This window comes from Paraburkholderia caribensis (genome assembly GCF_002902945.1).
In the GTDB taxonomy this organism is placed as follows: domain Bacteria; phylum Pseudomonadota; class Gammaproteobacteria; order Burkholderiales; family Burkholderiaceae; genus Paraburkholderia; species Paraburkholderia caribensis.
In genome coordinates this window covers 2,870,645-2,927,408 of sequence record NZ_CP026101.1, presented here as the reverse complement: position 1 = coordinate 2,927,408, position 56,764 = coordinate 2,870,645, and the positions used below count along the sequence as shown (strand labels likewise).

At 63.9% G+C, this 56,764-nt stretch carries 49 protein-coding genes and 1 riboswitch (2 of these 50 cut by a window edge); of the genes, 24 read left to right on the top strand and 25 right to left on the bottom strand.

The window, feature by feature from the left end:
* From tolB to ydfG, 6 genes are all read right to left on the bottom strand, one after another.
* A protein-coding gene (gene tolB, locus C2L66_RS12965; RefSeq protein WP_060599730.1) for a Tol-Pal system beta propeller repeat protein TolB crosses the window boundary here: on the bottom strand, positions 1-583 show its start. Its footprint begins 710 nt before the window's first position; the window shows 583 of its 1,293 coding nt (coding positions 1-583); the start codon lies at positions 581-583; its stop codon lies beyond the left edge, outside the window.
* A gap of 116 nt (positions 584-699) precedes the next feature.
* Positions 700-1,722, bottom strand: a complete 1,023-nt coding sequence (tolA, locus tag C2L66_RS12960; RefSeq protein ID WP_060599731.1) for a cell envelope integrity protein TolA — start codon at positions 1,720-1,722, stop codon at positions 700-702.
* A complete protein-coding gene (tolR, locus tag C2L66_RS12955) occupies positions 1,719-2,165 on the bottom strand; it encodes a protein TolR (RefSeq protein WP_036002958.1) in 447 nt (148 codons plus the stop codon). The genes tolA and tolR overlap by 4 nt, the downstream gene beginning before the upstream one ends.
* Before the next feature lie 10 nt (positions 2,166-2,175).
* A complete protein-coding gene (gene tolQ / locus C2L66_RS12950; RefSeq protein ID WP_007584943.1) occupies positions 2,176-2,853 on the bottom strand; it encodes a protein TolQ in 678 nt (225 codons plus the stop codon).
* Between the two features lie 165 nt (positions 2,854-3,018).
* Positions 3,019-3,489, bottom strand: a complete 471-nt coding sequence (gene ybgC / locus C2L66_RS12945; protein WP_054928856.1) for a tol-pal system-associated acyl-CoA thioesterase — start codon at positions 3,487-3,489, stop codon at positions 3,019-3,021.
* Positions 3,490-3,611: 122 nt separating this feature from the next.
* Positions 3,612-4,358 carry a bifunctional NADP-dependent 3-hydroxy acid dehydrogenase/3-hydroxypropionate dehydrogenase YdfG gene (gene ydfG / locus C2L66_RS12940; protein ID WP_060599732.1) on the bottom strand — a complete coding sequence of 249 codons (747 nt, stop codon included), beginning with the start codon at positions 4,356-4,358 and terminating at the stop codon, positions 3,612-3,614.
* Between the two features lie 211 nt (positions 4,359-4,569).
* A riboswitch (ZMP/ZTP riboswitch) is annotated at positions 4,570-4,684 on the top strand.
* Between the two features lie 184 nt (positions 4,685-4,868).
* Between ydfG and glyA the strand changes: the two genes are divergently transcribed.
* From glyA to C2L66_RS12900, 7 genes are all read left to right on the top strand, one after another.
* Entirely contained in the window at positions 4,869-6,116 is a 1,248-nt protein-coding gene (gene glyA / locus C2L66_RS12930; protein WP_036002965.1) for a serine hydroxymethyltransferase, read from the top strand.
* 6 nt (positions 6,117-6,122) lie between these two features.
* A complete protein-coding gene (gene nrdR / locus C2L66_RS12925; RefSeq protein WP_036002968.1) occupies positions 6,123-6,614 on the top strand; it encodes a transcriptional regulator NrdR in 492 nt (163 codons plus the stop codon).
* Positions 6,615-6,786: 172 nt separating this feature from the next.
* Complete coding sequence (locus C2L66_RS12920; RefSeq protein ID WP_176056886.1) at positions 6,787-7,347, top strand: GspH/FimT family pseudopilin; 561 nt, start codon at positions 6,787-6,789, stop codon at positions 7,345-7,347.
* Positions 7,344-7,778, top strand: a complete 435-nt coding sequence (locus C2L66_RS12915) for a prepilin-type N-terminal cleavage/methylation domain-containing protein (RefSeq protein ID WP_060602473.1) — start codon at positions 7,344-7,346, stop codon at positions 7,776-7,778. Before C2L66_RS12920 ends, C2L66_RS12915 begins: the two co-directional genes overlap by 4 nt.
* The gene (locus C2L66_RS12910) at positions 7,775-8,605 is read left to right on the top strand and encodes a PilW family protein (RefSeq protein ID WP_060599734.1); all 831 of its coding nucleotides are present in this window, start codon (positions 7,775-7,777) and stop codon (positions 8,603-8,605) included. Before C2L66_RS12915 ends, C2L66_RS12910 begins: the two co-directional genes overlap by 4 nt.
* 29 nt (positions 8,606-8,634) lie before the next feature.
* The gene (locus tag C2L66_RS12905; protein ID WP_233444917.1) at positions 8,635-9,135 is read left to right on the top strand and encodes a pilus assembly PilX family protein; all 501 of its coding nucleotides are present in this window, start codon (positions 8,635-8,637) and stop codon (positions 9,133-9,135) included.
* Positions 9,136-9,161: 26 nt separating this feature from the next.
* Positions 9,162-9,581 carry a type IV pilin protein gene (locus C2L66_RS12900; protein ID WP_060599735.1) on the top strand — a complete coding sequence of 140 codons (420 nt, stop codon included), beginning with the start codon at positions 9,162-9,164 and terminating at the stop codon, positions 9,579-9,581.
* Between the two features lie 30 nt (positions 9,582-9,611).
* Here C2L66_RS12900 and C2L66_RS12895 read toward each other — a convergent pair whose 3' ends face one another.
* The 3 genes from C2L66_RS12895 to C2L66_RS12885 all read right to left on the bottom strand — a co-directional run bounded on the left by C2L66_RS12895 (position 9,612) and on the right by C2L66_RS12885 (position 10,964).
* On the bottom strand, positions 9,612-10,091 hold the full coding sequence (locus tag C2L66_RS12895) for a DUF3318 domain-containing protein (protein ID WP_054928850.1): 480 nt from the start codon (positions 10,089-10,091) through the stop codon (positions 9,612-9,614).
* 43 nt (positions 10,092-10,134) lie between these two features.
* Positions 10,135-10,518, bottom strand: a complete 384-nt coding sequence (locus C2L66_RS12890; RefSeq protein WP_054928893.1) for a phage holin family protein — start codon at positions 10,516-10,518, stop codon at positions 10,135-10,137.
* A gap of 143 nt (positions 10,519-10,661) precedes the next feature.
* Positions 10,662-10,964 (bottom strand): DUF883 family protein, encoded by a 303-nt coding sequence (locus C2L66_RS12885; protein ID WP_007584918.1) that lies wholly within the window; start codon positions 10,962-10,964, stop codon positions 10,662-10,664.
* 393 nt (positions 10,965-11,357) lie between these two features.
* Between C2L66_RS12885 and C2L66_RS12880 the strand changes: the two genes are divergently transcribed.
* Positions 11,358-11,996 carry a peroxiredoxin gene (locus tag C2L66_RS12880; protein ID WP_054928849.1) on the top strand — a complete coding sequence of 213 codons (639 nt, stop codon included), beginning with the start codon at positions 11,358-11,360 and terminating at the stop codon, positions 11,994-11,996.
* A 101-nt stretch (positions 11,997-12,097) separates the two neighbouring features.
* On the opposite strand, the gene C2L66_RS12875 is transcribed toward C2L66_RS12880, so the two are convergent.
* Positions 12,098-13,288 (bottom strand): acyl-CoA dehydrogenase, encoded by a 1,191-nt coding sequence (locus C2L66_RS12875; RefSeq protein WP_054928848.1) that lies wholly within the window; start codon positions 13,286-13,288, stop codon positions 12,098-12,100.
* A gap of 121 nt (positions 13,289-13,409) precedes the next feature.
* On the opposite strand from C2L66_RS12875, the gene C2L66_RS12870 reads away from it, so the two are divergent.
* Positions 13,410-14,234 (top strand): IclR family transcriptional regulator, encoded by an 825-nt coding sequence (locus C2L66_RS12870; protein WP_060599736.1) that lies wholly within the window; start codon positions 13,410-13,412, stop codon positions 14,232-14,234.
* Here C2L66_RS12870 and C2L66_RS12865 read toward each other — a convergent pair.
* Positions 14,231-15,061 (bottom strand): EAL domain-containing protein, encoded by an 831-nt coding sequence (locus tag C2L66_RS12865; protein WP_054928892.1) that lies wholly within the window; start codon positions 15,059-15,061, stop codon positions 14,231-14,233. The genes C2L66_RS12870 and C2L66_RS12865 overlap by 4 nt on opposite strands.
* 228 nt (positions 15,062-15,289) lie before the next feature.
* Between C2L66_RS12865 and C2L66_RS12860 the strand changes: the two genes are divergently transcribed.
* The 3 genes from C2L66_RS12860 to fahA are packed head-to-tail and all read left to right on the top strand — an operon-like array spanning position 15,290 to position 19,297.
* Entirely contained in the window at positions 15,290-16,648 is a 1,359-nt protein-coding gene (locus C2L66_RS12860) for an MFS transporter (RefSeq protein ID WP_060599737.1), read from the top strand.
* Positions 16,649-16,667: 19 nt separating this feature from the next.
* A complete protein-coding gene (gene hmgA / locus C2L66_RS12855; protein ID WP_060599738.1) occupies positions 16,668-17,990 on the top strand; it encodes a homogentisate 1,2-dioxygenase in 1,323 nt (440 codons plus the stop codon).
* Entirely contained in the window at positions 17,987-19,297 is a 1,311-nt protein-coding gene (gene fahA, locus C2L66_RS12850) for a fumarylacetoacetase (protein ID WP_060599739.1), read from the top strand. Before hmgA ends, fahA begins: the two co-directional genes overlap by 4 nt.
* Before the next feature lie 66 nt (positions 19,298-19,363).
* On the opposite strand, the gene C2L66_RS12845 is transcribed toward fahA, so the two are convergent.
* From C2L66_RS12845 to C2L66_RS12835, 3 genes are all read right to left on the bottom strand, one after another.
* Complete coding sequence (locus tag C2L66_RS12845) at positions 19,364-20,521, bottom strand: MFS transporter (RefSeq protein ID WP_103323707.1); 1,158 nt, start codon at positions 20,519-20,521, stop codon at positions 19,364-19,366.
* Between the two features lie 84 nt (positions 20,522-20,605).
* Entirely contained in the window at positions 20,606-21,763 is a 1,158-nt protein-coding gene (locus C2L66_RS12840) for an MFS transporter (RefSeq protein ID WP_054928842.1), read from the bottom strand.
* Positions 21,764-21,969: 206 nt separating this feature from the next.
* A complete protein-coding gene (locus C2L66_RS12835) occupies positions 21,970-22,824 on the bottom strand; it encodes a crotonase/enoyl-CoA hydratase family protein (protein ID WP_060602479.1) in 855 nt (284 codons plus the stop codon).
* A 272-nt stretch (positions 22,825-23,096) separates the two neighbouring features.
* Here C2L66_RS12835 and C2L66_RS12830 point away from each other — a divergent pair, with 272 nt between their 5' ends.
* Positions 23,097-23,657, top strand: coding sequence for a plasmid fertility inhibition factor family protein (locus tag C2L66_RS12830; protein WP_054928841.1), 561 nt, complete (start codon positions 23,097-23,099; stop codon positions 23,655-23,657).
* A gap of 958 nt (positions 23,658-24,615) precedes the next feature.
* Here the strand turns inward: C2L66_RS12830 and C2L66_RS12825 are convergent.
* Together C2L66_RS12825 and C2L66_RS12820 are read right to left on the bottom strand one after the other, a co-directional pair.
* Positions 24,616-25,623 carry a 2-hydroxyacid dehydrogenase gene (locus tag C2L66_RS12825; protein ID WP_060602481.1) on the bottom strand — a complete coding sequence of 336 codons (1,008 nt, stop codon included), beginning with the start codon at positions 25,621-25,623 and terminating at the stop codon, positions 24,616-24,618.
* A 63-nt stretch (positions 25,624-25,686) separates the two neighbouring features.
* A complete protein-coding gene (locus C2L66_RS12820) occupies positions 25,687-26,676 on the bottom strand; it encodes a LysR family transcriptional regulator (protein WP_060602484.1) in 990 nt (329 codons plus the stop codon).
* A 588-nt stretch (positions 26,677-27,264) separates the two neighbouring features.
* Here C2L66_RS12820 and aspT (C2L66_RS12815) point away from each other — a divergent pair.
* The 4 genes from aspT (C2L66_RS12815) (at position 27,265) to C2L66_RS12800 (ending at position 33,988) form a co-directional block, all read left to right on the top strand.
* Complete coding sequence (gene aspT / locus C2L66_RS12815; RefSeq protein ID WP_060599740.1) at positions 27,265-28,953, top strand: aspartate-alanine antiporter; 1,689 nt, start codon at positions 27,265-27,267, stop codon at positions 28,951-28,953.
* Between the two features lie 206 nt (positions 28,954-29,159).
* On the top strand, positions 29,160-30,845 hold the full coding sequence (gene aspT / locus C2L66_RS12810) for an aspartate-alanine antiporter (protein ID WP_060599741.1): 1,686 nt from the start codon (positions 29,160-29,162) through the stop codon (positions 30,843-30,845).
* A 123-nt stretch (positions 30,846-30,968) separates the two neighbouring features.
* Entirely contained in the window at positions 30,969-32,618 is a 1,650-nt protein-coding gene (locus C2L66_RS12805; protein ID WP_054928838.1) for a bifunctional aspartate transaminase/aspartate 4-decarboxylase, read from the top strand.
* Positions 32,619-32,764: 146 nt separating this feature from the next.
* Entirely contained in the window at positions 32,765-33,988 is a 1,224-nt protein-coding gene (locus tag C2L66_RS12800; RefSeq protein ID WP_060599742.1) for a pyridoxal-phosphate-dependent aminotransferase family protein, read from the top strand.
* Positions 33,989-34,849: 861 nt separating this feature from the next.
* Here C2L66_RS12800 and C2L66_RS12795 read toward each other — a convergent pair.
* The gene (locus C2L66_RS12795; protein WP_054928835.1) at positions 34,850-36,061 is read right to left on the bottom strand and encodes an MFS transporter; all 1,212 of its coding nucleotides are present in this window, start codon (positions 36,059-36,061) and stop codon (positions 34,850-34,852) included.
* A gap of 398 nt (positions 36,062-36,459) precedes the next feature.
* Between C2L66_RS12795 and xdhA the strand changes: the two genes are divergently transcribed.
* From xdhA to xdhC, 3 genes are read left to right on the top strand one after another with little or no spacing between them, the layout of a single operon-like run.
* A complete protein-coding gene (xdhA, locus tag C2L66_RS12790) occupies positions 36,460-37,977 on the top strand; it encodes a xanthine dehydrogenase small subunit (RefSeq protein ID WP_060599743.1) in 1,518 nt (505 codons plus the stop codon).
* A gap of 30 nt (positions 37,978-38,007) precedes the next feature.
* On the top strand, positions 38,008-40,362 hold the full coding sequence (gene xdhB, locus C2L66_RS12785; protein WP_060599744.1) for a xanthine dehydrogenase molybdopterin binding subunit: 2,355 nt from the start codon (positions 38,008-38,010) through the stop codon (positions 40,360-40,362).
* Positions 40,363-40,384: 22 nt separating this feature from the next.
* Positions 40,385-40,975, top strand: coding sequence for a xanthine dehydrogenase accessory protein XdhC (gene xdhC / locus C2L66_RS12780; RefSeq protein WP_060599745.1), 591 nt, complete (start codon positions 40,385-40,387; stop codon positions 40,973-40,975).
* Positions 40,976-41,449: 474 nt separating this feature from the next.
* On the opposite strand, the gene C2L66_RS12775 is transcribed toward xdhC, so the two are convergent.
* From C2L66_RS12775 to C2L66_RS12755, 5 genes are all read right to left on the bottom strand, one after another.
* On the bottom strand, positions 41,450-41,704 hold the full coding sequence (locus C2L66_RS12775) for a hypothetical protein (protein WP_060599746.1): 255 nt from the start codon (positions 41,702-41,704) through the stop codon (positions 41,450-41,452).
* On the bottom strand, positions 41,704-42,654 hold the full coding sequence (locus C2L66_RS12770) for a hypothetical protein (RefSeq protein ID WP_060599747.1): 951 nt from the start codon (positions 42,652-42,654) through the stop codon (positions 41,704-41,706). The genes C2L66_RS12775 and C2L66_RS12770 overlap by 1 nt, the downstream gene beginning before the upstream one ends.
* Positions 42,655-42,683: 29 nt before the next feature.
* Positions 42,684-43,709 carry a LysR substrate-binding domain-containing protein gene (locus C2L66_RS12765; protein ID WP_060599748.1) on the bottom strand — a complete coding sequence of 342 codons (1,026 nt, stop codon included), beginning with the start codon at positions 43,707-43,709 and terminating at the stop codon, positions 42,684-42,686.
* Between the two features lie 269 nt (positions 43,710-43,978).
* Positions 43,979-44,623, bottom strand: a complete 645-nt coding sequence (locus C2L66_RS12760) for a 2-hydroxychromene-2-carboxylate isomerase (protein WP_060599749.1) — start codon at positions 44,621-44,623, stop codon at positions 43,979-43,981.
* Positions 44,624-44,791: 168 nt separating this feature from the next.
* Complete coding sequence (locus C2L66_RS12755) at positions 44,792-46,336, bottom strand: TAXI family TRAP transporter solute-binding subunit (protein ID WP_060599750.1); 1,545 nt, start codon at positions 46,334-46,336, stop codon at positions 44,792-44,794.
* Positions 46,337-46,883: 547 nt separating this feature from the next.
* Here C2L66_RS12755 and C2L66_RS12750 point away from each other — a divergent pair.
* From C2L66_RS12750 to C2L66_RS12740, 3 genes are all read left to right on the top strand, one after another.
* The gene (locus C2L66_RS12750; RefSeq protein WP_060599751.1) at positions 46,884-47,240 is read left to right on the top strand and encodes a BON domain-containing protein; all 357 of its coding nucleotides are present in this window, start codon (positions 46,884-46,886) and stop codon (positions 47,238-47,240) included.
* A 576-nt stretch (positions 47,241-47,816) separates the two neighbouring features.
* Positions 47,817-49,949 (top strand): 3-hydroxybutyrate oligomer hydrolase family protein, encoded by a 2,133-nt coding sequence (locus C2L66_RS12745; protein WP_060599753.1) that lies wholly within the window; start codon positions 47,817-47,819, stop codon positions 49,947-49,949.
* 221 nt (positions 49,950-50,170) lie between these two features.
* Positions 50,171-50,425, top strand: coding sequence for a hypothetical protein (locus C2L66_RS12740; protein WP_054928828.1), 255 nt, complete (start codon positions 50,171-50,173; stop codon positions 50,423-50,425).
* Positions 50,426-50,456: 31 nt separating this feature from the next.
* Here C2L66_RS12740 and C2L66_RS12735 read toward each other — a convergent pair whose 3' ends face one another.
* Complete coding sequence (locus tag C2L66_RS12735; protein ID WP_054928827.1) at positions 50,457-51,245, bottom strand: sulfite exporter TauE/SafE family protein; 789 nt, start codon at positions 51,243-51,245, stop codon at positions 50,457-50,459.
* A gap of 296 nt (positions 51,246-51,541) precedes the next feature.
* On the opposite strand from C2L66_RS12735, the gene rarD reads away from it, so the two are divergent.
* A complete protein-coding gene (gene rarD, locus C2L66_RS12730; protein ID WP_060599755.1) occupies positions 51,542-52,417 on the top strand; it encodes an EamA family transporter RarD in 876 nt (291 codons plus the stop codon).
* 38 nt (positions 52,418-52,455) lie between these two features.
* Here the strand turns inward: rarD and C2L66_RS12725 are convergent, their stop codons facing one another.
* Positions 52,456-53,133, bottom strand: coding sequence for a LysE family translocator (locus C2L66_RS12725; RefSeq protein WP_060599757.1), 678 nt, complete (start codon positions 53,131-53,133; stop codon positions 52,456-52,458).
* 796 nt (positions 53,134-53,929) lie between these two features.
* Positions 53,930-56,764 carry the 3' portion of an efflux RND transporter permease subunit gene (locus tag C2L66_RS12720; protein WP_060599759.1) on the bottom strand. It continues 213 nt past the right edge of the window, so the window shows 2,835 of its 3,048 coding nt (coding positions 214-3,048); the start codon falls outside the window, past its right edge; the stop codon is at positions 53,930-53,932.

The window sequence follows — 56,764 nt, the reverse complement described above, 5'->3', positions numbered from 1 at the left end:
GGCTGGAGAGGGCGATATGCGCGTCCTGGCCGTCGGAGTCGGAAATCTGCAGCTGATAACGGTTGCCCGTCTTGATCACGTACGACAGGCGCGTCGCGAACACGCCGCGGCCGCCCATCAGCTTCGCATAGATGTAGTCGGCAACCTTGTGCGCGCTCATGCGCAGGCCGCTTTCCGGGCTGACCAGTTCGAGCCCGCCGAGGCTTTGCTGGTTGACGGTGTCGTACAGCTTGAAGCGCACCTGGTACTGGCCGTTCGGCAGCCTGGTCACGCTGCCCGCGACGAACGCGTTGGCGCCCTTGGCCTTCCATGCGCCGAGATCGACGGAATCGCCTTCGGAAACGGGTGCGCTGCCGGCGTCGATATTGGTGAATTTACCGCTGCGCTGAAGGTCCTGGCGGACGATCGTGCTGATCTGCTGGGGAGAATTGGCCTCGTTGGCAAAATTTGCCGTGGCGATCGGGAACTGGGTGGACCCGACGCCCGTCACGAGGACGTTGAGTTGTGCATGGGCGGCACCGCCAGCGGCGATCAGACACGATGCGACGAGCGCTCGCAGGCCTAGCTTGGTCATCAAACTCATTCTGTATAGGTTCCCCAAAAACGAATTGCTAACACTTCACGACTACAAACAGACCGGCCTACGCAGATTTCGTTCCCGGTCCACCCGCGACAGCGTGCGAAACGGAAACGCCTGCGTCAGGCGGCCGGACGCAGCGTGATCGTAAAACTGCCGGGCGTCTTGCCGTCGATGTCCTGCGGCATCGGATCCGACCGCTGGACGGCCCGCAGTGCGGCGTCGTCCCACGCCTGGTTACCGCTGCTGCGAGTGACGGTTGCGCTCAGCAGCGTGCCCGTCGGCGAGCAGCGCACGGAGACGACCGTTTGCAGGCCCGATGTATCACCCGACCAGATGATGTTCGGACGCACGCGGCGCTGAACCTTCTCTGCATAGCCCGGCGACGCGGCGTTGCCGCCCGCGCCGCTGCCCGTGCCGCTCTTCGCGAGGCCGTTGCCCGTCGAGCCTTCGCCGCCCGCCATGCCTTGCAGCGCGGCGAGGCGCTGACGCCGTTCCGCGTCCACCTTCTGTTTCGCGGCTTCGGCGGCCTGCGCGGCGGCCTTCGCCTTGGCGGCCTTCGCCGCGTCAGCCTTGGCCTGCGCGTCGGCTTGCGCCTGCTTCGCTTCCTGTTCCTTTTGCTGTTCCTTCTGCTCTTCCTGCTGCTTCTTCAACTGCTCCTGCTTCTGCTGGGCGAGTTGCTGCTGCTTGAGCCTGTCGGCCTGTTGCTGCTGTTGCTGCTTGAGCTTCGCGGCGGCGGCCGCTGCTGCCTGGTCGGCGGCGAGCTGCTGCTGGCGTTTCGCCTCGGCTTCCTGCTGGGCCTGCAACTTCTGCTGGCGCTGCTGCTCGGCAAGTTCAGCCTGACGCTGCGCTTCCTGCTGCTTGCGCTTCTTTTCCTGCAGCGCGATATCGGCCTGTTCGTCGCTGACCTGCGGCGCGGGCTTCACGGGCGCGGGCGGCGGCACGACGGGACGCGGCGCCGGCACGTCGGGCACTTCCGTCCACAATTCGGCTTCGGCGCCCGCGGGCGTGCTGTTCTGCCAGTGGATGCCGTGATACAGGAAGAACCCCAGCAGCACGTGCATCAGCGCGGCGAGCGCGAACGCGCGCCACGTGCCGCGCTCGCGCGGCGGTCGAAGCGGGTAGGCGTTTTTCTGGCGGGTCATTGCGATTTGACGAGCAATCCAACGCGCTTGACGCCACGAGCCTTCAGGTCGGACATCACGTTCATCACGACTTCATACTTGACGGTCTTGTCGGCGGCGATCACGACGGGCTGGTCGGGATGCGAGGCCTGACGGTCGGTGACGAAGCTGCGCAGATCGGCCTGCGTCATCGTCTCCTGTTGCGTCGCGCCCGCGTCGTCCTTGTACTTGACGTTCATATTGCCGTCCGCCTTGATGTTGACGACGACGGGCGGCGTCTGCTGCTGCGGCGCGGCGCCGCCCACAGTCGGCAGGTTGACGATAGACGGCGCCACCAGCGGGGCCGTCACCATGAAGATCACGAGCAGCACGAGCATCACGTCGATGTACGGGACGACGTTGATGTCGGCCATGGCGCGGCGCGAGCGGCTGCCGCGCATGCTGGAACGGACTGAACCGGCCATCGTGGACTCCTTAATGGGCCTGGCGTTGCAGGATGTTCGAGAACTCTTCGATGAAGGTTTCGAAGCGGATCGCGAGGCGGTCGATATCGTGCGCGTAGCGGTTGTAGGCGACCACGGCGGGGATCGCGGCGAACAGGCCGATGGCCGTTGCCGTCAGCGCTTCGGCAATGCCGGGCGCGACGTTCGCGAGGGTAGCCTGCTGGACGTTCGCGAGGCCGCGGAATGCGTTCATGATGCCCCACACCGTGCCGAACAGACCGATATACGGGCTGACCGAGCCGACCGATGCGAGGAACGCGAGGTTGGCTTCGAGCACGTCCATTTCGCGCTGGAACGCGGCGCGCATGGCACGGCGCGCGCCGTCGAGAATCGCGCCCGGATCGTTGAGACGCTTTTCCTTGCCCTTCAGGAACTCACGCATGCCCGACTCGAAAATACGTTCGAGCGCGCCGATCGTGTGACGGTTGTTCGCGGCGCTCTGATACAGCGCCTGCAGGTCGCCGCCCGACCAGAAATCGCGTTCGAAGCGCTCAGTCTGCGCCCGCGCGCGGCGAATCGCAAACCACTTGCGGAAGATGAAAGTCCACGACATCAGCGACAGCAGCAACAGCAGCGCCATCACTGCCTGCGCCAGCAGGCTCGCGTTGAGAACGAGGGAAATGATCGACAGATCTTGTGTAGTGTTCATAGAGGTTCGTTGTAACGTCCCGGGTGCGGCGTCCGGCTGCAAGGTGGGTCGAAGCGTTCGGTTGGCATGCTGTTGGCAAACCGGAAGCTTCGGCGGGTTCTTCGCCGAACCATGCTTGGTCTTGTTGTGACCGTTACGAGTTCACTGTCCAGCTAACAACGACGCTCAGATACTCGCCGTTGACACGCTGGGACCCGGTTCGCGCCGCAATGCGGCGTGGACCGGCGGAGGAATGGCGGCCGGCTTCATCGATTGCGAGTCGACACAGCCGACGCGGATCGTGCCCGTTGCCAGTAGCGTGTCGTCGCGCCAGGCTTCCTGAGCGAAATCCACCGACGCGCGGCCAAGCCGCTCGATCCGGCTGACGATGCGCAGCATGTCGTCGAGCCGGGCCGGCGCGCGATAGTCGAGCGCGGTGCTGCGCACGACGAACAGCGCGCCCGTTTCTTCGGCCAGCTTGCGTTGATCGACGCCGCACGCGCGCAGCCATTCGGTGCGAGCGCGCTCGAAAAACTTCAGGTAGTTCGCGTAAAACACGATACCGCCGGCGTCGGTGTCTTCGTAATACACGCGAATCGGCCAGATAAAGCCGATTTCCGCGCCGGACTGACTGTCAGACATATTCATGGCGCGCATTTTACCGGAACGCAAAAGCGCGCCGCATTTTCGGGCACTTTCGTGCCTGGTTGCGTTCGGCCTGCACGACGGGCGCCGCGCCGGTGTCGCACGATCCAGCCGGCGCGGCGCGCCCGCGAAACCTAGCCGCGGTGGATGTTCAGGCCGGCAAACGACTGCGCAACGGGCATCAGCTCGATCGTATTGATGTTGACGTGCGCGGGGCGCGTCGCGATCCAGTAGATCGAGTCGGCGATGTCTTCGGCCGTGAGCGGCTGGACGTTCTGATAGACGCCCGCGGCTTTCTCGTCGTCGCCGCGGAAACGCACGTTCGAAAACTCGGTGCCGCCGCACAGGCCCGGTTCGATGTCCGTCACGCGAACGGGGGTGCCGTGCAGGTCGGCGCGCAGGTTCAGGCTGAACTGGCGCACGAACGCCTTGGTCGCGCCGTACACGTTGCCGCCCGGATACGGCCACGTGCCCGCCACCGAACCCAGATTGAACACATGTCCGCGGCTGCGCTCGATCATTCCCGGCAGGAAGGCGCGCGTGACCTGCACGAGGCCCGTGCAGTTGGTGTCGATCATCGTCGTCCAGTCGTCGAGCTCGGCGCGTTGCGCGGGTTCGAGCCCGAGCGCGAGGCCGGCGTTGTTGACGAGCACGTCGACGGCGGCAAAGTCGGCGGGCAGGGCGTTGGGGACGGCTTCGACGGCTGCGCGGTCGCGCACGTCGAGCTCGAAGGGCAGGAGGTTCTCGCCGAGTTCGTCGGCGAGTGCCTGCAGGCGGTCCTTGCGGCGCGCGGTTGCGACCACGCGATGGCCGCCCTTGACGAAAGCCCTGGCGATAGCGGCGCCGAACCCTGCGGACGCGCCGGTGACGAACACGATCATTGCTGTTCCCTGGTCTGTGAAGAAAGGCCACAAGCCTACTTCCAATGCGGCGATGCGGCAAGAATGACCCCGCCGCGCGAAGGCACGTTCGGGCGGGCTGCCGGGCAGCCGCTGCCGTGGCTGGGCGGGGCTTCTGGCTGCCGTGGCGGCGCGCTGGCGGGAGCGGTTGCCTCGGTTGCCTATTCGACCCGGTTCCAATAAACTAACGCGCTCACCCCTGCGTGACTGGCGATAGAACCCCATGCTGTCAAGCCTGACGGGTTCAAGGTGGAGCGTCCCACCGTGAAGCGCAGGGTGCCGTTTTGCCGTTCGCCTGGGCAGCCATGTTTCGCGCGCGCCGTCGTTTGCGCTGCCGGTGGTTGTCCTGACTCGCGTGTGCGGCACCTCCTTCATACGCCACGTCAAGGCTCCCACCATCAGCGGTGGCCAGCAGTGCTGCGTACCCAATACGCTCCCGGCACACGACCTGCGCACGATCCGGTCAACCTGAACACACTTAACGGAACCAGCATGTTTGACAAAGCCCAAAGCACCATCGCCAATGTCGATCCGGAAATCTGGAAGGCAATCCAGGACGAAGACCGCCGTCAGGAAGAGCACATCGAACTGATCGCGTCGGAAAACTACACGAGCCCGGCCGTGATGGCCGCGCAGGGCTCGCAGCTCACCAACAAGTACGCCGAAGGCTACCCCGGCAAGCGCTACTACGGCGGTTGCGAATACGTCGACGTCGTCGAGCAGCTGGCTATCGACCGCGTGAAGCAGCTGTTCGGCGCCGAAGCCGCGAACGTTCAGCCGAACTCGGGCTCGCAGGCCAACCAGGGCGTGTTCTTCGCGATGCTCAAGCCGGGCGACACGATCATGGGCATGAGCCTCGCGCACGGCGGCCATCTGACGCACGGCTCCCCCGTCAACATGTCGGGCAAGTGGTTCAACGTGGTCAGCTACGGCCTGAACGAAGCCGAAGACATCGACTACGACGCCGCAGAGAAGCTGGCTCAGGAGCACAAGCCGAAGATCATCGTCGCGGGCGCGTCGGCGTTTGCGCTGCGCATCGACTTCGAGCGCCTGTCGAAGATCGCGAAGTCGGTTGGCGCGTACCTGATGGTCGACATGGCCCACTACGCCGGTCTGATCGCCGCGGGCGTGTACCCGAACCCGGTGCCGTTCGCCGACTTCGTCACGACCACCACGCATAAGAGCCTGCGCGGCCCGCGCGGCGGCGTGATCCTGATGAAGGCGGAGTTCGAGAAGCAGATCAACTCGGCCATTTTCCCGGGCATCCAGGGTGGACCGCTGATGCACGTGATCGCGGGCAAGGCCGTGGCGTTCAAGGAAGCGCTGGCGCCGGAATTCAAGGAGTACCAGCAACACGTGGTCGACAACGCGCGCGTGCTGGCTGAAACGCTCGTCAAGCGCGGTCTGCGCATCGTGTCGGGCCGCACGGAAAGCCACGTCATGCTGGTCGACCTGCGCGCCAAGAAGATCACGGGCAAGGCAGCGGAAGCGGCGCTGGGCGCGGCGCACATCACCGTGAACAAGAACGCGATTCCGAACGATCCGGAAAAGCCGTTCGTGACGAGCGGCATCCGCCTCGGTTCGCCCGCCATGACCACGCGCGGCTTCGGCACGAAGGAAGCCGAGCAGGTCGGCAACCTGATCGCCGACGTGCTGGACAATCCGGAAGACACGGCTACGATCGAACGCGTGCGCGCGCAGGTCGCCGAGTTGACCCAGCGCTTCCCGGTCTACCGCTAAGCCGCCATGCGCTGCCCCTTCTGCCGGCATGACGATACACAGGTCGTCGACTCGCGTGTGTCCGAAGATGGCGCCGCGATCCGGCGCCGCCGCCGCTGCCCGGCCTGCGACAAGCGTTTCACGACGTACGAGCGGGTCGAGTTGGCGTTGCCCTCGGTCGTCAAGAAGGATGGCAGCCGCACGGAGTTCGACCGCCGCAAGATCGTCGCGAGCATGCAACTGGCGCTGCGCAAGCGTCCAGTTGCTGCCGACGCCATCGACGCAGCCGCGTCGCGCATCGAGTATCAGTTGCTCGGCAGCGGCGAGCGCGAAGTGCGCAGCGAAAAACTGGGCGAGCTCGTGATGAACGAGCTGCGCGCCCTCGACACCATCGCGTACGTGCGCTTTGCTTCCGTGTACCGGCGTTTTGAAGACGTCTCCGAGTTCGAGGACGTCATTGAAGAGTTTCGCCGGATGAACGCTCCCGCCGCACCCGCGAAGCCTTCCCGCAAGCGCTGATTTGTCGCGCATCTGCATTTTCTCTCCCTGAAGTTCTGCCGCGAATTCACCTGATGCACGGACATTCTCGTGCAGGGATTCGTGCGTCCGCCACCTGGCCATCCGGCTAATTGTGGGCGTCGTTGGGCATCGTTAGAGTCGTCGCATTCTTGTCGGAAATCGAGGAATGCTGATGAAACGGAATGCTCATACGCGGCCCGCGTGCCGTGGGTTCACGCTGTTCGAAACGCTTGTCGTGATCGCATTGCTCGCGATCGTCGCGACTTTGACGGTGCCGTCGTTCGTTGCGTGGCGCGTGCGCGATCAGGTCGACGCGCGCGCCCGCGCACTGTTGTCCACGCTCAGTTACGCGCGCGGCGAGGCATTGCGGCGCGGCGCGCGCGTGACCGTGTGCCGGATCGATGCCGCGCGGCACTGTCTCGCGGCGGGGCAGCCGTGCAAAACGGGTGTCGTCGACTGGTCTTGTGGGTGGGCCGTGATGATCGAGCACGGCGGCGGCTTCTATCCGTTGCGCGCACAGACCGACCTTGCGCCCGTCAGCATCGTCGGCGCACTCACCAATCTCACCTTCACGCCACCCGCGGGCCAGGCCTACGGCAGCTTTCGCAGCTTCGATATCGGCCCGCGTGTCGAATCGAAGGCGACGCAAGGCAAAGAGTGGCGGCGCTGCATCCGCATCGCGGCGGGTGGGCGGGCGCGCATTGTCGACGGCGCGTGCGGAGCGGCGGCATGACGCGCGCCCGTCTTGTCTCGCAGCGCGGTCAGAGCCTGCTTGAAGTACTCGTCGCGGTGACCGTCACGGCCGTCACCGTGCTTGGTCTGATTGCCGTGCAGTTGTCGATTGCGCGCGACGCGCGTGCAAGGTCTTATCGCGAGCAGGCCGCACTCGTCGCCGATGCGATCGCCGAGGCGGCGCGCGCGCCGAATCGCAACGATGCGGCAATCTCGCAATGGCGAACGCGTGCCGCGAGCCTGTTGCCACAGGGCGATGCGGGCACGAGTGGCGGCGCCGATCTTTCCTTCGCCCGCGCGACATGGGCCTGGCGGGACAGCGTGCCGGGCAAGGCGGCGCATCCGGGCGACATGATCGACATGCCTGCATCGTGCGGCGATGCAGACGTGCCGCAAGGCGTTCAATGCGTCGCAATGGCGTTTTCCCGATGAAGTCGCTTGCTCTCTGCACGCGTACATGCGGCGGACGCGTGGACTTTGGCCACACGCTGCTCGAAATGACGATAGCGATGGCGCTGGGCCTGATCGTGACAGCGGGCGCGGTGTCGCTTTACCGCTCGCAGCGAATCGCCTTCGCGCAGGCCGCCGACGCAGCGCAGATCCACGACGCGGGCATGGCCGCGTTGACACTGATCGGCGAGCAGTTGCAGATGGCGGCCTTCGTTCCCGCCGACATGCCGCGCACGTTTGCCGCACGGCCAGGGTTGTTCGGCTGCACGGGCGGCAGGCCGATCGGCGCCGACGACAATCTCACCTGTGAATCGCTTGCAACGCATTCGGACGGCGTCGCCGTGCGCTACGTGGCAGACAACGTTTCGACGTGGCCGTCCACCGCAGGTCTCACGACCGACTGTCTTGGGCAGGGCATCGCGAAGACGGATGCCGATGCGCCGGGCGTATCCGTCGTGAACCGCTTCTTTGCGAAGACCAGCGGCTCGACGGGCGAGCCCGAGCTGTACTGCGAAGGAACGGGGAAGGCGAGTTCGTCGCAGCCGCTTGTCGAAGGCGTCGAGCGCGTGCGCTTGCGGTACTGGCTTGCGGGCGCACTGTCTGCGACGGACGCGGCGCAGCTGTTGCCTGCGCAATGGGCGAGTGTCGTCGCCGTCGATGTGTGCGTGCTCGTTCGAGGCGCGCCGCAGACGTCACAGTCGCGCTATGTCGATTGCGATGGTGTGTCCGCGCTCAGTGCCGATGCGCGCGGGAGGCGGGCATTCTGGCGGCGCGTCGCGATACGCAACAACGAGGGGAATGCAGCGTGATCGCTTCGCCATGCAGGCATCGGCGACGGTTGCACCGGCATCCCCGCGACCGGGGCATTGCGCTGCCCGTCGTGCTGCTGATTGCCGCGATGATGCTCGCCACCTCGGCCGCGTGGTTCGAGCAATCGGTGGCTGGCGCACGAAACGCGGCAGGAATGGCCGACCATCTGATCGCGCTGCACGCAGCGGACTCGGCGCTGTCGACGTGCGCGCGCAACGCCGTCAACGGTTCGCTCGCGGGCATGCCGGGCTTCGGCGGCGAGCCAGTCGGCTGGAAATCGCAAACGATCTTCGAATCCAGTGCAGTCGCGCCGTTCGCATCGTGGCCGACCGCGTTATCGTTTCGCGCGCCGCAATGCCTGATCGAACAGTGGCAACTGGCGAACCGTGCAGGCGCGCAAGCCTGGCTCATTACCGCGAGAGGTTATGGGCGCAAGGCGGATTCGCAGATGTGGCTGCAACTGGAGTTGGTGATCGAAGGCGGCACGATCGAAAAACACTGGCGGCGCATTGCGGCGCGCCCTTTTTGAGTGCTTATCCAGTCATGACTGTTGCAATGAAAACCCATCGTCGCGCTTTTTCGCTACTCGAGCTGATCGTCGCGCTGGCGATCGCGGCGACGCTTGCTGGCTTCGCGATCCCGTCATATCGCGGCCATATCGCGAAAGCGCACAGAACGGACGCAGCGTCCGCGCTCTATCGCGCGGCGCAGTTCGCGGAGTCTGCCGCCCATGTGGATGGCGCGCCATTGCCGTCCGGTCTCGATCAGGCGCCGCAGGGCGGGAGGGCCGTGTATCGGCTGCGTATTCTGTCTGCGGACGATTCGAACGGCGGCTATGCGCTGGAAGCTCAGCCTTTGGAGAACGGCCCGATGGCAGGCGATGCGTGCGGCACCTTCATACTCGATGCCACAGGCTCGAAGTCGAACAGAAGCGCCGCGAGCGCTGACCCCGACGATTGCTGGAGCGCGCGTTAGCCGATGAAGCAAGACAACGGGCGCGACCTGTCAAGGCGGGCTCATATCGGCGTCGCCAGATGCAGCCGTCGATGCTCCTGGCTTGCGCGATTCGCGCTTGACCTGCTGGTAGATGCGAAACGCTTCCCACGCGGCGAGGCCGACGCTGCCCCATTTGAGCGCGGGCTTCGCAGTGGCGAATACGGTGTTGCGGATCGGCTTGGCGAGCACCAGCGAGGCGATCGAACTGATCAGCGGGTATTCCTTGAGCAGTGCGCCGATCCCCGCCGACGCACCGTGCCGGCGTCCCCAAGGCATCGCGCCGGCGAAGCCCGGCACGATGAACTTGAGCCAGCTGAAATGCGTGACGGCGGTGCGCAGGTCGAGCGTCGCCTGCGCGAGTTCCATGCGTTCGACGTCCGCGCGCACGATCAGCAGCTCCTTGCGCAACGCGCGCAGATGTGGCGCGCTCAAGTCTTTGGCGGTCGGTCGGCGGCTGCGGTATGCGTTCTCGGAATGGACCTGGCTCATGGTTGATCGATGGCAATGGACAGCGAAAAGAGCTGCGCTGCGTTCAGCGTTTGCGGAAAATCTCGCGGTCTTTCTCGAATTCGTTGAGCGTGGCTTCGAAGATCATCGGCGAGTTGTGCAAGCCGCTGCGCGCCCGCAACGCACAGCCGATCGCCGCGACGGCATAGACGATCGTGATGCCCGCCAGCGACTGCCACCGGTAAGTGTCCCAGAAGGCAATCGCGATCAGCGCAGTCAGTGCGATCAGCGCCATGGTTGCGAGCATCATGGCGGCCAGCCCCATGAACAGCACCATCAGCAGCCGGTCTTTTTCTTCGGCCAGCTCGATGCCGATCAGTTCGAGCCGCGTCTGCAGGATCGAAAAGAACGAACTGAGAATGCGCCGCAATGGCCCGCGGTCCCCGCTCTGCGTTTGTGTATCGATCATGGCTTCAGCGTGTTGCGCGCGAGGATGCGCGAAGAAGGTGCGGACAGGGCGCATGCGCCCGTCCGCCTGTCAGCGAAGCGCGCCGGCCGCTCGACCTTCCCGCGGCTGGCTGCTTCACGCGCGCTGTCACGCGCGTCGGTGCGTTACTTGCGATTGATCAGCAGGCCCACCAGCACGCCGACGCCAGCCGCAATGCCGATCGATGCCCACGGATGTTCGTGGACATAGTCGTCGGTGGCGCGAGCCGCCTTCTTGCCTTTCTCGACGACCACGACCTGCACGTCGGCTGCCTTTTCCTTCGCCTGCTTGAGACGCGAGAGCGCCGTCTCGCGCAGTTCAGAAGCGCGTTCGCCGGTGGCGCTCGCGGCCTGCTTCAGCAGATCTTCCGCGTCTGCGAGTACGGTTTTGATATCCGACATCAATCTCTCCTTGTTGACTTCCGACATTGACTGCTCCCTTCGTGCACGCTACGCGTGAATCGTAAACCAAAGAAACGGCCGCTGGCGAGCCAGTGGACCTTACGACTGACCGTGCGTCATGGGCTACGCGCGAAGCGCGCAATGCCCGAACGCCGTTGCATGAAGCGTTCCCGAACGTCGCGGGCGTTTCATATTGCCCGCTTCGGACCGTCCCGCTCAACGTGTTGCAGAACACGCCACCGTTTGATGGAGTTGATCTGTCCCGCTAAGTTTCGTACATCCGGAAGAAAATTACAAAACCTGATAAGCGTTGCAGCCAATGTTCGTTAGAAGTGCAGGTCCTGATCCCGTATGCTCTAATTTGTACCCCTCGTCCGGCTGGACGGGCAAATCATTCGAACAACTTCAAGGAGCTGCACTATGAGTCTACGTCTTGGCGACGTCGCACCCGATTTCGAGCAGGAGTCGAGCATTGGCCGCATCAGGTTCCACGAATGGCTCGGCGACAGCTGGGGCGTCCTGTTTTCGCACCCCGCCGACTTCACGCCCGTCTGCACGACGGAACTCGGCCTGACCGCGAAGCTCGCCAGCGAATTCGACAAGCGCGGCGTGAAGACGATTGCATTGTCCGTCGACAGCAAGGAATCGCACAGCGAGTGGATCAAGGACATCAACGAGACGCAGGCCGCGAGTGTTGGCTTTCCGATTCTCGCCGACGGCGACCGCAAGGTGTCGGAACTGTACGACATGATTCATCCGAACGCGAACGCTACGCTGACGGTCCGGTCGCTGTTCATCATCGATCCGCAGAAGAAGGTGCGTCTGATCATCACGTATCCCGCCAGCACGGGCCGCAACTTCGATGAAGTGCTGCGCGTGATCGACTCGCTGCAACTGACGGACAACTATCAGGTCGCCACGCCCGGCAACTGGAAGCATGGCGACGACGTCGTGATCGTGCCGTCGCTGAAGGACGAAGAAGAGATCAAGCGCAAGTTCCCGAAGGGCTACAAGGCGCTGCGTCCGTATCTGCGCATGACGCCGCAACCGAACAAGTAAGCGTCTGCTGCTTGCACGGCTCGAACAAAAAGCCCGCGTTCGTTGAGAACGCGGGCTTTTTGCTGACTGCATTACCGAAGTTTCGCGGCGAATCGCCGGCGTCAGAAGAACGCCTGAATGCCCGTCTGTGCGCGTCCGAGAATCAACGCGTGAATGTCATGCGTGCCTTCATACGTGTTCACGACTTCCAGATTCACCAGATGCCGCGCGACGCCGAATTCGTCCGAGATGCCGTTGCCGCCCAGCATGTCGCGCGCCATCCGCGCGATGTCGAGCGACTTGCCGCACGAATTGCGCTTCATGATCGACGTGATTTCGACGGCGGCCGTGCCTTCGTCCTTCATGCGGCCCAGGCGCAGTACGCCTTGCAGGCCGAGCGTGATTTCCGTCTGCATGTCGGCGAGTTTCTTCTGGATCAGCTGGTTCGCGGCGAGCGGCCGGCCGAACTGCTTGCGATCGAGCGTGTACTGACGCGCGGTGTGCCAGCAGTCTTCCGCCGCGCCGAGCGCGCCCCATGCAATGCCGTAGCGCGCCGAATTCAGACAGGTGAACGGTCCGCGCAAGCCTTTTACGCCGGGCATCAGATTGTCTTCCGGCACGAACACTTCATCGAGAACGATCTCGCCCGTGATCGACGCGCGCAGGCCCACCTTGCCGTGGATCGCAGGCGCGCTCAAACCCTTCCAGCCTTTCTCAAGGATGAAACCGCGAATCTCATCCTTGCCGTCCGTTTCGAGCTGCGCCCAGACGACGAATACGTCCGCGATCGGCGAATTCGTGATCCACATCTTCGAGCCGGACAGCGAATAGCCGCCGTCGACTTTCTTCGCCCGCGTGACCATGCTGCCCGGATCGGAGCCGTGATTCGGTTCGGTCAGGCCGAAGCAGCCGATCCATTCGCCCGTCGCGAGCTTCGGCAGATATTTGTCTTTTTGCGCGTCGGAGCCGAATTCGAAGATGGGGACCATCACGAGCGACGACTGCACCGACATCATCGACCGATAGCCTGAATCCACGCGTTCCACCTCGCGCGCGATCAAGCCGTAGCTCACGTAGTTCAGACCGGGGCCGCCGTATTGCTCGGGAATGGTCGGGCCGAGCAGGCCGAGTTCGCCCATCTCGCGGAAGATTGTGGCGTCTGTTTTCTCGTTGCGGAACGCCTCGAGCACGCGCGGCGCGAGCTTGTCCTGCGCGTAGGCGTGCGCGGCGTCGCGCACCATGCGTTCTTCTTCCGTGAGCTGCTGGTTAAGGAGCAGCGGGTCTTCCCAATTGAACTGCGCGGCGGCTGCCATGACGTATCTCCTGGACCGATCAGCGCGGCGCACCGAAACGCCGCATGCTGATCTCGTGCTTGACTTGAGTTCCGCTCTGCGAAACAATGTTTTGCAAAACGACGACTGAGTTTAGCACCCGATGTCGAAACCTGCATCCATAACATCCCCAACGTCCGCGTCTGAGCGCATCGCCGATCCCGTCGACGAGCGCAAATTCGTCGTCGCGCTGGCTCGCGGGCTCGATCTCCTGCGCGCGTTCCGTCCGGGCGAGACGCTGCTGGGCAACCGCGACTTCGTCGAGCGCACGGGCTTGCCGAAGGCGACGGTGAACCGCCTCGCGTACACGCTGACGGTGCTCGGCTACCTGCGCTTCGACGAGGCGCTCGGCAAGTACGCGCTCGATGCCGGCGTGCTGTCGCTCGGTTTTGCGCTGCTGTCCGGCACCGACACGCTCGAACTCGCGCGGCCGCATATGCGCGACTTCGCGCGCGAGGTCGGCGCGGCCGTGTCGCTCGGTTGCCGGGACGGTCTGGACATGATCTATCTGGAGACGATTCGCAGCGAGACGGCGCTCACGCTCGGGCTCGCATCCGGGTCGAAGCTGTCGATGCTGACGAGCTCAATGGGCCGCGCGTATCTCGCCGTGCAATCCGCCGACGCGCGCGCCGCGCTGCTCGCCGAACTGCAGCGGGCAGCGGGCGACGAAGGCGCGCAACTGGTGGTCCAGGCGCAAGCGGAGATCGACGCATTCGCGACCGAGGGCTGCTGCTATTCGTTTCGCGACTGGCACGATGACGTCAATGCCGTGGCCGTGCCGTTCAGCGATCCGCGCGATGGGCGGCTGCTGGTGCTGAGCTGCAGCGGCCCGGCGTCGTCGATGGGGGAGGGCGTGTTTCGGGAACTGGTCGCGCCGCGTCTGAAAGCGTTGGCGCGGCGTCTGGGGCCGGCCCCGGAGCGAGCTTAAGCCGCCCGGTTCGCGTGCACGACGAACAACGGCCCCTGCACGAATCGCACATCGTATTGCTGCAGCAGATCGAACTGCGCTTCAGTCGCCACGCGATTGAAGATCAACGGAATTTTTAGCCGATTCGCATAGCTGACCAGCGGCTTCACCATCGAATCGCGCAACGCCGAAGCGGCGTCCATCTTGATGAAGTCCAACCTCGCCATGTCCGACACGGACAGGATCTGCCCCGCGTTCGGCAGATTGCCGGCCACCTTGAATCCGTAGTGCTGATAACTCTTGGTCAGATAACCAAGAAACGTCTTATGCGCGACCGCCGCAGGCGGCAACTCGATCACGACTCGCGACGGATTCAACCCGAATGACATCAGCACAGCCGAGAAATGCCGGCCGTGGTCGTACCGCACGCTTTTCAGCAGCCGTTCGTGCACGCGCAGAAACAGCAGGCCGTGCCGCTGCGGGCCGAAGAAGTTGACGGCGTGCATCGCGCGCGACATCCGGTCGAGCGCGACCAGTTGCTGGTCGTCGGGCACGTGGTCGAACGGGTCGAAGCTGTCGAGCGGGGTGCCGTCGGCCAGTTGCGTGACGGCCTGGACCCCGAGTTCATCGCCGAAACGGTCCGCGCTATCCGGCGACGACGACAGTGACTGCGCGAGCGCATGCACCGAAATGTCGAAGATCGGCTCGTAGCTGCTGCCGAGTTCGACGTCGCCGTAAGTCGCGATGGCTTCGCCGCTGCGCGGGCCTGTGCCCATTCTCAGATGCTCGCCGAGAAACGGGTGAGTGGAAGCGCGTTCGACGAGTTCGGGAATGGTCAGCGGGATCATGAATACGTGGGTGGGGAGCGGACTTGGGTCGCGGCGGGGCGCCGCACGCTTCGATGGTAGCAGCGGCAGCCGCTCTTTCATGCACCAAATACTGATATGGATTTCGCCATTCGTGTGGCGATCGATGCCTGATCGAGGGTTTACGTTAATTTCACTAATCGGAATCTGTTTTACTATTCGTAAATTCTTGCTCCAGCCTTTTTATCCCCGTTCCGCAGGAAGCGAAAGATGAGCGAACTCCACCGGTCTGCCGATGTGATCGAAGTCGAGCGCGCGCTGGCCGACGGCCACCGGCCGACGTTTCAGTTGATGCTGCTCGTGCTATGCGGGCTGTGCCTCGTGATCGACGGTTTCGATGCGCAAGCCATGGGTTACGTTGCGCCGAGCGTGATCGGCGAATGGCATGTATCGAAGGCGGCGCTCGGGCCGGTGTTCAGCGCAAGCCTGTTCGGCATGCTGCTGGGCGCGCTCGGGCTGTCCGTGCTGGCGGACCGGATCGGACGGCGCCCGGTGCTGATCGGCTCGACGTTCTTCTTCGCGCTGTCGATGCTCGCGACGCCGTTCGTCTCGACCATTCCGGCGCTGATCGCGCTGCGGTTCATCACGGGGCTGGGCCTCGGCTGCATCATGCCCAATGCGATGGCGCTGGTCGGCGAGTTTTCGACGCCCGCGCACCGCGTCAAGCGGATGATGCTGGTGTCGTGCGGTTTCACGCTCGGCGCGGCCATCGGCGGCTTCATCAGCGCGGCGCTGATTCCCGCGTACGGCTGGCGCGCGGTATTCTGGGTTGGCGGCGCGGTGCCGTTGGTGCTCGCCGTGGCGATGCTCGCCGCGCTGCCCGAGTCGCTGCAATTTCTCGTGCTGAAGGGCCGCCATGAGCGCGCGCGTCAGTGGCTGGCCAGGTTCGATCCGTCGCTCGGCGTCGGTCCTGCGACGCGCCTCGTCGTGCAGGAAAAGGCCGGCGGCGGCGCGCCCGTCGCCGAACTGTTCCGCGCGGGGCGTGCGCCCGTCACGCTGATCCTCTGGGGCATCAGCTTCATGAACCTGATCGATCTGTACTTCCTGTCGAACTGGCTGCCGACCGTGATGCGCGACGCAGGCTACTCGCCGTCCACAGCCGTCATCGTCGGCACCGTGCTGCAGACGGGCGGCGTGATCGGCACGCTGCTGCTCGGCTGGTTCATCGAACGTTTCGGCTTCGTGCGTGTGCTGTTCGCGTGCTTCGCGCTCGGCGCGGTGAGCGTCGGCGCGATCGGCACGGTGTCGCATGCACTCGCGTGGCTGCTGGCTGCCGTGTTCATAGGCGGCTTTTGCATCGTCGGCGGACAGCCGGCCGTCAATGCGCTCGCAGGACACTTCTATCCCACCACCCTGCGTTCGACGGGGATCGGCTGGAGCCTCGGCATTGGCCGGATCGGCTCGGTGATCGGGCCGCTCGTCGGCGGACAGCTGATTGCGCTGAACTGGAGCAACGCGCAGCTGTTTCACGCGGCCGCCTTGCCCGTGCTGGGTTCCGCGCTGCTGGTGCTGACGCTCGCCGCCGCCACGCGCCGGCGCGGCGGCCCGGCCAAAGCGCAGCCCGCTTGAGATTCATTGGAGACTTTGCATGGAATCATCCACACGACGCGAAATCCAGCCGGGCTATCAGTCCGGCTTCGCCAACGAATTCGCCACGGAAGCGTTGCCCGGCGCGCTGCCGCAGGGCCGCAACTCGCCGCAGCGCGCGCCTTATGGCCTGTACGCGGAGCAGCTGTCGGGCACCGCGTTCACCGCGCCGCGTGGCCATAACCGGCGCTCGTGGCTGTATCGCATTCGTCCCGCTGCCGTGCATCAGCCGTTCACGGCGCTGCCGTCGCACCGGCTCGTGGCGAATTTCGCCGACGTGCCGCCCACGCCGCCCAACCAGTTGCGCTGGGACCCGCTGCCGATGCCCGCCGAGCCGACCGATTTCATCGACGGCTGGGTGACGATGGCGGGCAACGGCGCGGCGGAAGCGATGAGCGGCTGCGCGATCCACGTGTACGCCGCCAACCAGTCGATGCAGGACCGCTACTTCTACAACGCCGACGGCGAGCTGCTGATCGTGCCGCAAGCCGGGCGTCTCGCCCTCTTCACGGAGATGGGCAAGCTCGACGTCGAGCCCTTCGAAATTGCGGTGATTCCGCGCGGCGTGCGTTTTTCGGTGGCGCTGCCGGATGGAAAAGCCAGCGGCTACATTTGCGAAAACTTCGGCGCGCTGTTGCGCCTGCCCGACCTCGGTCCGATCGGCTCGAACGGTCTCGCGAATCCGCGCGATTTCCTCACGCCGCACGCCGCGTATGAAGACCGCGAAGGCGACTTCGAGCTGGTTGCGAAGCTGAACGGACATTTGTGGCGCGCGGACATCGGTCATTCGCCGCTCGACGTGGTCGCGTGGCACGGCAACTACGCGCCGTACAAATACGATCTTCGCCATTTCAATACGATCGGTTCGATCAGCTACGACCACCCGGACCCATCGATCTTCCTCGTGCTGCAATCGCAAAGCGACACGCCGGGCGTCGATTCGATCGACTTCGTGATCTTCCCGCCGCGCTGGCTGGCCGCCGAAGATACGTTCCGCCCGCCGTGGTTCCATCGCAATGTCGCGAGCGAGTACATGGGTCTTGTGCACGGCGCGTACGACGCGAAAGCAGAAGGTTTCGTGCCGGGCGGCGGGAGCCTGCACAACTGCATGTCGGGCCACGGCCCGGACGCCGAGACGTTCGAGAAGGCGTCGAATATCGACACCAGCAAGCCGATCAAGGTCGACAACACGATGGCCTTCATGTTCGAGACGCGCACGCTGCTCAAGCCGACCCGCTTCGCGCTCGAAACGGCGCAGCTTCAGGCGCATTACTACGAGTGCTGGCAAGGTCTCAAGAAACACTTCAATCCGGAGCAACGATGAACGCATCGAGCGATCTTCAGGCGACGCTCGACGCGTCGCGCAAAAGTTGGGTCGAGTCGGCGAACGATCCGTCCTGCGATTTCCCGATCCAGAACCTGCCGTTCGGCATTTTCAGCGACGGGCTCAATGCGACGCGCCGCGCGGGCGTCGCGATCGGCGACTACATCGTCGATCTGGCCGCGCTCGACAGCGCGGGCCTGCTGACGGTCCCGTCGTCGGGCGCGGGTGACAGCGTGTTCGTGCGCGACGCGCTGAACGATTTCATCGCGTCAGGCCGCGACACCTGGCGCAGTGTGCGTATCCAGTTGAGCAAGCTGCTGTCGCGCGATCACGCGACGCTGCGCGACGACGCCGAACTGCGAAGCCGCGCACTGATCCGTCAGGCCGACGCGACGCTCCATATGCCCGTGCAGATTCCGGGCTATACGGACTTTTATTCGTCGAAGGAACACGCGACGAATGTCGGCTCGATGTTCCGCGATCCGAAGAACGCGTTGCTGCCGAACTGGCTGGAGATTCCGATCGGGTACAACGGACGCGCTTCGTCGGTGGTGGTGAGCGGCACGCCCGTGCGTCGCCCGAACGGCCAGTTGAAGCTGCCCGATCAGGAGCGCCCTGTCTTCGGCGCGTGCCGCAAGCTCGATATCGAACTGGAGACGGGCTTCATCGTCGGTCGCGGCAATGCGCTTGGCGAGCCGATCAGGTGCGGGGATGCGGAAGATCACATCTTCGGCATGGTGCTGCTGAACGACTGGAGCGCGCGCGATATCCAGCAATGGGAATACGTGCCGCTCGGCCCGTTCAACTCCAAGGGTTTCGCGACGACCATCTCGCCGTGGATCGTCACGCTCGACGCGCTCGAACCGTTCCGTGTCGCGCAGCCCGCGCAGGACCCGCAGCCGCTCGAGTATCTGCGCCACGCTGGCGAGCACGCCTTCGACATTTCGCTCGAAGTGCTGCTCAAACCGCAAGGCGCGAAAGAAGCAACGACCATCTCGCGCACGAATTTCCGCCACATGTACTGGACGATGGCGCAGCAACTCGCGCATCACACGGTGTCGGGCTGCAATACGCGGGTCGGCGATCTGATGGGTTCGGGCACGATCAGCGGCCCCACCGACGATTCGTTCGGCAGCCTGCTGGAACTGACCTGGAACGGCAAGAACCCGCTGCAACTGAAGGAGGGCGGAACGCGCGGGTTCATCGAAGACGGCGACGAACTGACGCTCGCGGGATGGTGTCAGGGCGACGGGTATCGCGTCGGCTTCGGCAAGTGCGTCGGCGAGATTTTGCCGGCGCATCAGTAACGCTCTGACGGCACATCGCCTGTCCAATCCGCGCGTGGCGTCATGCCCGCGCGGATTTCTTGCGTTTTATGGAGCCGCGTTCACCACGCCGCGCCGCTTTTCCCACAACGCCGCCGCGAGAAACGCCAACGCGCTCGCGAGCACCACGCCGATCATCGCGTCGTTGCCGACGCTCTTCATCAGCGCGCCCGCGATCAGCGGCCCGCCAAAGCTGGCGATACTCCACGACGCGCCGACCAGCGAACTCGCCGACACCAGCGCCACGCCACGAAAGCGCTCGCCGCACGCAACGAGCGACAGCGTATAGATCGCGCCCGCCGCCGCGCCGAGCACATAGAGCAGCGGCCAGCACAGCCACGGCGACTGCACGGCCCACGGCAACAGCGGCAGCAGCACGACGACCAGCACGGCGCAGCCGATATGCACGCGCTCGCGCCCGAGCCGGTCGGCGAGCCAGCCGATGGGGAACTGCATGGTCGTGTCGCCGAGCAGCAGCGCGGAAGCGAACAGCACGGCCACTTCGCCCGGAATACCGTGCGCCATCGCGAAGAGCGGCATCAGCGACAGCGCGATCGTGTCGAACAGCGCAAAAAAACCCGTGCCGATCACGAGCGCGGGCATTTGCGGCAACACGTGCCGCCAGCTGCCGTGCGGCTCGTGTTCGTCGGACGCGTGCGGCGCCGAACGGATCATCGACAGCACGGGCAGCGCAATCAGAAAGATCGCGCCGCAGATCAGAAAGCGCCAGTGATCGAACCGCGCGATCTGACTGACGAGCACGGGCCCCGCCATCTGGAACAGCGTGAAGTTGGTCGCGTAGATTGCGACGACTCGGCCGCGCGAGGCATCGTCGGCAAGCTGGTTGACCCATGCTTCGCCGATCGTGAAGAGCAGCATCAGCGCCGCGCCGCACAGCGCGCGCAGCACGGCCCAGACGAACAGATCGGCGGTGAGCTGCATCAGCGCGGTGGCGATCGCGACGATCAGCACCGAGCCGATGATCGCCTGGCGGCCGCCGCAGCGCGCCGCGAGCCAGCCGGCGATCGGCACGACGAGCAGGCCGCCGCCCGCCTGGGCGGCCGTCAGCAGGCCGACGACATCCGTGCCGTAGCCCGCTTGCGTCAGCGCGAGGGCGGTGAGGGGAAGTGTTGCGCCGCTGCCGAGGCCGACCACGGCCACGCTCAGGATCAGCGCGAGGAAATCACGGGAGAAGACGACTTTCATATCGGGCGAGATGCTACACCGCCCGCAAGTCACGCGCACCTTGTGATGGCAAGGTGCACGCTGCGGATATACCGGGTGGCGCGCTCAGCCCGCCACGGGCAAGCGCCGGTCGAGCGACACCGACCACCACGTCAGCGCGACCGCGGCCGCCGCCGTCGCGACGCCGACCCACGGCAGCGACGTGAGCGGCGCGCCCGCGCCGATGGCCATCCCGCCGAGCCACGCGCCCGTCGCATTGCCGAGGTTGAAGGCGCCCTGATTCAGCGTCGAAGCGAGGTTCGGCGCGCTGCTTGCGCGGTCGACGATCAGCATCTGCAGCGGCGGCACGATCGCGAACGCGAGGACGCCCCACAGGAAAATGGTCAGCATGGCGGGGATTTCGCTGTGCATCGTCATCGCGAAGACGGACAGGATGGCGACGATGGCCAGCAGAAACGACAGCAGCGATTGCACCGGGCGCCAGTCGGCGAGCTTGCCGCCGATCGTGCTGCCGACCGTCAGCCCCAGACCGAACAGCAGCAGCACCATCGTCACCGCGTGAGGCGTGAAGCCCGTCACGTCTTCGAGGATCGGCGTGATGTAGGTGAAGGTCGAGAACAGGCTCGCCGATGCCAGCACGCTGGTGCCGAGCACCATCAGCACCTGCGGGTTCTTCAGCACGGTGAATTCGTGGACGAGGCTTGCCTTCTGCATCTCGATCTTCGACGGCAGGCATACCGCCAGCGCGATGGCCGCGATCACGCCGATGCCCGTGACGGCCCAGAAGGTGGCGCGCCAGCCGACGGCCTGGCCGAGTGCCGTGCCGAGCGGCACGCCGAGCACGTTGGCGAGCGTGAGGCCCGTGAACATCAGCGCGATGGCCTGCGCGCGGCGGTTCGGCGCCACCAGGCCGGCCGCGACGACCGAGCCGATGCCGAAGAACGCGCCGTGACAGAACGCCGTGACGATGCGCGCGCCCATCAGCACCGCGTAGCCCGGCGCGATCGCGCACAGCAGATTGCCGAGAATGAAGATGCCGATCAGGCTCATCAGCGCTTTCTTGCGCGGCATGTTGGCGACGGCGATCGCGACGATCGGCGCGCCGATCGTCACGCCGAGCGCATACGCCGACACGAGCATGCCCGCCGCCGGAATCGACACGCTCAGATCGCGCGCGACATCGGGCAGCAACCCCATGATGACGAACTCGGTGGTACCGATTCCGAACGCGGCAACGGCAAGAGCAAGCAGGGGCAAAGGCATGATGGGACTTTCAGGGGAGGATCGCGGCGGCGGACGGGAAGGCCGTTCGCGTTGCCGTCGCGCGTATTCGGGGCGAGTGCGCGTGCGCCGGCAAAGGGTAAATCAGTAGGGGATTGTACCTAAGCCATTACAGCCGTGCGGTCTGCTTCGCGCACTGTTGTATTTCGTCGATTGCGATGTGATTGCGTAGCGAAAAACCCCCTATTTCAAGGGACTTTTTTATCGAGCCAGGCGCCGTGACGGCCTGCGCCCGCGGCGAACGCGGCCGCTCCCGCCACGCCTTGCGAGAACACCGCCGCATAGCCGCCCGCGCCTTCGCGGCGCAGCGCTTCGGGCAGATCGTCGAGCGGCGAGTTTTCATAGACGGAGCGGCGGTCCGCCAGCAGTGCCGCCTGCGGGAACGCGGCCAGTTCGGCGGCGAGCTGCTCGGCGGCGGCGCGCGCGGCGCCCTTCGGCACGACGCGGTTGGCCAGGCCGAACGCCAGCGCTTCGTCGGCGGTGACGGCGCGGCCCGTGAGGATCAGATCGAGCGCGCGCGACTGGCCGATCAGACGCGGCAGGCGGATTGTCCCGCCATCGATCAGCGGAATGCCGACGCGCCGGCAGAACACGCCCAGCACGGAGTCCGCTTCGACTACGCGCAGATCGCACATCGCCGCGAGTTCCAGGCCGCCCGCCACCGCATGGCCGGCAATCGCCGCGATGACGGGCTTGGTGAACACCATGCGGGTCGGTCCCATCGGACCGGGGCCGCGGCCGTCGGCGTGCAATTCGTTGCGCCGTTGGTCGTCTTCGAGAGCAGTGAGATCTGCTCCGGCGCAGAACGTGCCGCCCGCGCCCGTCAGCACGGCGGCGCGCCACGCGTCGTTGGCCTCGAAGCGGTGGAACGCGGCGGCGAGGGCTTCCGCGGTCGGACGGTCGATGGCGTTGCGGCGCGCGGGGCGGTCGATGACGATCGTTGCGACGGCATCAACCGGGAGCGCAACTTGCTGTTTCTGTGCAGTTGGGTTTTTTTGTGCAGTTTCGATGCGCACGAATTCGCCGAACTGTTCGATAGCCATCGTTCGCTCCGTTTTGCGCTGCACTGCAAGATCTAGACTGCATGAAGAGCGCCGAAAAAAGCACGGTTGCACGCGTGCCGACACCCTAAAGAACTGCGCAAAACGACCGCTAAACCGGAAGCAAAAGCCTGCGCGACGATGCGTGGCGCACGGGCAGCGATGCAGCGCGAATCGCTTGCCGCCAAGTCACGTGGTTTTAACAATCGACTCGTAGCTTAGGCGAATTTTGAACAGCCAGGGCGCGCGCACGCACCGGCGCATGGAGTCGCCCTATGTCCACACTGATGCAATTACCGACCCCGTCTCCCGCGGCATCGCCGTCGTCCGGCAGCGAGCCCGTCTGGATCGTGCCGCTGCACGAGCATCCGCCGTATGGTCACGTGCGCCTGAAGCGCGTTTTCACGACGGACGGCACGCGCCATCAGGTGGTGCTCGTCGATGCGCGCAAGCTCATTGCCTGCGCCGACCGCGACGACACGGATTACGTGCTGCCGCCCGTGCAGGAATGGCACCCCGGGAAGTTGCGCGGTATCCGCGAATTTCTCGAGCCATCGAATGCGCGCATTCCGCAGATGCCTTACGTAACGATCTCGACGCGCCGGGCGCCGGGACTGCTCGGCTGGCTCAGGCTGGAGCATGAAGGTGTGGTTGCGTTTCGCAACGGGCAGCATCGTGCGCGGTATCTGATGGCGGCGGGCGCCGTGTGGTTTCCAGTGGAAGTGCATGAGCGGGAGGCCGCAATGCTGCGGCAATATTGTGGTGCTTCGGATGATGCGCGTGTGGCGTTGCGGCCGACTTCTGATGGTAGTGGCGGCGGTGCGCCGCGGGCTTGAGGGTTTGGTTTTGGTTTTGGTTTTGTTTTGCGACGCTGGGTGGCCTGTTTTGTGTTTTCACTGGCATGCGCGTTGGCCATGTGCGCTTTACGCGTTGTTGGTCGGGGTTTTGGGCTTTGTAGCTGGCATCCGCGATTTGACTCTGCGCTGGCATCCGCGATGCGTTATCTAGCTTCATGCGTCGCCCCTGTGCGGGGCGGCACCTACTTTTCTTTGCCGCCGCAAAGAAAAGTAGGCAAAAGAAAGCGGCTCACACCGCCAATTCTTGACGTTTGTCCACGGGCCCCCAACGTCCCCACCCTTCACATGGCAACGCCCTTGTCCGTGTGCGTTGCCAACGCGCTGAACGAGCGCCTCACCCACTTCAAACACCCGTACATGAGCCAGCGGCAGCGAATGGTATGTGCCGCCCAGGTGGCAAACTGTGTGTAGGTTGTCGCGTCGTATGGCTTGGCGCTCTTACAGGGTGGGACGCATGCGCTATCGGTCCGGAGTGGTGCGCGTATGGCGCGAAAGCCGACACACAGTTTGCCACCTGGGCGGCGGTAGACTGTCTGGCGCGGCGTGCTGAAAAGCGGGGGGCGTGAAGCGGGTGAGGCGCTCATTCAGAGCGTTGGCAACGAACGTGGGTGACGTGGTTGCCGTGTGAAGCGTAAGAACCTTTGGGGGCCCTCAGGCAAGAACATGGGCTGGCGGTGTGAGCCGCTTTCTTTTGCCTACTTTTCTTTGCGGCGGCAAAGAAAAGTAGGTGCCGCCCCGCACAGGGGCGACGCTTGAAGCGAGATAACGCATCGCGGATGCCAGCGCAAAGGCAAACACCCCGACCAGCGAAGCGCGAGGTCAAAATCGCGGATGCAGCACAAGAGCGAGAGCAAAAGAGCAAAAAAGGCAAAAAGCAAAACCAAGACCAAAATCAAAACCAAAGCCCCACCCAGCTTGCGCAGCAAAAACCCCTTCCTCACCCGCCCGCCGGCGGCCCCTCTACTACATTCCGCGGCGTCCCATCCCGCCACGCCTCCACATTCCCAAGCGTCGTCTGCGCGATTTCCGTCATCGCCTCACGGGTAAAAAAAGCCTGGTGCGCCGTAACAATCACATTGGGAAACATCAACAGCCGCGCCAGCACATCATCCTGCAACGGCAGATTCGAGTGATCCTCGAAAAAAATCCCGCCTTCCTCCTCGTACACATCGAGCCCGAGATGCCCCAACTGCCCGCTCTTGAGCGCGCCGATCAGCGCATTGCTCTCGACCAGCCCGCCTCGCCCCGTGTTGATCAGCATCGCGCCGCGCTTCATCTTCGCGAGCGCATGGCGATCGATCAGGTGATACGTGGACGGCAGCAGCGGGCAATGCAGGCTCACGATGTCCGAGTCCGCGAGCAGCGTGTCGAGCGGCACGTAGCGCCCGCCGAGCGCCAACAGTTCGGTGGCGGGCGGGCCGGGGTCGTGTGCCAGCACCTGCATGCCAAAGCCCGCCATGATGCGCGCGAAGCACCGGCCAATGATGCCCGTGCCGATCACGCCGACCGTCTTGCCGTGCAGGTCGAAGCCGAGCAGCCCGTTCAGCGAGAAGTCGCCTTCACGCGTGCGGGCAACCGCGCGCGCGAGCTTGCGGTTCAGCGCCAGGATCATCCCCACCGCGTGCTCGGCGACCGCGTGCGGCGAATAGGCGGGCACCCGCACGACGCCCATACCGAGCCGCTGCGCCGCCGCGAGATCGACATGATTGAAGCCCGCCGAGCGCAGCGCGATGAGCCGCGTGCCGCCCGCATGCAGGCGTTCGAGCGTCGCGGCATCGACCACGTCGTTGACGAAGGGACACACGACGTCGTAGCCCTCGGCGAGGATCGCCGTGTCCGCTTCGAGATGCGACTCCTGGAAGTGCAACTCGTAGCGGAACGCGGCATTCGCCTCGTTGAACGTGTCGATATCGTACTGGCGGCTGCTGAACAAAATCATGCGCATGGTCACTGGTCTCCTGATGGACGCCCGCAGCGCGTCATCGATACGTGAGCAACCGCGCGCGGCTCACGAAGCGTGCTGCGCGGCGGGATGCAGGTCGTGCGCGATGATCGCATGTGCGTCGGCGGGCAGCCCTGACGCCGGGCAACCCGCATGCTCGAGCGTGTAATCGACGAACGCGCGCGTTTTCGCGGGCAGATGACGGCGGCGCGGATAGACGAGCGACACCTTGGCCTGCGATTCGTCAACGGTGTAGTCCTGCATGATGCGCTTCAGCGCGCCCGTTGCGAAGTCGTCGGCGACGAGCGGCTCGGGCAGCACCGCGACGCCCATTCCGGCAATCGCCGCGAGCCGCACCAGCAGCGGGCTGTTGACGACGTACGACGGATCGAGCGTGACGGGCTGCGCGTCGCCGTCAGTTTCGATGAAATGCCAGACGGTCGGACCGCGTTGCTCGGAAGGCGTCGCGATGCACGAATGCAGCGCCAGATGATCGGGATGCCGTGGCTCCTCGCGCGCGGCCAGATAGGACGGCGCGGCGCACGGCACGAGACGTTGCGTCGCGAACGACAGCTCGACGCTGTCGGTATCCGCCGACGCGCCTCCCGCCACCGGGCCCGCGATGAAGAGACCCACGTCATAGCCGTCTTCGATCAGATGCGGCAGGCGCTCGGCGAGCGTGAGCCGGATGCGCACCTTCGGAAAACGCCGGCGGTAGCCGTCGAGCAACTGCGTGAGCGCTTGCGCCGACAGCGCGCCCGTGGCGACGACGCGCAGCGTGCCGCCTGGCTCGCGCTCGGTGCCGGCCACCGAGCCTTCCAGATGATCGAGTTCCTCGAGCAGCCCGCGGCAGCCTTCCAGATAATGCGTCCCGGCCTCGGTCAGCGAAAGGTTGCGAGTCGTGCGGTTGATGAGACGCGCGTGCAAGTGCGCTTCGAGTGTGGCGATCGAGCGCGTCACGAGCGCATTCGATACTTTCAGTTGCTGGGCCGCGCGCCTGAAGCTCTGTGTTTCGGCGACCCGGACAAAGACCCGCATGGCGTAGATCTGATTCATGGTGGCGCCCTCGTAAAGCGCGGCGCTGCCGCGCGTCGTTGACCCGGCTGTGGCGTGCGGCAGCTTTCGGCTTTCTGCGTCGGCCTTTGCGGGTGTCATACCGTCGTATTGCGGGCAATCCGACGGCTCAGGAACTTGCAGACCCGGCTCAAAAATAATATTGACAGTCGCCGGCAATTACAATATCTATAAAAACGACAACGCTCTTTCGCGATTGTAAAAACGATGACAGTTTCGTCATATAGCGGAATCTATGTATACGATTTCCGCGCGCTTCAAATACGGACATAAAAATAATCGGGCTGTACGCACCGTGTTCCGGGTAGTTCGACAATTTTGCGAGGGAACGATGTCTGTCAACCGCAGCAACACAAGCTGACTCAAAAGCGAGTCACCGAACGCGCCGTGATGGTCCGACGTCAAGCCGTCGGCATGGCGCTTTTCATTCCGCTTCGAATAAAGCCGGTTAATCCCGGGTGAATATTCGCGCGCGCTTCCATTAAACGCGACTAATAGCCGTGCGGATTATCGCGGCCCTGATTTTTAAAAATATTCATACAACGATCCGCTCTGCCGGGAAATCCGAACATGGTCGCCGAATTGCTTAAGTCTCAGCCGGAGATTGCGCTGTTCGCGAGTCTTGCACTCGGATATCTGATTGGCTCGTTCAAGATCGGCCCAATCCAGCTGGGCGGCGTGTGCGGCACGCTGATCGTGTCGCTGCTGCTCGGGCAGACGGGCGCGCGCATCAGCCCCGACCTCAAGAACATCGCGTTCGCGCTGTTTATCTTCGCGCTCGGTTTCACGGGCGGGCCCCAATTCTTTGCCAACATCGGGCGCGGCTGGCGCTACGGGCTGCTGTCGGTGGTCGAGATCGTCTCGGTGCTCGCGCTCGTGATGCTCGCCGTCTGGCTGCTGCATCTCGATCCGGGTACGGCGGCCGGCCTGCTGGCCGGGGCGGCGACGGAATCGGCGGTGATCGGCACGGCGTCGGAAGCCGTCGCGAAACTCGGCCTGGCCGAGGCCGAGACGTTGCGCCTGCAGGCGAACATCGTGACCGCCTACAGCGTCAGCTATCTGTTCGGACTTGTCACGATCGTCCTTTTCACGAGCCAGTTCGCCGCGTTGCTGTTGCGCGTGAATCTGCGCGACGAAGCCGAGCGCGTGTGGCGGCAACTCGGCGGCGGCGACGCGCTCGGCGACGGGGAGCGGCTCGCCGCGCCCGCGCTGGTGGGACGCGCGTTCAGCGTCGGTCCGGCAGCAGGCGTCCCAATCGGCGCCTTCGAGGCACGCTACGGCCACAACCTGACAATCGAGCAGATCGAGCGCGGCGGCGCGCCGCTGGCTGTCGCGCCCGATCTCGTGCTGGCGGCGGGCGATCTCCTGCTGGTCGGCGGACGGCGCGAGGCGCTGGTTGCGGCTGCGCCGTCGCTTGGCGAGGAAGTCGCGTCGGGCCATCACTTCTCGACAGCGCTCGCCGACATGGTCGACGTGGTGCTCACGCGCAAGGACGCGCATGGCGCGACGATTCGCCAGCTGCGCGAGCGCGCCGACCCGGAGCAGGGACGCGGCATCTACATCGCGGCCGTCACGCGGCTGGAGTCGCGCGTGCCCGCGCTGCCCGGCACCGAGCTGAACCGCGGCGACGTGCTGACGCTGGTCGGCGCAAAAGCCGACGTGCTGCGCGGCGCGCGGCGGCTCGGCTACCTGCTGCCCGCCACCTTGAAGACCGACTTCGTCTATCTCGGCCTCGGCGTGCTGATCGGCATGGCGATCGGGCGGCTGTCGGGCACTTTCGGCGGCGTCACGCTCGCGCTCGGCACGGGCGGCGGGTGTCTGCTGTCCGGGCTGCTGTTCGGCTGGATCCGTTCCCACTATCCCGTCATTGGCTCTCTGCCGCCCGCCGCCGCGCAAATCCTCAAGGACTTCGGACTGGCCACCTTCATCGCCGCCGTCGGGCTGTCGGCCGGGCCGGATGCGATCAAGCTGGTGCGCGAATACGGCCTCGCGCTGCCCGTTGCCGGAATTCTGATGGTGCTGGTGCCGGGCCTGCTGTCGCTGTGGATCGGCCGGATGTTCCTGAAGCTCGACGCGCCCATGCTGCTCGGCGCGATTGCCGGCCAGCAGTGCAGCACGCCAGCGATCAGCGCGCTAGTCGGCGTGACGGGCAATTCGACGCCCGTGATCGGCTACACGATCACCTACGCGTTGTCGAACATCCTGCTGCCGCTGATGGGTCCCGTCGTCGTCGGGCTGGCCGCGCAGTTCGCGCGCTGATGGGCGCGATCGGCTTGGCCGGCGCGGGAGGCGCGGGAGTCGTGGGATTGAGAACGGGCAAGGCAACCGGAAGCGAATAACAGCAATATCGAAATGCCTATGTGAGCCGTCAGGTTTGCGCGGGCAGGGGTTGCAGACGGTAGTGCCACGTCGTCTGCTGCATTTCGCCGCGGCTTGCCCGCGCGCGTTTTTACTGAGAGGGCACGATGGAATTGATACACAGCATTTTTCACAAGTCACCCGAAATAGCGTTGTTCCTGTCGCTGGCGGTGGGGTACTTCATCGGTCAGATCAAGTTCGGCAAGTTCCAGCTGGGCGGCGTCGGCGGGTCGCTGCTGGCGGCCGTCGTGATCAGCCAGGCGGGCGTGTCGATCGACAACGGCGTGAAGGCGGTGATGTTCGCCGTCTTCATCTACGCGGTCGGTTACGACTCGGGACCGGGCTTCTTCAACTCGTTGAATCGCAAGACCTTGCGCGAGATCGCAATGGCGCTGTTCCTCGCCGTCTCGGCGCTGATCACCGTCATCATCTGCGCGAAGATTTTCCATCTCAACAAGGGGCTGGCGGCAGGCCTCGCGGGCGGCGCGCTCACGCAGTCGGCGATCATCGGCACGGCGGGGGATGCGATCGCGCGTCTCGGCCTGCCCGCCGAAGAGGTGAAGTCGCTGCAGTCCGACGTGGCGATTGCGTACGCGGTGACCTACGTGTTCGGCTCGCTCGGCGCGATCATCGTATGCGTGAACATCCTGCCCAAGTTCATGGGCCGCGACCTGCGCTCGGCCGCGCTCGACGCCGAAGCGAAGCTCGCGGGCGGCACGCCGTCGCGCGCGCCCGGGCAACTGGCGGCGCTGCCCGAACTGGTCGGGCGCGCGTTCAAGGTCGGGGCGGGGGCGGGGCGCAAGGTGTCCGAGATCGAAATGGCCGCGCAGGACTTCGTGTCGATCGAAAAAATCCGGCGCGTCGGCAAGGAGATCGAGCCGGGGCCGAACGTCGTGCTCGCGGCTGACGACGTCGTGCTCGTGGTCGGGCGGCGCGAGGGCATGGTGCCCATCGCGCCGAAGATCGGCACCGAAATCTCCGATGTCACCGACGTCAGCGCCGTCATGCAGACACGCCAGGCCGTGTTCACCGCAAAAGGCCTGAACCACACGACGATCCAGAAGGTGCGCGAAACCGTCGACCGCGATCTGCGCCACGGCGTGTTCCTCGAAAGCATCACGCGCGTCGGCCAGCCGGTGCCGATCCTGCCCGAGACGAAGCTCGAGCACGGCGACGTTCTCACCTATTTCGGCTCCGCGAAGGACACGAAACGCGCCGTCGAGGCGACGGGCTACGAGTTGCCGTACTCGATCAAGACCGACTTCATCTACATGGGCGTCGGCATGGTCGTGGGCCTGCTGATCGGGCTGATCGTCATCAATGTCGGCGGCGTGCCGCTCACGCTCGGCTCGGGCGGCGGCTGTCTGCTCGCGGGTCTGGTGTTCGGCTGGATGCGCGGCAAGCATCCGATGTACGGCGTGATGCCGCCCGCCGCGTCGCGGCTGTTGCAGGACTTCGGGCTGGCGGCGTTCGTTTCGGTGGTCGGGCTGAACTCGGGGCTGCAGGCCGTGACGACGATCAAGGAGTTGGGCCTCACGATCTTCCTGCTCGGCGTGTTCGTGACGCTATTCCCGCTGCTGCTGACGATGGTCTTCGGCCGTTACGTGCTGCGCTACGACAACGCAGCGATTCTGGCGGGCGCGCTGGCCGGCTCGCGCAGCGCGAACCCGGCGTTCGGCGGCGTGCTGGACAAGGCCGAAAGCGCCGTGCCGACCGTGCCGTTCGCGATTACGTATGCGATTGCGAACGTGCTGCTGACGTTACTGGGACCGCTCGTGGTCGGGCTGGTCTGAGCTCGCGCGCCGACAGGCCGCGCCCTGTCGGCGGAACCGATTATCAGGACGGTAGCCGGCGCCCTGGACGGGCCATTGCCCGCGACGCGCCGGCGCATTTCCCCTTTCACTGGAGGACGCATCATGGCGAAGGACAACAAAGGCAAAGACCAGGCAGCGTTGCAGGCGCTCAGCCCGTTCGAACTGAAGGATGAGTTAATCAAGGCGGCGGGCGGCGGCGCGGTCGAGCGCCCGGCCAATGCCTCGATGCTGAACGCCGGCCGCGGCAACCCGAACTTTCTCGCGACGATTCCGCGCCACGGCTTCTGGCAGCTCGGTCTGTTTGCGATGCGCGAGTCGGAGCGCTCGTTTGCGTATATGCCCGAGGGTGTCGGCGGTTTTCCGAAGCGCGAAGGACTGGCCGAGCGCTTCGAGCTGTTCCTGCGCGAGAACAAGGGCGTGCCGGGCATTGCGTTTCTCGCGGGTGCCGTGTCGTATGTGCGCGATCAGCTAGGCCTGTCGGGCACGGATTTCCTCTATGAGATGTGCGAGGGCATTCTCGCGTCGAACTACCCGGTGCCCGACCGGATGCTGAAGCTGTCGGAGGTCATCGTCGGGCAGTATCTGCGGCGCGAGATGATTGGCAAGTATCCGTTCGTCGGCGAGTTCGACATCTTCGCTGTCGAAGGCGGCACGGCCGCGATGACGTACATCTTTAACACGATGAAGCAGAACCATCTGATCAAGGCGGGCGACACCATCGCGCTTGGCCGCCCGATCTTCACGCCGTACATCGAGATTCCGACGCTCAACGACTACGAGCTGAACGTCGTCAATCTGGACGCCGCTGTCGAGAACAACTGGCAATACTCGAAGTCCGAGCTGGACAAGCTGCGCGATCCGAAGGTGAAGGCGTTCTTCCTCGTGAACCCGAGCAATCCGCCGTCGGTGAGGATCAGCGACGAGAGCCTCGAATACATCGCGCAGATCGTCAAGGAGCGCCCCGATCTGATCCTGCTGACGGACGACGTGTACGGCACCTTCGCCGACGACTTCGTATCGCTGTTCGCGCTCGCGCCGAAGAACACGATTCTCGTGTATTCGTACTCGAAGTATTTCGGTGCGACGGGCTGGCGGCTGGGCACGATCGCGACGCACAAGGACAACATCCTTGACCGGCTGATCTCCGAACTGCCGAAGGACGTCAAGAAGATCTTGCATCATCGTTACGAGTCGATCACGACCGAGCCGGACAAGCTGAAGTTCATCGACCGGCTGGTGGCCGACAGCCGCACTGTCGCGCTGAATCACACGGCGGGGCTGTCGACGCCGCAGCAGGTGCAGATGGTGCTCTTCTCGCTGTTCTCCCTGATGGACACGCCGGATGCGTACAAGGACGCGCTCAAGCGCCTGATCCGCAGCCGCAAGCGCGCGCTCTACGAAGAGATCGGCATTGCGTTCGACGAGAAGGACGCGAACCAGGTGGACTACTACTCGATCATCGACATGGAGTACTTCGGCGAGCGTGCGTACGGCCGCGAGTTCGTCGACTGGCTGCTCAAGCACACGGAGGCGTCGGAGCTGCTGTTCCGTCTGGCAACCGATGCGCGGGTCGTGCTGCTGCCGGGCATGGGCTTTGGCACGAAGCATCCTTCGGGGCGGGTGTCGCTCGCGAATCTCAACGAGTCCGACTACCGCAAGATCGGACGCGCGATCCGCAAGCTCACGGATGAATACGTCGAACGATACAACAAGGAGACGGGCAAAAACGTCCAGCGCAAAGAGGTCAAGTGACAATCTGGCAGGGGAAGACCGGGATGCATCTCTTGCGCAATCGGACATATGAGTGAATGATCGAAAGACGGCCCGCCGCGCGCAGGTGTTGCTGCGCGCGGCGGGCCGTTTTCCTGTTCCTGTTCCTCGTTCCATGCGTTCCGATCATGACCATTACAACGTCCAACGTCGTTCCCTGTCCTGAAGTCGAATCGCTCGACGCGATTCTTCCCGAAGAGCCCCTCCTGATGATGGGCGCTGGTCCCGTGCCGATTCCCGCCGCCGTCGCGAAGGCCAATGCGATCGTCATCAACCATCTGGGCAACACGATGGCCAAGGTGGTGGGACAGGTGAAGACGATGGCGCGCTACGTGTTCCAGACCAATTCGAAGTGGGTGCTGGGCGTGGCGGGGCCGGGCTCGGCGGCGATGGAAATGGCGATTTCCAATCTTGCGTGGCAGGGTACGCGGGTGCTGAGCATCAAGAACGGGTTTTTCAGCGCGCGGATGGCGGAGATGGGCCGGCGCGTCGGCGCCGAGGTGTCGCTGCTGGAAGTGGGCGACCGTGCGGTCGCGACGCTCGAGCAGGTCGAGGAAGCGATCCGGCGCACGCGCCCGGAGATCGTGACGATCGTGCAGGGCGAGACGTCCAACACCGTCTGGAATTATCACTTGAAGGACATTGCGGCGCTGGCGAAGAAGGCGGGTGCGCTGGTGGTCGTCGATGCTGTCTGCACGCTGTCGACGATGCCGCTCGAAATGGATGCCTGGGGTATCGATGCTGTGATTACGGGTGGGCAGAAGGGTTTGTCATCGATTCCGGGTGTTTCGCTGATCGCGTTTTCGGATGCGGCGTGGGAGCGGGTGAAGGGGCGACCGCATGCGAGTGCGCATTGGTGTCTCGATGCGTCGCTGGCTGAAAACTTCTGGCACAACGCGGGGTATCACTATACGGCGCCCGTGTCGGGCGTGCTTGCGCTGCATGAGGCGTTGCGGCTTGTTTGCGCGGAGACGCTGGAGAAGCGTTTTGCCCGGCATTTGAAGTGTTCGCTTGCGTTGCAGGCGGGGATTAGTGCCATGGGCCTGGCGTTGTTTGCGCCGGCTGAGTGCCGGTTGAATTCGGTTGTCGGGATCGAGGTGCCCGTTGGGCAAAAGGCCGGGCTGACGCCGGCGGATATTTGCGCCCATATCTCGCGGTTTCATCAGGTTGAGATTTCGGGCTCGTTTGGGTTGCCTATTGTGCGGATTGGGCAGATGGGCGAGCAGGCTCGCGCTCATAATCTTTTTCGTACGCTGCATGCGTTTGGTAGGACTATGGTTGAGCTCGGGGTTGGTGTTGATTTGCCGGCTGGGGTGGCGGCGCTTGAGCGTGCGCTGGCTGGGAGGGATTGAGGTTTTTTTGTCTGTCGACGCTTTTGGTGGTTTTGCTTGTGTTTGCTTCTGCGCTGGCATCCTTGGCTTGCCTTTGCGCTGGCATCCGCGATGCGTTATCTCGCTTCAGGCGTCGCCCCTGTGCGGGGCGGCACCTACTTTTCTTTGCCGCCGCAAAGAAAAGTAGGCAAAAGAAAGCGGCTCACACCGCCAGCGCTTGACGTTTACCCACGGGCCCCCAACGGCCCCGCGCTTCATACAGCAGTGCCCTTGGCCAGTGCCCGTCGCCAACGCTTCGAATGAACGCCTCACCCGCTTCAAATACCCGTACCCGGTCAAGCGTCAGCGAATGGTATGTGCCGCCCAGGTGGCAAACTGTGTGTAGGTTGTCGCGTCGTATAGCTCGGCGCTCTTACAAGGTGGGATGCGTGCGCTATCGGTCCGGAGTGGTGCGCGTATGGCGCGAAAGCCGACACACAGTTTGCCACCTGGGCGGCGGCAGACTGTCTGGCGCGGCGTGCTGTGACGCGGGTATATGAAGCGGGTGAGGCGCACGGAGAGAGCGTTGGCAACGCAGGTGAACAACTGCGCTGCCATGTGAAGTGTGGGGACGTTGGGGGCCCGTGGGCAAGAAGAAGAGCTGGCGGTGTGAGCCGCTTTCTTTTGCCTACTTTTCTTTGCGGCGGCAAAGAAAAGTAGGTGCCGCCCCGCACAGGGGCGACGCTTGAAGCGAGATAACGCATCGCGGATGCCAGCGCAGACATAAGCAAACCAAACCAGCCGCGCTACAAAGCCAACCCCAACCCAACACCAGCAAACCCAAAAACAACCAAACCGAAAAGCAGAAACCCAAAACCCAAACGCCCGCTGCAAGCGCCAACCTTAGGCCGCCGCAGGCGCATTAGGCGTCCGCGCATTGCGCAAATAAAGCATAGTGGACAGTGCAACAGCCGCCGCAGCGGCAACAGCTGCGAACAGGAACACTGACCCATATCCAAATTCACCAGCGATATACCCGGCCAGCGGCCCCGTAATCCCCAACGACAGATCGAGAAAAACCGAATAAGCCGACAACGCCGCGCCGCGGCTGGCGGGCGGCACAAGCCCAACCGCCTCGACGCCGAGCGCCGGAAACACCAGGGCGAAACCAAACCCGGTCAACGCAGCGCCCGCAAGCGCAATATGCGGCTCCGGCGCAAGCCACAGCAACAGCAACCCAACGCACTCAAAAGAGAACGAAGCGATCGCGACACGAAAACCACCATACGTCTTGATCGTGTTGGCGAACAGCAACCGCGCGCCGATGAACAACGTACCGAACACGGTCAACGACAAAGCCGCATTCGGCCAGTGGTTCGCCGCATAAAACAGCGTGATGAAAGTCGCGATCGACCCAAACCCGGCCGACCCAAGCGCAAGCCCGATACCGTGCGGCAGCACACGGGTAAACACACTGCGATACGACATCCGCTCGCCATGCACAACCGGCACAGCAGCAATCAGGCGCGCCAGATAAAACCCCAGCGCCGCAAGCACAATCACCACAACCCCAAGCGCAAAAAACCCCACGCTATGCGCAATCGCGACGCCCAACGGCGCGCCAATCGCGAGCGCGCCATAGGTCGCGATGCCGTTCCAGGAAATCACGCGAGCATTGTTCGTCGTGCCGACCCGCCCGATGCCCCACAAGATCGCGCCCGTGCCGCACAGGCTCTCGCCGAAGCCCAGCACCAGCCGGCTCAGCACCAGAAGACTAAGACTCAACGTCGGCCACCGGCCAAGCAGCACCGCCAGCAGCAACAGCACGCCGCTCACGCCGCAACCAATCAACCCGATCGTCACCGTCTTCTTCGGCCCAAGCGTATCCGCCGAACGGCCGGCGAGCGGACGCGACGCCAGCGTCGCAAAGTACTGCACGCTGATCGCCAGACCCGCAATCACGGCACTGTAGCCAAGGTCGTCGTGGACGTAGCCCGGCAGTACCGCGAGCGGAATGCCGATCGTCAGATAACAAAGAAACGTGAAAAAAACGACCGGAATGATCTGCAAAGTGGTCGCAAATTCGCTGCGCGGTGTAGCGGAGTCGGCGGACATGGGGAAAACGAGACTTGAATTTGGCGGGAAGCCATGATTTTCCCATGGAACCGATTCACTTGCAGGGTTTGCTTAATAATTTTGCCGCCCAAAAAACGGGCTCGTCGCGTCATCTGACGGTTTTCCATCAATTTTTCTGACACTCGGACACTGCTTTCGTCGGTGTCGCTGCGGCAGCTTTTGTCCGTTTAGAAATAAAACAAACGAATATACTGAGAATAAGACATCACAATATAAGTTCGAGGCTCCGCCGCCGTCTCAATTTATCGCTCCAGCTATATGTCCTCCATGCGATCGGACCTATGGGTTGTGAATATTGATGATGCTACTTTTCGAACCATCAGCCGCACCGTCCGCTCGCCCCACGCGGACGCGAACAACCGAAACGAGCACGAGACATGAGCCAGCCGATCCGCTTCTACCATCGCAACGCGATCCGTGAGATCACCGACGCACCCGTCACCCGCACCGTCCTTCAATACCTGCGCGAAGACGCGCGCTGCACGGGCACCAAGGAAGGCTGCGCGGAAGGCGATTGCGGCGCGTGCACCGTCGTGATCGGCGAACGCAACGACGCCGGCGGCGTCAGCTTCAAGGCCGTCAACGCGTGCATCCAGTTTCTGCCGACGCTCGACGGCAAGGCGCTCTTCACCGTCGAAGACCTGCGCCAGCCGGACGGCAGCCTGCATCCCGTGCAGGAAGCGCTCGTCGAGTGTCACGGCTCGCAGTGCGGTTTCTGCACGCCGGGCTTCGTAATGTCGATGTGGTCGATGTATGAGAAGCACGGCCACGAGCATTCGTGCGCAAACAAGACCGTGCCGGACCGCGCCGATATCGCCAACGCGCTGACGGGCAACCTGTGCCGCTGTACCGGCTATCGCCCGATCATCGAAGCGGCCGAGCGCATGTTCGAACTGCCCGCGCCGAAAGCACCCGTGGACGTGAAGGCGCTCGCCGGCAAACTCGCGGCGCTCGAACGCGGCGAAACCTTCCACTACGAATGCAACGGCCAGCAGTTCGATGCGCCGCGCACGGTCGCCGCCCTCGCGAAGATCAAGGCCGACGCGCCCACCACGCGCATTCTCGCCGGCAGCACCGACATCGGCTTGTGGGTCACGAAGATGATGCGTGACCTCGGTCATATCGTGTACGTCGGCCAGATCTCGGAAATGCAGACGATTCGCGTGACGCAAGACTGGATCGAGATCGGTGCGGGCGTCACGGTCGAACGCGCGTATGCCGAACTGGTGAAGCAATACCCCGAACTCACCGAAATGTGGCAGCGCTTCGCGTCGCTGCCGATCCGCAACGCGGGCACGATCGGCGGCAATGTGGCGAACGGGTCGCCCATCGGCGATTCGATGCCGGGCCTGATCGCGCTAGGCGCGCGCGTCGTGCTGCGCGGCGGCGAGACCGAACGGGAGCTGGCGCTCGAAGATCTGTACCTCGCATATCAGAAGAAGGATATGGCCGAACACGAGTTCGTCGTGGCGCTGAAGGTGCCCGCGCGCAACGAGGCTCGCAAGCACTTCAAGTTCCGTACCTACAAGATTTCGAAGCGCTTCGACTCGGACATTTCCGCCGTGTGCGCCGCGTTCTCGTTCATCGCCGACGGCGAGACGATCCGCGAGCCGCGCATCGCGTTCGGCGGCATGGCAGCGACGCCGAAGCGCGCGGCGCACGCTGAAGCCGCGCTCGCCGACAACGAGTGGCACGAAGCGACTGCGCAGATCGCCATGCTCGCGCTCGCGAAGGACTACCAGCCACTCAGCGATATGCGCGCAACCAGTGACTACCGTCTCGAAGCCGCAACGAACACGCTGTACCGCTTCTGGCTCGAAACGCGCCCGAACAATCCGCTGCAAAAGAGCGCGCTCGATGTGCGCGCGGTATCGCCAGCAGGCGCTGCGGCCTGACGGACAAAAAGGAAACGGAGAACCAACCGAATGAACCAGCAAGCCGAACCGTTCCTGAAGGACGCGAAAGAACTCGCCGAATTCACGCAAGTCCACTTGTCGCGTCCGCATGAATCCGCGCATCTGCACGTCAGCGGCCGCGCCACCTACACCGACGACATTCCCGAACTCGCGGGCACGCTGCACGCGGCGCTGGGCACGTCACCGAAAGCGCACGCGAAAATCCTGTCGATGTCGTTCGATAAAGTGCGCGCGACGCCCGGCGTCGTCGCCGTGTTCACGGCGGCCGATATTCCCGGCCACAACGATTGCGCGCCGATCGTCAAGGGCGACGATCCGATTCTCGCGGATGGCGTCGTCCAGTATGTCGGCCAGCCGATGTTCATCGTCGTTGCGACATCGCACGATGCGGCGCGTCTTGGCGCGCGTCGCGCGGACATCGAGTTTGAAGAACTGCCCGCCGTGCTGACGGCGCAGCAGGCGCGCGCCGCGAACCAGAGCGTCATCCCACCGATGAAGCTCGCGCGTGGCGATGCCGCGTCGAAACTGCAACGCGCCGTGCATCGCGACGCGGGCGAAATGCTGCTGGGCGGCCAGGAGCAGTTCTATCTGGAAGGGCAGATTTCCTACGCGGTGCCGAAGGACGACGACGGCATGCTCGTGTATTGCTCGACCCAGCACCCCACCGAAATGCAGCACCTCGTCTCGCACATGCTCGGCGTGCATTCGCACAATGTGGCGGTCGAGTGCCGGCGCATGGGCGGCGGCTTCGGCGGCAAGGAATCGCAATCGAGCATGTTCGCGTGCTGCGCGTCGCTCGCGGCGTGGAAGCTGTTGTGCCCGGTCAAACTGCGTCCGGACCGCGACGACGACATGATGATCACGGGCAAGCGCCACGATTTCCACTATACGTATGACGTCGGCTACGACGACGAAGGAGTGATCGAAGGCGTGACGGTCGACATGACCTCGCGCTGCGGCTTCTCCGCGGATCTGTCCGGTCCCGTGATGACGCGCGCCGTGTGCCATTTCGACAACGCGTACTTTCTGTCGGACGTCGCCATCGACGGCTTTTGCGGCAAGACGAATACGCAGTCGAATACGGCATTCCGCGGCTTCGGTGGTCCGCAGGGCGCGTTCGCAATCGAGTACATCATGGACGACATCGCGCGCTCGCTGGGCAAGGATTCGCTCGACGTGCGCCGCCGCAATCTGTACGGCAAGACCGAGCGCAACCAGACGCCGTATGGGCAGATCGTCGAAGACAACGTGATACACGAACTCATCGACGAACTCGAAACAACCAGCGATTACCGCCGCCGTCGTGCGGAAGTTCTCGAATTCAACCGCAACAACGAAGTGCTGAAGAAGGGGCTCGCGCTCACGCCTTGCAAGTTCGGCATCGCGTTCAACGTGACGCACTTCAACCAGGCGGGCGCGCTCGTTCATATCTATACCGATGGCTCGGTGCTGGTGAATCACGGCGGCACGGAGATGGGCCAGGGCTTGAACACCAAGGTCGCGCAGGTCGTTGCACATGAGCTTGGTGTGAGCTTCAACCGCGTGCGCGTCACGGCGACGGATACGTCGAAGGTTGCGAATACGTCGGCGACGGCGGCATCGACGGGTTCGGACCTGAACGGCAAGGCCGCACAGGATGCCGCGCGCCAGTTGCGCGAGCGTCTTGCCGCGTTCGCTGCCGAAAAGTTCGGCGCGGGCGAGGTGACGTCAGCGCAGGTGCGTTTCGCGGGCGACTGCGTGCTGGTTGGCGACGCCATCGTGCCGTTCGAGGAAGTGATCGCGAAGGCATATCTCGCTCGCGTGCAGTTGTGGTCCGATGGCTTCTACGCGACGCCGAAGCTCTACTGGGATCAGGCGAAGCTGCAAGGCCGGCCGTTCTTCTATTACTCGTACGGCGCGGCTGTGTCGGAAGTGGTGATCGACACGCTGACGGGCGAAATGCGCGTGTTGCGTGCCGACGCGCTGCACGACGTCGGCGCGTCGCTGAACCCTGCCATCGACGTCGGACAGGTCGAAGGCGGCTTCATTCAGGGCATGGGCTGGCTGACGACGGAAGAGTTGTGGTGGAACGCGGGCGGCAAGCTGATGACGCATGCGCCGTCCACCTACAAGATCCCGACCGTCAACGACACGCCGCCCGATTTCCGCGTGCGGCTCTTCAAGAACCGCAATGCGGAGGACAGCATCCATCGTTCGAAGGCGACGGGCGAGCCGCCGCTGTTGCTGCCGTTCTCGGTGTTCTTCGCGATCCGCGATGCCGTCGCTGCTGTCGGCGACTACAAGGTGAATCCGCCGCTGAACGCGCCCGCGACCGGCGAGGAAATCCTCAAGGCTGTCCGTGCGGTTCGCGCTGCTGGACAGTAAACTTCAGGAGAGGGCGTTCGTCATGATGCACGTTTCGACTGTCGCGCAGACGCCGGTTCAGATTGGCCGGCGCAGCGGCCACGCGACGCAGTTGCCGCCGCCGATGCACATCGTGCTGTTCGGCGCGGGCCATGTCGGCCATGCGCTCGTCGCGCTGCTTGGCCGGTTGCCGTGCGTCGTCCAATGGGTCGACGAACGCGACGAACTGTTCCCCGACGAAGTGCCCGCGAACGTGCAGATCGAAGCGACGGACACGCCCGACGCCATCGTCGACGCGGCGCCTGCCGGCGCGTTCTTTCTCGTGATGACGCACAACCATGCGCTGGATTTCGCGCTTACCGAGCGCATCATGCGGCGGCGCGATTTTGCGTACTTCGGAATGATCGGCTCGAAGACGAAGCGCGTGAAGTTCGAGCGGCGTTTGCTCGATCGGGGTGTTGATCCGCAGAGGCTGTTCGAGATGACGTGCCCGATCGGCGTGCCCGGAATCGTCGATAAGGCGCCGACGTCGATTGCGGTGGCGGTGTGCGCGGAATTGTTGCAGGTGAGGTCGCAGCAGGTTTCGCTGGCAGATCTTGCGTCTGTTCAGGAAGTGCATTGCGTCGACGCGTGATTTACCGAGCGGTTCCTCCAACGGGCGCAGCGGGGTGACTTGCGGCGTCCGTTTTTTTCTCTTCGACAATCTGCGTCTTCTCGCACAGGACGACGATTTCCACTCCGACAGGCGGCTCGATCACGAACAGCACGAGTTTGCTCGGGAGATCGCCGCGTCGATTTCTGCGACCTTTTGATCCGCTCAAGAAGCTTTGTAATCGTGCTGACTGTCAGCCGATTGGACATAGTCGCGTATCTCATCGGCCGAGAACCTGTGAGACGTTGAGAGAAGCACGCGTGACAAGACCTTCTGCAATCCAAAGTCGTTAGCGCGGAATGCCTGCATCCCCGAAAACATCAGCTTGATCCCGCGGGCCGCCAGATTGAGATCGATGCTTACGCTTCGGTCTGTCCTTAATAGGTCACGCTAGTCATCTCGGCGTCGTGTATCGGTGTGTCGAATTCATGTGCGACCTTACCGGGCTGCTCGTTCTTAGAGCGTGATCTTGCTGCCCTTGCCGTCTGTGATCTCAAGAAATTCGCGTAGCTCGGGATGTTGCGTCGCAAACCAGAGAAGGGCGGCGCCGCCAAAGCGGCGCGCGAATTCGTCGCTGATAGGATTGCTTGCCCCAACCTCGTGTTCCATGGCCAGATTCATACGAACATCTTTGAACACGCGAGCATCGACGAATCCTGTTTTGATTGTCGCGGTATCGGGGTCATAGTAAGAAACAAAATATTCGGTCATTAGTAGCCCCTGCATGCCTGGTAGTCCTGGAACGCCTGTTGTTTGCACGCGAGGTAAGTACGCGCGTCGTTGCCGTACATTTTGCTCAAGGCGTTGCAGTATGTCATGCGAGCCTCATACATTGCGTCGCATTCAGCTTCTTCTGCTTCGCTCAGGCCTCGTGCAGCGATGTCGATGACGCTGCTAGCTTCGGACTGGTCAGGTTCGTATCCAAATGGCGGACTGTTCGTGAAAGTTGTGGATGCGTCGCCAGCAAAGGATTTGGCATCCGCATTTCGATCCATAGCGTATTCCGACAGATCAGGCAATCCGTACTTGCTGACCCATCCAGCCCGCGCAAAAACGGGCAGGGTCCCGAGCGGATCGGCCAGCACGGCTGCATGCATGAACTCCACATTGATGCTGTCATTCATGGCGCGTATATCGGCCAAGCTCGGGCCGCCGGCGTTCATCGCTTCGAGCTGGGCCTGGTAGCGGTCGGCGAACGGTACGTCGAAGATATGACTGTAATGGTCTGAGCCCCAGAACGACGACTTTGGATTTTCCGTCACCGACGCCACGCTTCCGACGCGCGCTGGCTCCTGCGCAACCACATGGATGGAACCGTCGCGCACCATCAGTTGCAGCATCTCGACGACTTCGAGATCCGAACCTGACTTCGAAAGGCGCGCGTGCCAGTGAAAATTCGCGCCAAGAAACCGCCGCACGCGACCTACGAGGGCCATGTCTTTTGCCCAGACATCCGAGCGCGCTCGACCGGCGAACTTCTTGCCCGCCTCGATGGCCGTTTGTCCGTCCGCCGTCGACGCAAATTGCACATGCGACGCGTCATCGCTCCGATACATCATGTGGCGATGCCAGGCATCCGTTTTGAGTTCTGTCGCCATGAACCGCCGTCCGCTTTTGAGCAGTGAAACATCGTAGCGAATCAACGGCGGATGGATCGTCATCTTTTGTAAAGATCAGGCGGGCGCTTGATTTACCGAGCGGTTCCTCCCACGGGCGCAGCGGGGTGACTTGCGGCGTCCGTTTTTTTCTCCCCCGTCGATTCCTTCGCCGCCCCGCGCGCGCGCCGCGCCTTCTTCGCCACCAGCATCTCCGACACTTGCGCCATCAAGCTGCGCAACCATTCGATGTCGCTAGGCCGGTCCGGCTGCGGATGCCACATCTGGTAGCACTTGATGCGCGGAAACGGAATCGGCACATCGACGACGGCCAGCGGCAGCATCTCCGCATAATGCAGCGCAAAGCGGCGCGTCGTCGTGAAGATGAGGTCCGATTGCAGCAGCACCTGCGGCACGAGCCCGAAGTACGGCAGTGTCGCGACAATGCGCCTCGCCGCCTGCGCGCGCGCAAAGCCCATATCGATCGCACCGCCGCGCGCGCCGCTGTAGTGAGCGGGCGCGAGATGTGGCGCGGCGAGATAGGCGTCGCGCGTGAGCGGCGCTTTCGCGAGCGGATGATCGGCGCGCATCATGCACACGACGGTATCGGAGAACAGGTCGCTGCGCTCGAAGCGCCCGTCGGGCTTCGGCCAGTTGCCGATCACCAGATCGAGCTCGCCGGCATCGAGCGCGCACGCATGATCGAGCAGCGGGCCGAGCGACTCGATCTCGAGCCGCGCATGCGGCGCCGCCTCGCGGAATTGCGCGATCACGGTCGGCATGAAGAAGTCGTTCAGATAGTCGGGTGCGGCGATGCGGAACGTGCGGCGCGAGCGAGCCGGATCGAAGTCGCCGTGCGGCGTCGCGACGAAATCGACGTCGCGCAATACCTTCTGCACCGACGCGAGCAGCGATTCACCGTACTCCGTCGGCACCATGCCCGACTTGCCGCGCACGAGAATCGGGTCGTTCAGCGTTTCGCGCAGCTTGCGCAGCGCGGTGCTGATGGCCGGCTGCGTCTGGTTCAGCCGTAACGCGGTCTGCGTGACGCTGCGCTCGACGAGCAGCGTGCGCAGCACACGCACGAGCCAGATATCGAGTGAAGCGGCGTTGTCGTCCATGAATCGGCGGGGCGGGGAAGGCCCTTTGAAGGCTTTCGAATGCGTGTGTCGAACGGTGCATTGCGCATGCCGCGGCGTCCTCGTGCCCGACGCCTCGCCGCATGCGCGCGAAGCTATAACCTTAGGCCGTTTTGCCCTGCGCGGGCCATAGCGCATGCCCTATGACGGGCATCACGGCTGGCGATTCGCCCACTTGCCGGGCACCACGCTATGTCACGCGATGCAAGGCAGCGCACCCGGCGCCGGCCGGCGAACCCCGTCAAGCGCGCTCAGGCCTTCGACAGCGCCGACGGCAGCGACGTGATCCGCTTCACTTCCTTCGAGTCGAGCCAGTTCGGCGTACGCGCGCAATAGAGCACCATCGGCAGCGCGTCTTCGCCCCAGAACAACTGCTTGTTCAGCCAGAACGTCGGCACGCCGAACACGCCGATCGCAATGGCGTCGGTACCATTGCGCATCAGCTGCGCGCGCGTCGCCTCGCGCTCGATCAGTTCCTGGCCATTCGGCACGTTCAGCTTTTCGCACAGTGCGGCGAAGCCGTCGGCACTTGACGGGTCGCGTCCGTCGCGCCAGATGAAGCGGAAAATCTCCCGCACCGTTTGCAGGTCGGAGCCGAGCGCAATCGACAGCAGCATCGGTTTGGTCGAATCGAACGGATGCGCGGGCGGCATGCGGAACGGAATGCCCAACTGCTCCGCGCGAAAGAGCGCGTACCGGTACGTGAAAATGCGTTTCGCGGGCACGTCATACGCAACCCGCTGGCCCCAGTGGCGATACAGATCGTTCAGCAACACGGGCGTCAGCACGAACGGCAACTCGGGCCATTTGTCGTGCTGTTCAAGCAGCAGATACGAGAACGGTGAGACAAAGTCGTAAAACCACAGTGGCTGCGTGGCGTCGATGCCATCGGTCATGATGTCTCCCGGTTGCCGGAATCGGCGGGCCGTCGGCGATGAGCGCTCCGGCCCGTTGTGATTGTTTCGATCTTACGCGGAGCACGCCGCGTGCGCATCATTTCACAAAATGGCGTTACCGCGGCCACTGTTGGCGCGGCGTTGGCCGGGCGCACGCGCTCGCGGCCGTCAAGAGGTGCGGGCAGGATGGTCGCTGCCGGGCCTGGTTTCGCTATCGTCGCTTGAGTGGCTTTCGGGATTGTCGTGATGCGCTTGCGCCGCGTGGCTCTCGTGCATTGCCGCACGGGCTTCGGCGCGGCCAGCGGCGGGGCCTTCAGCCGCCGCGGCAGCCCTGTGAGGCGTGCTTGCCGCGTCCGAATCGCGTGTGAGGCGCGCCCGCACGAAGCCGATATGCTCGCGCAGCACATAGAACTGATCCGCATACGCAAGCGGCATCTTCAGACCGTTGACCGATTCCTCGATCTTGTCCAGCCGCACGATGAGCGCCTCGCGCTCGGCCGCCGACGTCTCGTTGAGCGCCTCGCGCTCGATCGCGATCAGCGCGCCGTACCAGCGGTAGATGCGCGACTTCACGCGCCACGCATACAGCGACGGCACGAGCCGCAGCCCCGGAATCAGCACGACGATGATCGGCACCAGCACGACCAGCAGGCGGTCGGCGAGGCTCGCCAGCCAGAACGGCAGCACCCGGTACAGGAAGCTCTTGCCCGACTTGTAGTAGCGAGCGGCGTCCTCGCTGATCGGGAAGTCGTGCGCGAGCGGCGCGGGAAATTCGCCCGCCCGCTGCAATGCCGTCGCCTTGCCGTGCACTTCGTGCGCCGCATCGATCAGCAGATCCGACAACGCCGGATGCAGCGAATCGCGCGCGACCAGTTCGGCCGTCGGCGCGATCATGTGCAGCGTGGTCGACGGCAGGTTTTTGCCGAGATCGAACGAGCCCATCGGCATTTCGAGCTGCGTCAGATACGGGAAGCGTTTCGCGTAGGCGGGGGCTTGCGTGAAGTCGTAGAACTGCACGCCCGCCGTGCGATACAGCTTGCCCATCACGGGCGGCTGCGCGGAGTCGCCCGTCAGGATCGCCGCGTCGATCTTGCCTTCCGTCAGCGCTTTGGCTGCGTCGTCGCCGGACAGCGGCAGCAGCTTCGTCGGGCCGTCGGGCGTGATGCCGTTCGCCTTCAGCAACTGCAGCGCGAGCTCGCGCGTGCCGCTGCCTTCGGCGCCGATCGCGATGCGCTTGCCCTTGAACTCCGACAGCAGCGTGATCATCGGCCCGCGATAGAAGATCGCCACGGGCACATACGAGACGCTGCCGAGCGACATCAGATCGTCAGTTGTTTTGGACGGCGCGATGCCGTCCTGGACGAAGCCGACGTCGATGTCCGTGTGCGGGTCGGCCAGTCGCCGGTAGTTGTCCAGCGAGCCTTCCGTCTCCAGCACGTTGAGCGTGATGCGGTTGCGCGCGAGGATTTCCTTGTACTTCTGCGCGGCGACCCAGAAGGTGCTGCCCTTGGGTCCGGCCGCCATCGTCAGCGTGTTGGGCGGGGCGGGCTGGATCAGTCGCACGGCGACGTAGATCGCGATTGCGCTGATTATCAGGATGGGGCCGAACGATACGGCGAGATCGCGCCAGGAGATCGCCACGAAGCGGGCGACGAGGTGGGGCGGCTTGCGCTCAGAGGGGCGTTCCGGGCGACGTCCGTCGGAAGGCTTCATGGGAATGCTTGTGCTGTCGGATGAATTCGCGCCGATGGTACAGGAGATTGACGCCGCGGCGGCGCGTGCGGCGTGCGCGCGGGGCCGTAAACGCGTAACAAAAAGTGACCTGGAAAGACGGGATGCGGCTCACGGCGCCCCCACGGCGGGCCGTCGAAGCACATCTGGCACGGCCGTTCCGTTTTGCCCCGGACGGGAACGGGCCGCAACAGGAACCGTGCAGAACGCGCGATATCCTTTGCAGAACTTGCGCGGCTAGATTACATTGGCAACGCTGCCGCGCATCGACGTTGGCGCAGCGCGACCCGGCGAGACAGACGAGACCAGGGCACGCTGCCAACCGCGCGGCGCACGGCCGGTGTCATGCACCGCCGCGCGCTGGATCGCGCCGGCCGTCATCCTTTCCAATGCCTCTCTCGCAGACCGTGACAACGCTCCTGGCTCGCCATGCCTCGTCGCGCCTTCGCGCGCGCGTGCAGTCGGGCCTCACGTAGTCGTAACCAAGCCGCAGTCAAACGCGGTCCAAACCAAGCAAAAAGGAGAAGGTATGAAATCGGTCGATTTTCTGAAGGCACTGGGTGGTGTTGTCGCAATGGTTGTTGCATGCCACGCGTATGCCCAGGCAAGCGACTCCACGTCCACCGGCACGACGGCAACTGCACCTGCCGCCAATTCGAAGGCTGCCAAGTCGGAAAACCGCGCGCTGGGCAAGAAGGTCCGCTCGGCCCTCGCGAAGACGCAAGGCCTCGACGTGTCGAACATCAACGTCCGCGCCCGTGCCGGCGCAGTCACGCTGACGGGCACGGCCCCCGACAATGACCAGATCCAGAAGGCTGGCGAAGTCGCGAAGGGCGTGGCTGGCGTGACGTCGGTGTCGAACAAGATCAACGTCCAGCAGCAATAAGCGGCAAGGGCCGCGCCCGCGCAGGCCGGACCATGATCCGGCTCGCGGGCAGCCGTCAGCCGGTCGCCTGACGAACGGCACACTGCAATGTTGCTGCGTGCTTACCGGTCAGAATGACAAGCGGGCTCCCGTTTCGAACGGGAGCCCGTTTCGTTTTGGGAGCACTTCGTTGCGCGCGCATCCAGGCGGGCGTCAAAGCGCGCGCGGCAACGCGCAAGCGAAGGCGGCCCGGGCTCCACGAAACGGGACTACTCGCATAGCGTCTCTTTGCGTGGACATCGCCCGCATAGGAGGGGAGACGCTGGCGCGGCGGGCGTTTGCGGCTGTTTCAAGGTCACTGCGGCGGGCCTCGCCTGCCTGCCGGTGTCTCTGAATCAGGACGGCACGCGTGTTGACCCGCGCGTTTCTTCGCGTGCGAACCGGCGTCACGCAAGCCGTCGGGCGACGGCGCCGCGACGTACAGCAGATCGGCGCGAAACTTGCATTGGACCAGCCGCCGCAGCCGCGCCCGCTGCGCTGCATGCAGATATGCCGGCTGGTTGCGGATGGGCGCGATACGGCATCGACAACAAGACAATGGAGACGGTAATGACAGGGAAACTGTTGTTCAGACGTGCTGCCACTGCGCTTTGCTTCGCCACCACTTCGATCCTGCTCGCCGCGTGTGGCCACGGCGACGATCATCACAGCCAGACCGTCAACGCACTACCCTCGTTCGTGGTATCGGGCAGCGTGACCACGACGGCGTACGACGGCAACAGCGACGATCTCCTGACGGGTGGGCTCGGCAAGACGGGCCTCGGTTCCGCAACGGCGCCATCGTTCGCGAACGCGGCGAGTCCGACGGCGGCGGAGTTGCGCCGGCTCGCGATCTGGTCGAACTATCGCGCGCTCGTCGACATGTCGTCGAACGGCGGCTATGGCCGCTTCTGGGGGCCCAACGTCGATCTGAACGGCAACGACACGCTCGGCGAAGGCAAGATCGCCGGCACCGAGTACCTTGCGTACGCCGACAACGGCACCGGCAAGCAGAACGTGACCTTGATGGTCCAGGTGCCCGGCACGTTCGATCCGAATAATCCATGCATCGTCACGGCGACGTCGTCGGGCTCGCGTGGCGTGTACGGCGCGATTTCGGCGGCGGGCGAGTGGGGCCTCAAGCGCGGCTGCGCGGTCGCCTACACCGACAAAGGCAGCGGTAATGGCGCGGAAGAAATGCAGACGGGGCTCGTCACGCTGATGAACGGCACGCTGTCGACGGCAGCGGGCGCGGGCACGGCGAGCCTCTTCACGGCGAACGTGTCGTCGGCGAATCTGGCGTCGTTCAACGCCGGCTTTCCGAACCGCTACGCGTTCAAGCATGCGCATTCGCAGCAGAACCCCGAACAGGACTGGGGACACGACACGCTCGAAGCGATCCAGTTCGCGTATTGGGCGCTCAACCAGCAGTTCGCGCCGACCGTCAACAACAATGCACAGCAGCATGGCGTGCGATACGGCGCGGGCAGCATCACCACCATCGCGGCTTCCGTCAGCAATGGCGGCGGCGCGTCGCTCGCGGCCGCCGAGCAGGACACGCAAGGGTGGATCACGGCTGTCGTGGTCGGCGAGCCGCAGATCAACCTGAACATGGCGTCGGCGGCGAAGGTGTTCGAAGGCGGCGCGCAGATTCCCACGGCGGGCGCGCCGCTCGCGGACTACATGACCTACGCGAACATGCTGATGCCGTGCGCGGCAGCCGCGACGGCGGCGACGGGCGCGCCATATCTGACGGCGCTGCCGCTCGCGACCACCCAGGCGATCCGCACGGCGCGCTGCGCGTCGCTGGCGGCGGGCGGCTTCGTGAGCGGGGCGGACGCGGCGAGCCAGGCCAACGACGCGCTCGCGAAACTGCACGCTGCCGGTTACGAGTCCGACTCCGATCTGCTGCACGCGCCGATGTGGGATTCGCAGGCCGTGCCGGCCGTCGCTGTCACGTATGCGAACGCGTACACGAAGTCGAGCGTGACCGACAACCTGTGCGACTTCAGCTTCGGCACGACGAACGCGGCGACGGGCGCGGCGGGGGTCGCGCCAGCCGTCGCGCCGATGCCCTCGGTGTTCGGCCTCGGCAACGGCGTGCCGCCGACCAACGGCATCAACCTCGTCTACAACGTCTCGCCGGCGGGCGGCGCGGACCATCGGTTCGCCACGGCGGACGCCGCCTTCGCGGGTGCCGCGTGTCTGCGTGCGTTGTGGACGGCGGGCGACGCGCGCATGCAGCAGAACGTCAACGCGATCCGCGTGAACGCGAACCTGCACGGCAAGCCGGCCATCATCGTGCAGGGACGCAGCGATGCGCTCGTGCCCGTGAACCACGCGTCGCGCGCGTATCTGGCGATGAACAGCATCACGGAAGGCTCGAAGAGCCAGCTCGCGTTCTATGAAGTGCTGAACGGCCAGCACTTCGACGCGTTCCTGGGTGTGGCCGGTTTCGACACGCGCTTCATTCCGGTGCACTACTACAACATCCAGGCGCTGAACCTGATGTGGAATCACCTGAAGGGCGGCGCGGCGCTGCCGCCGTCGCAGGTGATCCGCACGGTGCCGCGCGGCGGCACGGCAGGCGCGGCGCCCGCGCTGACGACGGCCAATCTTCCCGCGATTTCGATGAACCCGGGCTCGGACGCGATTCAGGTCGGAGCGGGTGCGGTGAACGTGCCGAAGTGATGCGATAGAGGAAGCGGCTCGCCACGCGTGGTACGAAAAGCGGCGGGCCGCATGACACGCGTATGACAGAAATCCGAGCGTGTCGCGTCGCCTGAGAACGGACAGTGCGCCAGCCCTCGCCCAAACGCGACGGAGCTTCGTTCTTGTGCGCCGTGACACACAATTTACCCGTCGGGTGCAGTACTGTGAAGTTATCGACGAAGCTTCACGGAGCGACGGCCATGGACACGATCCGCTTCACCTACACCGACCTTCCCATCGGCGAGCGCGCTGCTTTCGAGCTGGTGTGCGCGCGCCACGGTTTTGCGCCCGCGCATTTCGACATCAGCGCAAGCGACGATCCCGACGACACCTCGCATCGCTCGCGTCTTCTGACGATCCGGCGCGGCGGCTGGGCGCAGTCCTATCACGAGGACACGGCTGGCCACTGGGTCCGGCAGTTCGAAACCGATCTGAACTGCCGCTTCTTCAAGTGATGCAGGCGAACGGCTGCGCGTCTGCTCGCGATCAGGACAGGACGAGTTTCACGCCGACGAGCGTCAGCGTCGCAGCAAGGAGATTGCGCAGCAATTTTTCGGGCGCCTTCGACGACAGATAGCTGCCGATCACGATGCCCGGCAGCGAGCCGACCAGCAGCGAGAGCAGCATCGACCAGTCGATCGAGCCGAGCAGCCAGTGCCCGGCGCCCGCCAGCAGCGTGAGCGGCACGGCGTGCGCGATATCGGAGCCGACGATGCGCATGGTCGGCAGCATCGGATAGAGCAGCAGCAGCACGGTGACGCCGATCGCGCCCGCGCCGACCGAGGTCAGCGACACCAGCACGCCGAGGATCGCGCCCGTCAGCATGGTCAGCGCGAGTGTGCTGCCCTGGCCCGTCGCGCGTTTGCGCGAGGCCGCGAGCTTCGTCAACTGAGGCCGGAAGATCAGCGCGATCGCGGTGATCAGCAGCGCCACGCCCAGCACGAGGGAAATCAGATGTCCGCCGCGCGTCGAGGTCATGCCGTAGCGGTGCAGCAGGATCAGCGTGACGGTGGCGGCGGGCACACTGCCTGCGGCGAGGCGCAGCGTCACCTGCCAGTCGATCGAGCCCTTCACGCCATGCACGAGCGTGCCCGTCGCCTTGGTCGCGGCGGCGTACAGCAGGTCGGTGCCGACGGCCGTTGCCGGATGGACGTTGAACAGCAGCACGAGGATCGGCGTCATCAGCGAGCCGCCGCCCACGCCCGTCAGTCCGACCAGAAAGCCGACGAACAGACCCGACGCGGAATACAGGAGATCGATATGGGGAAGTGCCATTGCGCGGACCGCGGACGGTCGTAAAAGGTTGCGGGCGAGCTTGCCGGTAGCCGTGCGTCCTGCTGCCGTTCAGATGATCCCAATGGATGTTCATGCTGGCTGGCGGCGCGGCGAAAGTCCGCTATTGTCGCAAAACCGGCGCTGCCGCGTACGAATGTGGGCGGATGCTGTGCAACGGGCCGTCCCGACAGACAGCTTACAATAAGCGTTTCGGGCGCCGGGGATTTGCCGAATGGCACGTCAGCGCGCCGCTTCTGCCTCCCGTTTCCGGTGCCTCCCATCCCAGACCGACAAAAATGAATTACGGCGTCGCCTACGCATTGCTCGCGTTCACCTTGTGGGGACTCTTCCCCATCTATTTCAAGTCGCTGCATCAGATTTCGCCGGTTGAGATGCTGGCACACCGGATGGTGTGGTCGATGCTGTTTCTGTTCATCGTGCTCACCGTGCGGCAGCAGTGGCGCTGGCTTGCGCCTGTGCTGCGCGATCGCCGGCTGCTGGCGCGCTTCGCCGCGAGCGCGCTGTTGCTGTCGACGAACTGGGGCATCTATATCTGGGCCGTCAACGCGGGGCATATCGTCGAGGCGAGTCTCGGCTATTTCGTCAATCCGCTGATCAACGTGCTGTTCGGCCTTGCGTTTCTCGGCGAGCGCTTGCGGCGCGTGCAGTGGCTTTCCGTCGCGGTCGCCGCGTGCGGCGTGTTGTGGCTCACGTGGGAAAACGGCCATCCGCCGTGGATCAGCCTTGCGCTCGCGTTCAGCTTTGCGGGCTATGGCCTGCTGCGCAAGACGGCGCAGTTGGGTGCGCTCGAAGGGCTGACGCTCGAAACTGTGCTGCTATTTCCCGTCGCCGTGCTGTATCTGTTGTTTGCGTTGTCGCATGGCGAGAGCGGGTTTGGCTCGGCGTCATTCGGCGTGAAGGTGCTGCTTGCGCTGGCCGGGCCGATCACGGCCGTGCCGCTGTTGCTGTTCGCGGCGGGCGCGCGGCGAATTCCGCTTTCGATGCTCGGGCTGATCCAGTATGTGACGCCGTCGTTGCAGCTGATCATTGGCGTGCTGATTTATCGCGAGCCGTTCGGGCAGGCGCAGCTGATCGGCTATGGCGCGATCTGGATTGCGCTGGCGCTGTATTCGCTCGATGGCTTGTGGCGCGCGCGGTTTGCGCGGGCTTGAGGCGTGGTTCGCCCGCGCATGGATTGCCTGTGTGGCGGTCAGATTGCGCGCTTGACCTCGACGATGCCGAACACGGCGAGCGCCAGCCCGGCGATGCGGTCGATGATCACGCGCAGCTTGTGGCCGATCGCATGCCGCGCGAGCGACACGGCCGTCACGAGCACGCACCACCACGCGATCGAGCCGCAGAACACGCCGAGCACGGTCGTGAGCGCGACACTCGATGAAAACGGACCGCGCGGCGCGAGCGTCGTGAAGAGGGCGGCGAACATGATGACCGTTTGCGGATTGGTGAGCGTGAGCAGCAGGGCGCTGGCGAAGGCTTTGATTGCGCCTGCGTGGCCGAAGTTGGCTAGTTTCCCTTCGGGGTTGTCGCTGCTGTTGCTGTTGCTGTTGCTGTTGCCGTTGCCGTTGCCGTTGCCGGCGGGGTCTTTTTGCAGCATCGTGCGGATGCCGAGATAGAGCAGGAATAGCCCTGCGATGATGTGAAGCGGCTTGTCGTAGGCCAGCATGAAGTGCGATACGCTCACCAGGCCTAGCGCAGCAATCAGGCCGTAGATGGCGTCGCCGCCGGCTATGCCCAGGCCGATTGCAAGGCCCGCGCGGGGGCCGTCCGTGAGCGTCCGGCGGATGCAGAGCATGCCCATGGGGCCGACTGGCGCGGCGACGGCGAGGCCTACACCTGCGGACGTCAGGAAGAGTGATGTGCTGAACATTTTTGCTCCTGTTTGGTTTTTTTTGTCTGCGACGCTGGGTGGGGTTTGGACTTTGCGCTGGCATCTGCGATTTGCTTTTTGCTTTGCGCTGGCATCCGCGATGCGTTATCTCGCTTCAAGCGTCGCCCCTGTGCGGGGCGGCACCTACTTTTCTTTGCCGCCGCAAAGAAAAGTAGGCAAAAGAAAGCGGCTCACACCGCCAGCCCTTGACGTTTGCCCACGGGCCCCCAACGTGCCCACACTTCACACGATAACGCACTTCTTCACGTTCGTTGCCAACGCTCTCTCCGTGCGCCTCACCCGCTTCATATACCCGCGTCACAGCACGCGGCGCCAGACAGTCCACCGCCGCCCAGGTGGCAAACTGTGTGTCGGCTTTCGCGCCATACGCGCACCACTCCGGACCGATAGCGCACGCATCCCACCCTGTAAGAGCGCCGAGCTATACGACGCGACAACCTACACACAGTTTGCCACCTGGGCGGCACATACCATTCGCTGCCGCTGGCTCATGTATGGGTGTTCGAAGTGGGTGAGGCGCCTGTTCGACGCGCTGGCAACGAACATCAGTCACGTGATTGCCGTGTGAAGCGTAAGAACCTTTGGGGGCCCTCAGGCAAGAATTAGCACTGGCGGTGTGAGCCGCTTTCTTTTGCCTACTTTTCTTTGCGGCGGCAAAGAAAAGTAGGTGCCGCCCCGCACAGGGGCGACGCTTGAAGCGAGCTAACGAAACGCGGATGCCAGCGCAAACACAAGCAAACCAAACCAAACCAAACCAAACCAAACCAAACCAAACTCAGACCGAACGGCTCCTATCCCTATGATGATCAGCAGCCAAAAGCATATACATGGCAGGCACAACAAACAGCGTAAAAAGAGTCCCAATAGAAAGCCCGGAAAAAATCACAAGCCCCATGGCATTCCGCCCAGCGGCGCCAGCCCCTGACGCAATCACCAACGGCAAAACCCCAAGTACCATCGCCGCGGTAGTCATCAAAATAGGCCGCAACCGCACAGCCGCCGCCTCCTCGAGCGCCTCGCGTTTCAAGCGCCCCGCCCGCTGAAGCTCATTAGCAAACTGCACAATCAAAATACCGTGCTTGCTAACCAGCCCCATCAAAGTAACAAGCCCAACCTGCGTATAAATATTGAGCGTCGACAGCCCGAGATTAATAAAGATCAGCGCCCCAAACAACGCCATCGGCACAGAAACAAGAATCACCACAGGATCGCGAAAACTTTCGAACTGCGCGGCAAGCGCGAGAAACACGATGATCGTCGCGAACATCAACGTAATGACAAATCCGCCCGACTCCTGCACGAACTGCCGCGACAACCCCGAGTAATCCGCGCTATAACCGGTCGGCGCGGCATCGGTGGTGGCCTTGCGCAAAAAGTCGAGCACTTCCCCCTGCGAAATCCCCGGCGCAATCACCCCGGAAATCGTCGCCGAGTTCAACTGCTGAAAGTGATTGATCGACTCCGGCACCACGTTCTGCTTCAAACTCGTCACAGTCGAAGCCGGTATCACACTGCCATCCGGCGTGCGCAAATAATAGTCAAGCACCTGCGACGGATTCAATCGATCCGTTTGCAACACCTGCGGAATCACCTTGTACGAGCGCCCCGCAATCGAAAAGTAATTCACGTAGTTGCCGCCCAGCGCCGCACCCAGCGCCTGCCCGACATCGCTCTGCGTGAGCCCAAGCGACGCAACCTTATCGCGATCCACGACCAGCACGCTCTCCGGCTTGTCGATCTTCAGATCACTATCGACGAAAAAGAACATGCCGCTCTCGCGCGCCTTCTGCAGCACGGTCTGCGAGACTTCATTCAGATTCTCGAACGGCTCCGTCGTGCTGATCACGAACTGCACAGGCAAGCCCTGTGCGCCGGGCAACGGCGGAAACTGGAACGCGGCCACCCGCGCGCCCGCAATGCCGTTCCACTTCTCCTGCAACTCCTGCTGCAACTGCGTGGCGTTCTTCTTGCGCTTGTCCCAGGTCTTGAACAGAACGCCGCCAATCCCCTGATTCAGCGTCGGCGCGCCCGTCAGCTGGAACATCTGCGAATACTCCGGCATACCCTTCGAGATGTCGAACACCTGGTCCGCGTAGGTCTGCATCTGTTGGATCGTGGCATTCGGCGGCCCCTGGATCTGCGACAGCACGATGCCCTGGTCCTCCTGCGGCGCAAGCTCCGATTGCGATGTCATGAACAGATACACGGTCCCGCACAGCAGCAGCGCCCCCATTACGATGAACACGGGCCACGTGTCGAGCATCGAATGCAGGAGCCGCCCGTAGCCGTGATGCACGCGCTCGAACTGTCTGTCGACGAAACGCGCGAAACGTCCCGACTCCTGATCCATGCGGAAAAAACGCGAGCACATCATCGGCGACAGACTCAGCGCGATCACACCCGATACAGCCACGGCGCCCGCCAGCGTGAACGCAAACTCGGTGAAAAGCGCGCCCGTCAAACCGCCCTGAAAACCGATAGGCAGATACACGGCGATCAGCACGACCGTCATCGCAAGAATCGGCCCGCCCAGTTCGCGCGCGGCGATCATCGCGGCTTCGAATGGCGGCTTGCCTTCCTCCTTCATATGCCGGTCGACGTTCTCGACCACGATGATCGCGTCGTCGACCACCAGTCCGATCGCGAGCACGAGCGCAAGCAGCGTCAGCAGGTTGATCGAATAACCGAGCAGCTGCATCACGAAGAACGTGCCGATCAGCGACAGCGGCATCGCGATCACGGGCACGATCACCGCACGGAAGCTGCCGAGAAACAGGAAGATCACCACCGTCACGATCAGCAGCGCTTCGACGAGGGTCTTCACCACTTCCTCGATGGCGGTGTTGATGAAGTCCGTCGCGTCGTAGACGATGTCGCCCGTCATGCCTGTCGGGAACTGCTTCTGCAGATCGGGAAAGATCGCCTTCACGCGCTTGGCCACATCGAGCACGTTCGCATCCGGCGCGACCTTGATGCCGATGAACACCGAGCGCTTGCCGCTGAACGCGACGTTGAAGTCGTAGCTGTCCGCGCCGAGCACGACATTGCCGACATCCTCGAGACGCACGATCGCGCCGTTCTTCTGCTTCACCACCAGCTTTCTGAAGTCCTCGACGGAATGCAGGTCGGTGCCCGCGTTCAGATCGACGCTGATCATCTGCCCTTTGGTCGTGCCGAGCGTCGCCAGATAGTTGTTGTTGCCGAGCGCCGTGAATACGTCGGAAGCCGTCACGTTGTGCGCCGCGAGCTTCGTCGAATCGAGCCACGCGCGCAATGCGAACTGCCGGCCGCCGAGAATTTCCGCCGTCTGCACGCCCTGCACCGAATCGAGCTTCGGCTTCACGACGCGCAGCAGATAGTCGGTCACGTTGTTGCTCGGCAGGACGTCGCTGTAGAAGCCCATGTACATCGCGTCGGTGGTCTGGCCGACCTGGACGGTCAGCACAGGCTGCTGCGCTTGCGGCGGCAACTGGTTGCGCACCGACGCGATCTGCGTGTTGATCTCCGTCAATGCGCGGTTGGAGTCGTAGTTCAGACGCAGTGTCGCGGTGATCGTGGAGAGGCCCGTCGTGCTCGACGACGACATGTAGTCGATGCCCTGGGCCTGCGC

What these genes read in the sequence shown, in the direction of transcription:
- C2L66_RS12910 (WP_060599734.1), top strand. Translation starts at nt 7,775, where the DNA reads ATGAAGTCGCTTGCTCTCTGCACGCGTACATGCGGCGGACGCGTGGAC.
- C2L66_RS12760 (WP_060599749.1), bottom strand. Translation starts at nt 44,623, where the DNA reads ATGACCGATGGCATCGACGCCACGCAGCCACTGTGGTTTTACGACTTT.
- C2L66_RS12740 (WP_054928828.1), top strand. Translation starts at nt 50,171, where the DNA reads ATGGACACGATCCGCTTCACCTACACCGACCTTCCCATCGGCGAGCGC.
- C2L66_RS12895 (WP_054928850.1), bottom strand. Translation starts at nt 10,091, where the DNA reads ATGAGCCAGGTCCATTCCGAGAACGCATACCGCAGCCGCCGACCGACC.
- C2L66_RS12920 (WP_176056886.1), top strand. Translation starts at nt 6,787, where the DNA reads ATGAAACGGAATGCTCATACGCGGCCCGCGTGCCGTGGGTTCACGCTG.
- nrdR (WP_036002968.1), top strand. Translation starts at nt 6,123, where the DNA reads ATGCGCTGCCCCTTCTGCCGGCATGACGATACACAGGTCGTCGACTCG.
- C2L66_RS12735 (WP_054928827.1), bottom strand. Translation starts at nt 51,245, where the DNA reads ATGGCACTTCCCCATATCGATCTCCTGTATTCCGCGTCGGGTCTGTTC.
- C2L66_RS12845 (WP_103323707.1), bottom strand. Translation starts at nt 20,521, where the DNA reads ATGAAAGTCGTCTTCTCCCGTGATTTCCTCGCGCTGATCCTGAGCGTG.
- C2L66_RS12825 (WP_060602481.1), bottom strand. Translation starts at nt 25,623, where the DNA reads ATGCGCATGATTTTGTTCAGCAGCCGCCAGTACGATATCGACACGTTC.
- glyA (WP_036002965.1), top strand. Translation starts at nt 4,869, where the DNA reads ATGTTTGACAAAGCCCAAAGCACCATCGCCAATGTCGATCCGGAAATC.
- xdhA (WP_060599743.1), top strand. Translation starts at nt 36,460, where the DNA reads ATGAGCCAGCCGATCCGCTTCTACCATCGCAACGCGATCCGTGAGATC.
- C2L66_RS12750 (WP_060599751.1), top strand. Translation starts at nt 46,884, where the DNA reads ATGAAATCGGTCGATTTTCTGAAGGCACTGGGTGGTGTTGTCGCAATG.
- C2L66_RS12885 (WP_007584918.1), bottom strand. Translation starts at nt 10,964, where the DNA reads ATGTCGGAAGTCAACAAGGAGAGATTGATGTCGGATATCAAAACCGTA.
- C2L66_RS12775 (WP_060599746.1), bottom strand. Translation starts at nt 41,704, where the DNA reads ATGACCGAATATTTTGTTTCTTACTATGACCCCGATACCGCGACAATC.
- fahA (WP_060599739.1), top strand. Translation starts at nt 17,987, where the DNA reads ATGAACGCATCGAGCGATCTTCAGGCGACGCTCGACGCGTCGCGCAAA.
- C2L66_RS12795 (WP_054928835.1), bottom strand. Translation starts at nt 36,061, where the DNA reads ATGTCCGCCGACTCCGCTACACCGCGCAGCGAATTTGCGACCACTTTG.
- C2L66_RS12800 (WP_060599742.1), top strand. Translation starts at nt 32,765, where the DNA reads ATGACCATTACAACGTCCAACGTCGTTCCCTGTCCTGAAGTCGAATCG.
- rarD (WP_060599755.1), top strand. Translation starts at nt 51,542, where the DNA reads ATGAATTACGGCGTCGCCTACGCATTGCTCGCGTTCACCTTGTGGGGA.
- C2L66_RS12820 (WP_060602484.1), bottom strand. Translation starts at nt 26,676, where the DNA reads ATGAATCAGATCTACGCCATGCGGGTCTTTGTCCGGGTCGCCGAAACA.
- tolQ (WP_007584943.1), bottom strand. Translation starts at nt 2,853, where the DNA reads ATGAACACTACACAAGATCTGTCGATCATTTCCCTCGTTCTCAACGCG.
- xdhC (WP_060599745.1), top strand. Translation starts at nt 40,385, where the DNA reads ATGATGCACGTTTCGACTGTCGCGCAGACGCCGGTTCAGATTGGCCGG.
- C2L66_RS12860 (WP_060599737.1), top strand. Translation starts at nt 15,290, where the DNA reads ATGAGCGAACTCCACCGGTCTGCCGATGTGATCGAAGTCGAGCGCGCG.
- C2L66_RS12875 (WP_054928848.1), bottom strand. Translation starts at nt 13,288, where the DNA reads ATGGCAGCCGCCGCGCAGTTCAATTGGGAAGACCCGCTGCTCCTTAAC.
- C2L66_RS12830 (WP_054928841.1), top strand. Translation starts at nt 23,097, where the DNA reads ATGTCCACACTGATGCAATTACCGACCCCGTCTCCCGCGGCATCGCCG.
- C2L66_RS12765 (WP_060599748.1), bottom strand. Translation starts at nt 43,709, where the DNA reads ATGGACGACAACGCCGCTTCACTCGATATCTGGCTCGTGCGTGTGCTG.
- hmgA (WP_060599738.1), top strand. Translation starts at nt 16,668, where the DNA reads ATGGAATCATCCACACGACGCGAAATCCAGCCGGGCTATCAGTCCGGC.
- C2L66_RS12890 (WP_054928893.1), bottom strand. Translation starts at nt 10,518, where the DNA reads ATGATCGATACACAAACGCAGAGCGGGGACCGCGGGCCATTGCGGCGC.
- C2L66_RS12770 (WP_060599747.1), bottom strand. Translation starts at nt 42,654, where the DNA reads ATGACGATCCATCCGCCGTTGATTCGCTACGATGTTTCACTGCTCAAA.
- ybgC (WP_054928856.1), bottom strand. Translation starts at nt 3,489, where the DNA reads ATGCGCGCCATGAATATGTCTGACAGTCAGTCCGGCGCGGAAATCGGC.
- C2L66_RS12865 (WP_054928892.1), bottom strand. Translation starts at nt 15,061, where the DNA reads ATGATCCCGCTGACCATTCCCGAACTCGTCGAACGCGCTTCCACTCAC.
- C2L66_RS12805 (WP_054928838.1), top strand. Translation starts at nt 30,969, where the DNA reads ATGGCGAAGGACAACAAAGGCAAAGACCAGGCAGCGTTGCAGGCGCTC.
- tolR (WP_036002958.1), bottom strand. Translation starts at nt 2,165, where the DNA reads ATGGCCGGTTCAGTCCGTTCCAGCATGCGCGGCAGCCGCTCGCGCCGC.
- C2L66_RS12870 (WP_060599736.1), top strand. Translation starts at nt 13,410, where the DNA reads ATGTCGAAACCTGCATCCATAACATCCCCAACGTCCGCGTCTGAGCGC.
- ydfG (WP_060599732.1), bottom strand. Translation starts at nt 4,358, where the DNA reads ATGATCGTGTTCGTCACCGGCGCGTCCGCAGGGTTCGGCGCCGCTATC.
- aspT (WP_060599741.1), top strand. Translation starts at nt 29,160, where the DNA reads ATGGAATTGATACACAGCATTTTTCACAAGTCACCCGAAATAGCGTTG.
- C2L66_RS12725 (WP_060599757.1), bottom strand. Translation starts at nt 53,133, where the DNA reads ATGTTCAGCACATCACTCTTCCTGACGTCCGCAGGTGTAGGCCTCGCC.
- C2L66_RS12835 (WP_060602479.1), bottom strand. Translation starts at nt 22,824, where the DNA reads ATGGCTATCGAACAGTTCGGCGAATTCGTGCGCATCGAAACTGCACAA.
- C2L66_RS12915 (WP_060602473.1), top strand. Translation starts at nt 7,344, where the DNA reads ATGACGCGCGCCCGTCTTGTCTCGCAGCGCGGTCAGAGCCTGCTTGAA.
- C2L66_RS12880 (WP_054928849.1), top strand. Translation starts at nt 11,358, where the DNA reads ATGAGTCTACGTCTTGGCGACGTCGCACCCGATTTCGAGCAGGAGTCG.
- tolA (WP_060599731.1), bottom strand. Translation starts at nt 1,722, where the DNA reads ATGACCCGCCAGAAAAACGCCTACCCGCTTCGACCGCCGCGCGAGCGC.
- aspT (WP_060599740.1), top strand. Translation starts at nt 27,265, where the DNA reads ATGGTCGCCGAATTGCTTAAGTCTCAGCCGGAGATTGCGCTGTTCGCG.
- C2L66_RS12755 (WP_060599750.1), bottom strand. Translation starts at nt 46,336, where the DNA reads ATGAAGCCTTCCGACGGACGTCGCCCGGAACGCCCCTCTGAGCGCAAG.
- C2L66_RS12745 (WP_060599753.1), top strand. Translation starts at nt 47,817, where the DNA reads ATGGAGACGGTAATGACAGGGAAACTGTTGTTCAGACGTGCTGCCACT.
- xdhB (WP_060599744.1), top strand. Translation starts at nt 38,008, where the DNA reads ATGAACCAGCAAGCCGAACCGTTCCTGAAGGACGCGAAAGAACTCGCC.
- C2L66_RS12900 (WP_060599735.1), top strand. Translation starts at nt 9,162, where the DNA reads ATGAAAACCCATCGTCGCGCTTTTTCGCTACTCGAGCTGATCGTCGCG.
- C2L66_RS12840 (WP_054928842.1), bottom strand. Translation starts at nt 21,763, where the DNA reads ATGCCTTTGCCCCTGCTTGCTCTTGCCGTTGCCGCGTTCGGAATCGGT.